We start from the raw sequence: 57,671 nt of genomic DNA on the forward strand, positions 1-57,671 counted from the left end.
GGCAACATTTCTCACCGGGCTGCGGCCGGCGCGGTGGTACGGTTCGCGGCTGCTGCCGTTGGCGGGATGTGGTCTGCTGGTGTGGGTCCTGATTGGTGTGCCGCAGTGGTGGGTCTACGGGTTTGCACCGCTGCTCGTGTTCTGCGGGTTACTAGTGGGGGTGATTCTGTATGTCGGCGACGTCCGCGATTACACATGAGAGGCAGTCATGAAACGCAAGTATTCGTTGTTCCGTAGTTTGGTGTTGACGCTCTTAATGACGTTGCCGCTTTTTATTGGAATCGCGGCATTGGTTGGCTTCACCGGTGAATCGTGGAAGGAATACAAACGGTATCGCCGCAGCGTGGAGCCGCAGGGCTGGTCGGTCTATACGCGATTGGTCGTTCTCCGCGACGGGACCCCGGCCATTGAAGAACAGATCCGTCATGAGAACCGTTACCAGCAAAAAATGATGACGTTGGAGGGTGTTGAGCTCCCGCGCGATGCGGAGCGTTTGCGGGGAATCTACCTGCAAGATGATCTCGATGCACAGTCCAGACGGCTTCGACTTCAAGAGCGGTTGTTTACTCCAACCGAAGCTCTGAGGCCCAATCCGCCGCCCCATTTTTACGATCCCAACCGCCCCGGTCATGTGTGGCTGTTTCGCGAGTCGGACCAGAATGCAGGCAAGTATTATTTGGTCAATATCGATCGTGATTTTCAGCAGATCGAGCGTTATTTCGACCGCAACGGCATCCGCGATGACGAACCGGGCGCCGAGTCCAGTTTTAGCGAGCCGTTGGGGGTGATCGAGTCGGACGGTGTAATCGTGTTCCAATCGGGACCAGAGATCGTGGCGATTGACTTTAAGAATCAATCGGTCACACAAATCAGTGACGACACGGCCTTAAGGTGGGGCTTTCGTAAGGGGTATGGCGAAGGCGATTACCGCCGCGAGGTCATTTTGGTGTCCAAGAATAAAATTCAGACGATCGACTTTTCCGGCAACGAAGTGAACTCCTATGCGGTCGAGGGTCGTCGTGACGTCGAGTTATTCGTCACCGAAGACGATCATTTGTTAGTCAAAATGTACTCGAAACCGGTAGCAGAATCGACAACTGAAGGTCGCGTTAATATTTGGACGGAATCACTGTTTGAACTGCAGAACGACGGCCAAAAAAGTGAGTTAGAACAATACACGCGCCAAACACCTCGCTCTGCGCCGCTTGCAGAGACGGCAGGAATGCGCGCGGTTGATTGTTTCATCGGTCAAACGGGGTTAGGGATCATGTTTCCCGGGCCCGGCGTGTTGTTCTGTATTGAGTCGACGGGGGCCTACCTTGCCTCGCAGTACGAAAGTCGCCATGTCAAATTTGCAGAGAATTGGCAGCGGATTCACGCTCAGAGCCCCTGGGCGTTTCCCATGTCGGCATTTTTTGGCGCTATCGCCGCCTATTTTTGCTACAGTCGTCAGCGGCGGTATCAGGCTCGGTGGACGAAGACTTGGACGGTGTTTGTGTTTCTGTTTGGGCCGGCGGGGTATTTGGCGTGGCGGTGGCATCGGGAGTGGCCGCCGCCCGAGTTGGTGGGGGTGACGCGCGAGGAATTCGAGGGGCCGGCGGTGAATGGGTTGGAGGTGTTTGCTTAGCAGCGGGTGAGTTACATTACTTAGAAAACTAGGGGGTAGAAATCATGCATGCACTCTGCACATTGACCTTTATGGTGTTGTTGACGTTGGTGACGAGCACCGCTCAGGCGGAGGGATTGATCCATCAGCTACCCAAAGACGGCGCTTGGGTTCGATACGATGTTAGCGGCGAAGCCAAGGGACCCGATGGGGCTGTCAAGGCGACTCTCAAGGGGACGCTCACGATCAGTTCAGTCGGCGAAACAACGGTCGATAACGAAAAATGCCGCTGGATCGAACTCGATACCCAAATCGACTTCAAAACAAATGGGGGACGTGAAGGCAAACAGAGCGAGGTTTTGAAGCTCCTCATTCCGGAAAAATTCCTGACAAAAAATCAGAACCCGATTGACCAAGTCTTGAAAGCGTACAAGAAGAATTCGCAGGGCACGATTCAGCAACTTGACCCCAAAGACTCGTCGGGGCGTAGCTTTCAAGGGATGGACGAATTTTTCCATTCTCCGTTGAAGCAACTCAAAAAACTAGAAGCCGAAGTTGTCGAGACCAAACTGGGAAAACTGAAGTGTGAAGGTTGGCAAGGCCGTGAAACCAAAAATGAGACCGTTTTCAAGACTCAAACGCGCCTCCACGAAAAAGCACCATTTGGTGTGGTCAGTTTTCGCTATGAAAAGGAAAGAATCCGCAACGGACAATCCAACGGAAAAAGAGACTCGGTGTTGAAATTAGTGGACTACGGAAAGAATGCAAAAAGCCAACTCTCTGACAGTCAATAATGCGAACGTATGAATTCTCTCAGTTGCTCGGCGAGATGGCTTGAGAGGAAGCCAGTGATTGTTTCGGAGGATTTCCGCGATCTCATCGCGAACCAGTGGCGAATGGGTTACAGGTGTTTGCTTAACGGTTGGCGGGTTACGTGACTTAGAACTAGTTTCAAAACTCGGTTGCGATTGTTCTCGAAACGTTCAGATCAGTGTCAGTGAGACGCGTCAGAGGGTTTTAAAACCACTTGTAAAAATCTAGAGGGTAGAAATCATGCATGCACTCTGCACATTGACCTTTATGGTGTTGTTGACGTTGGTGACGACCACTGCTCAGGCGGAGGGATTGATCCATCAGTTGCCCGAGGACGGTGCTTGGGCCCAATTTGATATTCAGGGCAAGGGAACGGATGCTGATGGCAGCACGGTTACACTTTCTGGAACAATCACTATGAGTTCTGTCGGCACGGCTGAGGTCGATGGAGAACAATGTCGCTGGATTGAGGTCGCTACGGAGGGCAAAAGAGACGACCAAGCATTTACGGACATCGTTAAGTTGCTCATACCCGAATCGCAGCTTGCGCAAGGAAAGGATCCGCTGAAGCATGTCTTAAAGATCTGGCATAAGCATTCACAGGTCCCCGGCGGCGCCAAGCAAATCGAAGACCTTGCCGGGCAAAATGCACGCTATCTTCGAAAGTTTCGTCCGTTACTACATGGACCCTTTGAAATGGTGCAAAAGCTCGAAAAAGCACCAGTCGATAGCAAACTCGGCAAGGTCGATTGCGACGGGTATTCGGCCTCAGGAGAGGTCGAAATGGGGACGATTTTAATGAACTCACAGTACACCATACGTTTGCACAAAAGTGCCCCGTTTGGTGTGGTCACATGGCAAGCTGAGACTGAAGTGTCGCGAGAAGGCCAGGCTCTCGGAACGATGAGCACTAAATTCAAGTTGTCCGATTTCGGGAAAGATGCCAAGAGTGCGATTCCCGACGCCAAGTAACGATGGAATTCAAATTCCAGTCACCGTGACGTTGCAGTGAGGCAGGCTAGGCTTTTTACGTTTCTTCCTAAGGAACCTTCCCCACGATTGTTTCCCGATTTCAGATGGTCTTAGGGTAGCACGTTATTTTTTGCGGCGTCCAGGAGCGTTTGTGCTTCATCCGCGGCTTTGGTTTCGGCGAAGCGTTTGACGATCAGCATCAGTTTGGCGGTCTTGATGCGGGGTTCGGTGGCGGCGCGGGCTTTTTTGAGCGCTTTGCTGGCTAGCTTTTCACGATTAGCGGCACGTTCGGCGTCGTCTGCCGGATCGGGTTTGGATTTGGGTTTAGGGGTACGGCGCTTGGTGGAGGTCAGTCGCTGCTTGGGATCGGCGAACGGGTCGGAAAATCGTGGATCGTTCAAAAAAGAATTATCGGTCAGCGTGTGGAGGAAGGCGACCAGCGCGTTGATCTCGGTGTTGCTGAGATTGAGTCGTTCCGGCGTCTCGTTTTGGGGGCCGCCGCCTCGTCGTCCACGTCGCCCCCCGCGTCCCCGACCGCGCCGGCCGGAGAGTGAACGGTCCAATTGGGGATGATTTTGCACGCCGGAATTATAGTGCTCGATCACCTCGTGCAGATTTTTGAAGCGGCCGTCGTGCATGTAGGGAGCGCGGACGGCGATGTTCCGTAGTGACGGCGCTTTGAAGCGTCCGCCGCCGGCTCCGTTGTCTTTGTCGGTGTTCAGATCCAAACCATTGTTGGTGGCATTGCGGCTGATATGGCTGGTCGTGCCGTGGCAACGGTCACAGCGCGCCGAGCGTCCGACGCCGAATCCTCCGGAAAAAAGTTGCAGTCCCAACAGTTCTTGCTGGTTGAATGTTTTTTGAAACGTCGGATACACACCGCCACCACCGGCGAAGGCTTGGTCATATTTCGATTGGAAAGAAACCAACGAACGGACGAATTGAGCCAGTGCGCGGGAGATGCGGTTGCGGTTGATTTCCGGTGTGCCGAAAGCGGCTTCGAACAGGGGGGGATAGAAATCGACGCTGCGGAGTTTGATTTCGAGGTCGTCTAGATTCATGCCCATTTCGATTTCATCTTGGATGGGCATCAGCACCTGGTCTTCGAGCGTGGCCGCCCGTTCGTCCCAGAAGAAACGGCCGGGGGCGTAGAAGCGGGCATTGGTCAGTCCCATTGAGCGGCGCTTGGTCCGTTTACCGTGCAGTCCCTTGCTCAGTTTTTCCGGATCGGAAAATCCGTGTTTTTGTTGGTGGCAGGAGGAGCAGGAGGTGGTGTCGTTGGCCGAGAGTCGTTTGTCATAGAATAAGACGCGGCCGAGTGCTGCTCCGGCATTGGTGATCGGGTTATCGGCCGGCGTATTGTCGGTGCCGATGGCATTGCCGTAACGGCGATCGGGGATAAGCAGGTGCGGCGGCAAAGTCACGTCGGCATATTCGTACGTTTTGGCCGGTAGGTGCGGAACCGGGAGCGCGGTCGCTGAGTCATCCGCCGCTTGGGCGGCGATGGCGACCGTGAAAGCCGCCAAAATTAATGCCGTGAATCTTGCCATCGCTACGTCGTGCTCCGAGGTGTTGTACGAAATGTCTCCAAGGGGTTAAACGGGTTTTTTGAGGGGGAATTCGCGCTCTTTTACGGGCATTTATGCAATTGGCGGAATGTTCGCCGATGTCTATAAGGCGGGGTTCACACCTTGCCATCAAGAAAGGAAAGGTGTTTACCGTCAACAATCTTATCCACACTGGATTCGATCCAGTCAGTGAAGGTCCGTTCTTCAACGAATTGTGGGGGAAGAAACGCACCGCCACCGTATGCAAAAATGCGACCGACAAATGGGCCGTTGATAATGAGCGAATAGACCCAGCCGCAGCCGAGTTCGGCGACGCAGATTGTGCCGACCAGTGGGTCCCATTCATGGTTGTCCCATCGCTCTTCGTAACGATCGACATTTTGTACGTCGATCCATTTATCACCATGTTGCACGGCATCAGGGGTGATGATGCAGGGTTGAGTCAAACAGATCTCCGGTTGCGGCCGTTTAATGTCGTAACGATAGTGCCAATCAGCCAACGGGCTGAGTCGACATGGGCTAAAACCGCCATTTGCAATCGTCGTAATAAATTCGACATAATCCACCGGCAACGAAATCCCCGCTTGAGCTTCGAACTCACGGACTTCTTCTATCGAGAGCGGGGGTCGTATATTAATGCCAGAGTCTTGGACTTTTGTTTTGAGGTGTTCGAGCGACATGCATTTCTCCCGCTGGGGAAGAACGGTTTTGTTATCCACCCAGCACAATACTGCCTGTGTGCTATCGACGATCGCAAACAGCTCTTGTTGTTAAGCGGCGGGGTCTTCCGTCAAAGTACAGTCAGGAGATAATTGCGAATCATTTGCCGTTCACCGGGACTGAGTCGGCCGCGAAAGCGGAGTTTGAGACGTTTCTGATCGTCGCGCCAACCTGAGATGGTCACCGATTCGGCAGAGAGATGGATGTCTCGAAAATAACCGACAATCTCGTGCTGTTGGTGTTTGGCGATCCGTCCGGTGACCTGTGTTCCTCCGGCGCTGGTACGGATTTGAAACTCATAGCGGGGCCGGACCGTCAGCCAAATCACATATAAAACGATCGGGATGATTAGGTATTTCAGCCACATGACCCCAAAGGCTCAATGAGGGGAGTAGGAACGCTTAGCGATGTTTTCATGATACGGTATTTTTGCGGCGAAAGTGAACCAAAGCGTTTGGAATCTTGCCGACGTTGTGATCGTTGTCGCTGACCGCCATACTTGGGAGACCTCCCATTTCTTCCCATGGCGACGACTATGCAAATCATTCCAGTGCTCGACATATTAGATGGCAACGTGGTTCGCGGTGTGGCGGGGCGGCGTGATGAGTATCAACCGGTGGAGAGTGTGTTGGCTGCCGGCGCAAATCCTCTGGATATCGCACGCGGGTACCGCGACGCGTTGGGGTTAAAGCGACTGTATCTGGCTGACCTGGACGCCATCATGCACGGACGTCCTAATCGCAAACTCTGGAAAAAATTGGTGGATGATGGATTTGAAATCCTGGTGGATGCGGGGGTGAAAACGATCGCCGATGCGCAACAGGTGTATGCCAGTGGAGCGACGGCTGCGATTGTGGCGTTGGAGACATCGCCCTCGCGCGAATTGCTGGCTGAACTTTGCACGCAATACGGTCCGCCGCGGGTGATTTTCAGCCTGGACCTCAAACAGGGGCGTCCGCTGGGAACGTTGGATCAATGGCAAAACCCAGCGCCATTTGACTTGGCTGTCGAAGCTGTCAGTTTGGGGGTCGAGCAAATGATCGTGCTCGATTTGGCATGGGTCGGAACGGGGGAGGGCTTGGCGACGGAGGAGTTGTGTCGACGGTTGTTGGAGCGGTTCACCCAACTGCAGGTGATCACCGGCGGCGGGATCCGTGGTCCGGGTGATTTACCGGTGGTTCAAGCGACCGGAGTGCATGGATTGTTGCTGGCCTCGGCGCTACATAGCGGGCGGATTGATCGCGCCGCGCTCGATGCCTGGCGCGCGTAGTCTTAGTTTGTTTACGACTGGATAATGTGCCTGTGGCAAAGACAACCGGGTGGCTGGGGACGGACGCAGTCCGCCCCCAGTGCATTGGACTCCCACATTTATTGCGGGCAGGTCAACCGTGCAATTATGCGTATGGGGGAGTTGAGGACTTTTGTCCTACATAGAAAGGTGCGTCGCGACGCCCCCTCCGGGTAGTGGCAGCGGGGGCTCAATCGGGTTCGTCGAATACGATTGGGTGGTTGGATTGCAGGTCGCCGACGCGCATGGTGATCTTGCCGTCTAGGAGGTCGGTTAGCAGGTCGCCGCAGACTTCGGCGCGCCAGCCTTGGGCGATGCGGGGGACGGTGCCGTTTTCCTTGTCGTAAACATGCCAGCGGACCAATTGCTTGAGATCTGAGGTCGTGCCGACCAGTTGCATGGAGACGTCTTGTTCCGCGCAGCGATTGGCCAACGCGATGGACAGCAGTTTGCCCAAGATCTGTTCGTCCCGTTCCTTTTCCTTGCGGATTTGTTTGGGCCACTGGGCTTTGGGAAGATCGCGTCCGCGTGCGATCGCTTCGAGGATGGCCGGCGCCATGTCCCGGTAAAACGGGCCGCGGTTCATGTCCCGCGTCGCCAGCAGGTCATTGACCGTTTGTGGTTGCCGTTTGGCGACATCGATCAATAGGTCGTCACGAAGGATTTTCCGAGCCGGACGGTCCCGTTTCTCAGCCTCGTTGCTGCGCCATTCGTACAATTCGCGGGCGACGGCCAAATCGCGGGAACGGAGCGAATTGACGCCCGACAATCGCCGCCAGTTTTCCCGAGTCCGCTCGGCGTCGATTTCATCGATCATGCGTTCAAACTCGTCAACCGCCCAGCTACTCCGTCCCCGTTTTTCGAGTGTGGCTTGTTGTGTTCGCCAGACATCCAGCAAGTGCCGCACGTCCTCAATGGCGTAGTGCACTTGTTTATCGGATAGCGGACGACGGCGCCAATCGGTGCGTGTCTCCTTGCCATAAACTTCGACACCTAAGACGCGGTTGAGTAAAGCGGTATGGCCCAGCGGAAAGCTCAGTCCGATCAATCCCTGCGCGATTTGCACATCAATTAGCTTTTGGGGTCGCTTGCCGGCCAGATTGACGCAGAAACGGACCTCTTCGCGACCGCCGTGGACAACGATGGTCGTTTCCTCATCGGTCATCAAATCCCACCAGGGGGTGAGGTCTTCGAGCTTAAACGGATCGACCGCGACCTGACGATCCGCCGTGGCGAATTGCAGCAAGCAGAGTTGTGGCCGGAACGTGTATTCCGAGACGAATTCTGTATCAAACGCCACGAGGCCCGATTGGCGAATATGGTCGCAGAGTTCAGCAAAATCCTCTTGCTTGACGATTAACTCATCTGACATCTCTGTATTATCCTGACCGAGGCAGCATACCAACGATAGTGTCCCGAAATAGTGACAACCTATCCGCAGCCGTGCAAGAGTAGAGATTTTTTCACTCATCCGCGTGGTGGTGAGCAACTCCCGTAGGGCAGGTTGTAACGGCCGTTGTTGGCCGACCGATGCTCTGGGAAGTGGGGGCCGTTTGAATTGACTCCGGACCCGGACCGACTGGTTTTTTGTATAAAAAATCATATGTAAGAGGGACGATGGGTGGCTGGGGACGGACAGAGTCCGACCCCAGTGCGTGAGGCGTAGGGATGTCAAACGACCTGGGGGCGAGCAAGTGCTCGTCCCCAGCCACCTCCTAGCCTGGCATTTCTTGTTAGTCGATGTATTACGCGCTGCGCAGAATCGAATGATGATTGACGGGCCGCCAATCCAGAGAGCAACCAACCGGCTGCTCTACGTCGTGTAGGAATTGCCCTACCGAAACCGTTTGCGTTTCTCTACGATTTCTGATTCACGCAAATCCTTTGCGGCAATTCCACAACCTCCACAGTCTGCAGTCCTGTGAAAACCACAACCGCTTTACGACAGCTCTTACAACGTCCGGGGATCGTGCGTAGCCTGGGGGCGCACGATGTCTTCTCGGCGTTGGTGATGGAACAGGCAGGGATCGACATGCTCTTTGCCGGTGGGTTTGGCGTGGCTGCGTCGGCTTTGGGGATGCCTGATGTCGGTTTGATGACGCTGACCGAAATGGCCGAAGTCGTGCGGCGGATGGCCGATCGGTTGACGATTCCGGTCGTTGCCGATGGTGATACTGGGCATGGTGATCTGCACAATGTCGCTCGTACGGTGCGAGACATGGAGACAGCTGGGGCAGCTGGCATATTGTTGGAGGACCAGGTGCATCCCAAACGGTGCGGGCACCTGGCGGGTAAAGCGGTGATTCCGGCAGCGGAGATGCGGTTGAAATTGCGCGCCGCTTTGGATGCGCGTCGCGATCCGGAATTTGTGATTTTCGCCCGGACTGATGCCCTGGCGGTCGAGGGGTTTGATTCAGCGATTGAACGTGCCCGCGGTTATGCCGAGGAAGGGGCCGATGTTTGTTTTGTGGAGGGTCCCACCGATGGGGAGCAGCTCAGGCAAATTCCACAAAAACTCGATGTGCCGCTGTTAGCCAACATGCTGACCGGTGGCGTGACACCGGTGGTCCCGTTCGCCGAGTTGGAACAAATGGGCTACAAAATTGCCGTTTGTCCCATTGCCGGATTGCTGGCGACAGGAGCTGTGATTCGCCGTTTGACGGAAACGGTGCTGCAAAATGGACAGGTTGACCCAACCACCGACGCGCTCATGACATTTGAGGAAGTGAAGTCCGTGTTAGGCCTGCAGGAAACACTGGACCTCCGTCGACGACTGGAAAGTTGACGGCTAGGCTGCTATTTAGGGGGCTCCCCATTTTTTGTCTTTGCCTCGGGAGGGGAGCACCGGGGCTATCCCTACCAGACATTTGTGTAACGGTACGATGACTACACGATCTGAAAAAGTGGAAGAACTACGGTGGACAAAGTTCCCCGTGTTGAATGACGGTTTCGTCTGCCTGGTCGATGTGATGGGGGACGATAGCAGCGTCGTGCAGGCGGCCCGCGTCAGTTATGGCGAAGGGACAAAAAAAGTCTCCGACGATCGCACGCTCATCCGGTACTTGTTGCGGCATCGTCATACGACGCCGTTCGAAATGGCCGAGATCAAATTGCTGGTGCGGGTGCCGATGGATTGTTGGCGTCAATGGATCCGGCACCGGACGGCCAATGTCAACGAATACAGCACGCGGTATTCTGTGGCGATTGATGCCGCTCAGACAACCGCTCCGGACCAATGGCGGCAGCAGGCCAATCTCAATCGGCAAGGAAGCAGCGGAGCGTTGCCGGTCGAAATTGGTGAAAAGCTCTCAGCTGCGGAGGCGAAGTTCCAAGCCGACGCCCGCCAACTCTACGATGAACGGCTCGAAGCGGGGGTGGCGCGGGAGCAGGCTCGTAAAGACCTGCCGTTGGCGACCTATACCGAGGCCTATTGGAAGGTCGATTTGCACAATTTGTTGCACTTTTTAGCGCTACGGATGGACTCCCACGCTCAGGAGGAGATCCGCCACTATTCCACAACGATCGGGGAAAACATTATCAAGCCGCTGTTTCCCGTTGTGTGGGAGGCGTTTGAGGACTATCGGCTGGGGGGGAAATTCCTCACCCGTCTGGATGCTGGGGTCATTCAACGGTTGATGCAATTGCAAAAACCGGGGGGATTGACCGAAGAAGATTTTCTCGCCGTTCAGGACGAGACCTGGCAAGATTTGAAGCGTTGCCGCGAACGCGATGAATGCCGTACGAAATTACAGGACTTGGGGATTCTGCCCGTAGCGAACGGCACTCCTTAGCGATTGCCACATGCCTTGGGATGGAATTTGAACCAGTCTTAGAAATGAATATCAAAAACAACTGGAGCCCACAGTAATGCCGAAGATTTTAATGCCCATCGGTGATGCGACCGAAGTTCTTGATACGATGTATCCCTACTTTCGTTTGCCGGAAGATGGGTACGAAGTCGTCGTTGCCGGCCCCGAGGCACGCCTGTACCACATGGTGACGCACGAAATTCCGCCCAATTCGGACGTGCCGTGGGATATCACGCAGGAGCGTCCCGGCTACCACATTCAGGCAGAGATCGCTTTTCGCGACGTGGATCCGACAGAATATGCCGGCCTGTTTATTTCAGGCGGTCGTGCGCCCGAATATCTGCGGTACGATCAAGACCTGCTCAAGACAACGCGGCATTTCTTCGAAACGGGCAAGCCGGTCGCCTCAGTTTGCCACGGTATCGAAATCCTGACGGCTGCTGATTGCATTCAGGGCAAGACTGTGACAACGGTCCCCAAATGTGCTCTCGATGCGGAGCAGGGGGGAGCGACCTATGTGGATGAAGCGGTCGTGACCGACGGGAATCTGGTGACAGCGGGCATCTGGATGAACAACACACAGTTGCTCAAGAAATTCATCGAAATGCTCAACGCAGCGACGAAATAACAGCCGGGCATGTTGACATGCTTTGGCGAATAGCGGTCTACGTAACCGCTACCATGAGCAATTCTTTCCAATCGCGATCCGTAGACCGGGTCGCGTTTTTTTATTGGTACTGCGGGGGAGGTCCCATTGTAATTGCCGGAAGATGAACAGGTTACGTCAACCGGCTGTATTTATGTGGATTGAGGTGCTCCCCGAAGTCGTTTTTGGGTTGAGCAATGACTGCTCGATTGCTTGACGCTGTGCAAATCTCTTCGTAGACTATCATCTCGTTTATCGATATTCTCGAAGGCGTCATATCACTCACCCTTATACTTCGTGTCGCATGCACCTCCGTTCCGTCGAAATATTCTGTGAAGTTGTTCATCAACGGAGCTTTTCCAAAGCTGCGGAAGTGTTCAATGTTTCGCAGTCCTCGGTGAGCCAAGCGGTGCAGTCGCTGGAAGATCGTTTGGGGGCGTTGTTGCTGGACCGCTCGAAGCGTCCCTTCGAGTTAACTCCGGCAGGAACGGTCTATTTCGCCGGCTGCCGGAAGCTGTTGGAATCGTTCCACGCGATGGAAGATCAGGTGCATCGACTGCAGGATAAGGTGGTGGGTCCGGTCCGCGTGGCGGCGATTTATTCAGTCGGTCTGGTGCAAATGGATTGCTACGTGCGGCATTTCGAGGAGTTGTATCCCGAAGCGGCCTTACGGATCGATTTCGGCCATCCGGATGAAATCTATGAGGCGGTGCTGAAAGACGAAGCCGATTTAGGGCTGGTTTCCTTTCCTCAGACGAACACCGAATTGGTGAGCGTTCCCTGGCAGGAGCAAGAGCTGGCCCTGGTGACCGCACCGGATCACCGTTTGGCAACGCATGACAAAATGCAGATCGCTGAACTGAATGGTGAAGCTTATATTGCCTTTACGCCGGAACTTACGATTCGCAAGATGATCGATCGGTGGTTGAAGGAACATAAAATTTCAGTGAATGTCGCCCACGCGTTCGACAACATGGAGAACATCAAACGGGACATCGAAATTGGTACGGGTGTCAGCATTCTGCCGATTCCGTCTGTCCAACGAGAGGTCGACATCGGTTCGTTGGCCGCCGTACGTTTGAGCAACGTGGAGTGGACGCGGCCATTGGGAATTGTTCATAAGCGGCACAAAGTATTCAGCAATGCGGTGGCGAAATTCATCGAATTGCTGCATGAGGATCCTGGGTCATTCGCAGTGGGCGAATCGGGTGATCAAAAACCGGTGGCAGAGATCGGCATTCCATCCTGATTCGCCGGATCTCTCGATAGCGAATCAGCTGCGATTTTCGTGATCATCTCCAGAATATCGACGCTTCCGATTCTCCGGGAGCGATAAAAATAAAACGACGACACCTCCGTTTCGGCAGCGGCCCGCATCGTGCGGATGAAGCGTTCCGAATCGTCGTCGCTGAGTCTACGGAACAATCGACAACATACTTTCGGACAGAACTGACATGGAACAGAATTCAAATCAACACGACGCTGCCCCATTTGTACTTGGCCAGCCCGTTAAGCAGGGGTTGTACGACCCGGCCAACGAAAAGGACAATTGCGGTGTCGGATTTGTTGCCGATATTAAAGGCCGTCAATCGCACCAAATGATCTTGGATGCCGACCGCATTTTGCGGCACATGAATCATCGTGGTGCGTGTGGTTGCGAACCCAATACCGGGGACGGTGCGGGAATGATGACCGCGTTGCCGCACGAATTCTTTGCCAAGGTTGCGAAAGCAGATTTGGGTTGCGAATTGCCTGAGCCGGGCAAGTATGGCGCGGGTATCATCTATCTGCCGCAGGACGATGAAGAACGTCAGCAGTGCAAAAAACAGATGGAGGATTTGGTCCAATCGCAAGGCCAAACCACGCTGGGCTGGCGGACGGTCCCGCAAGAACCGGTGCAGGCCGACATTGGTCCCTCGGCGCGGGCGACCGAGCCGGTGATGGAACAGTTATTCATTGCTGCCGCCGAAGGTCTTGACTCCGAAGCATTTGAACGGCAACTGTACATCATCCGAAAACAGGCCAGCCGCGTTTTGCGGACCAGCGAAATGAAGCAGGCCTTGATGTTCTATGTCTGCTCCTTGTCGACAAAAGTGATCATCTACAAGGGACAATTGACGCCCGATCAATTGTTGCCGTACTTCCCGGATTTGCAGGACGAGGATTTCACCAGTCATTTGGCGATGGTGCACTCGCGATTTTCGACCAATACGTTCCCCAGTTGGGACCGGGCACAACCGCTGCGTTTCATGAGCCACAACGGTGAGATCAACACGTTGCGAGGCAATGCCAACTGGCTGTTCGCCCGACAAGGTGTGATGGAAAGCGAACTGTTCGGGGACGACCTCAAAAAACTGTGTCCGATCATTGAGCCACATTGCTCCGACTCCGGAACATTTGACAACGCGCTGGAATTGTTGCTTCACGCCGGCCGCAGCCTGCCCGAAGCCGTGATGATGATGGTTCCCGAAGCTTGGCAGAATCACGAGTCGATGTCCGAAGCCAAGCGGGCGTTTTATGAATTTTATTCTTCGAAGCAGGAACCATGGGACGGTCCCGCCTCGATCGCGTTTACGGACGGGCACTACATCGGTGCGGTCTTGGACCGCAACGGTCTGCGCCCCAGTCGTTACTATGTCACGCACGACGACAAGGTCGTGATGGCCAGTGAAGTCGGCGTGTTGGATGTCGATTCGGCCAACGTGAAAATCAAGGGTCGCCTGCAGCCGGGCAAGATGTTCTTGGTCGACTTCGAGCAGGGACGGATCATTGATGATGAAGAGGTGAAGCGCGAAATTGCTACCAAACGTCCCTACGGACAATGGCTGCAAGACCAGCGGATTCAGCTGACCGATCTGGCCGCTGCAGAGACTCCCGAGCCTTCCACCGGCAAAGACTTGTTGGCCAAGATGCAGTCGTTCGGTTATACGACCGAGACGATTCAGTACATGTTGTTGCCGATGCTCCGCGTCAAGAAGGACCCGATCGGCTCGATGGGGAACGATGCGGCGCTGGCTTGTCTGAGCGACAAACCGCGGTTGGTCTACGACTATTTCAAGCAGCTTTTCGCGCAGGTGACGAATCCGCCGATTGATTCAATCCGCGAAGAGATCGTGATGTCCTTGGAATGTTTTATCGGTTCCGAGGGCAATCTGTTGGCCACCGAGGAAAAGGATTGCCATCGCCTCTCGATTCAACATCCGATTTTGACCGACGGAGAGATGGCTGCGATCAAAGCCATGGATCATCGCGGCTGGACCTCAAAGACGATCGATATTACGTTTGCCCGGTCCGAGGGACCCGCCGGGTTGCGGTCGACATTAGATCGAATTTGCGAAGAAGCCAGCCAAGCGATCACCGATGGCCATAGCTTGGTCGTGCTTTCCGATCGCGCTGCCGGTCCGGACCGCGTTCCGGTCTCCGCGCTCTTGGCCTGTGGAGCGGTGCATCATCACCTTGTCCGCAACGAGCAACGCACGCAATTGGGGATCGTGATCGAGTCGGCCGAAGCTCGGGAAGTGCATCATCACTGCTTGCTGATTGGTTACGGTGCCGATGCAATCAACCCGTATTGCGCCTTCGAAGCCTTGTGGCAATGCCGTGCTGACGGCGCGCTGGGTGAAGAATGGTGTGACGAGAAGGTTGTCTCCGCCTATCGCTTGGCTGTGAAAAACGGCATGCTGAAGGTGATGGCCAAAATGGGCATTTCCACGCTGCAAAGTTACAAGGGCGCACAAATCTTCGAAGCGGTCGGCCTGAACGAAGAAGTCATCAACCGCAGTTTTGTCGGAACCGCCAGCCGCATCAAAGGGGTCGGCTTGGATATTCTGGCCGAAGAAGCGATTCGTCGGCACAATTTGGGATATCCGCTTCGTCACGACGAATCGCAGTTGCCGATCTTGTCCAACGAAGGGCAATTCCAATGGCGGGCTGAGGGAGAAAAACATGCCTGGAATCCGCAGTCGATTTCCCGCCTGCAAGCGGCCGCCCGAACCGGCGACCGTACGGCCTACGATCAATTTAAGGAGATGATCAACGAACAGAATCGCCGCGATTGCTATTTGCGGGGACTGCTCAAAATTAAACCGGGCAAATCGATTCCGCTTGATGAAGTGGAACCGGCTGCGGAAATCGTCAAGCGGTTCTGCACCGGGGCGATGAGCTACGGCTCGATTTCGGCCGAGTCGCACGAATCGTTAGCGATTGCCATGAATCGCATGGGCGGAAAAAGCAATACCGGCGAAGGGGGCGAGGATTACGAACGTTTCAAACCCATGCCCAACGGCGACTCCAAGCGATCGGCGATCAAGCAAATTGCGTCGGGCCGTTTTGGCGTGACCAGTTGGTACCTGACCAACGCAGACGAACTGCAAATCAAAATCGCGCAAGGTGCCAAGCCGGGCGAAGGTGGCGAACTGCCGGGACATAAAGTCAATAAGATCATCGCCGACACGCGGCATTCGACTCCCGGCGTGGGACTCATCAGCCCGCCGCCGCATCACGATATTTACTCGATCGAAGATCTCGCGCAGTTGATCTTTGACCTGAAAAACTCGAACCCTTCAGCACGAGTGAGCGTGAAGTTGGTGTCCGAGGTCGGGGTCGGTACGATTGCCGCCGGGGTGGCTAAGGGACACGCCGATCACATCCTGATTTCCGGCCACGACGGCGGAACGGGTGCCTCGCCTTTGACGAGCATCAAGCACGCCGGTTTGCCTTGGGAATTGGGTATCGCCGAGACGCATCAAACGTTGGTGCTCAACGACCTACGCAGCCGCGTGGTGTTGCAGACCGACGGTCAACTCAAGACCGGTCGCGACGTGGCGATTGCCTGCCTGTTGGGAGCGGAAGAATTCGGATTTGCGACCGCTCCGCTGATCACCTTGGGGTGCATCATGATGCGGAAGTGTCACTTGAATACCTGCCCGGTCGGCATTGCGACTCAAGATGAAGAGCTCCGCAAGAAGTTTGCCGGCAAGCCGGAACATGTCGTGAACTATCTGTTCATGGTGGCCGAAGAATGCCGCGAAATCATGGCGGAATTGGGCTTCCGCACGATCAACGAAATGGTCGGCCGGGCCGATTGTCTGGAGACTGATGCTGCGATCAAGCACTGGAAGGCGGATGGTATCGACTTGTCGCCGATCCTCGCGCCGGCGAAGAAACCGCACCCGGGTGTTGAGGTGTACTGCACGATTAAACAGGATCATGGTTTGGACAAAGTCTTGGACCAAAAATTGATCAAAGATTGCCAGCCGGCGATCCAAGACGGCACCAAGGTCGCCTTGGAGATTGACGTGCAAAACATCGACCGCGCTTTGGGGACGATGCTCAGCCACGAGATTTCTAAAAAATGGGGCCCCGAAGGTTTGCCTGAGGACACGATCCATATCCGGGCGCGCGGTTCGGCCGGTCAAAGCGTCGGTGCCTGGATGGCGCACGGTGTGACGATCGAATTGTCGGGCGACGCGAATGACTTTGTGGGTAAGGGTCTCTCAGGCGGACGAATTGTGATTGCTCCGCCGGAGGATTCGACATTTGTCGCCGAGGAGAACTTCATCATCGGCAATGTGGCGCTCTACGGAGCGGTGCATGGCGAGGCCTTTTTCCGGGGCATGGCGGCGGAACGATTCTGTATTCGTAACTCCGGAGCCCGCGCTGTTGTGGAAGGGGTCGGTGACCACGGTTGTGAATATATGACCGGCGGGCGGGTGGTCGTTCTCGGTCCGACCGGCCGCAACTTCGCGGCGGGAATGTCGGGCGGGGTGGCGTATATTTACGACCCGCGCGACGAGTTTTTGCAAAACTGCAATCTAGAAATGGTGGAACTGGAACGACTCGAAGAGGAAGCGGATATTTCCGAACTGCGAGAGTTGATCCAGAAACACCAGAATTACACGGGATCGCCGGTGGCGGCACGAATCCTTGAAGACTGGGAGACGTCTGTTTCCCAATTCCGCAAGGTGATGCCGGTGGACTACAAACGGGCTTTGGAACTCGCCCGTGAGGAAGACCAGCAGCAAGCTGAGGCGGTCACGGCCGCGGGGCAGAATTAGGCGGTAGACTGTAGACTGTAGACTGTAGACTGTAGACTGTAGGCTTTAGGCTGTAGGGAAAGCGTTTCCGCGCAGCACCTAAAGTCTACGGACTAAAGTCGAAAGCCTCTCCCTCCCCCGCACATTTCAGGTACGAACTATAGACACGGGAACGCTGCACACGCGCACCCGGTATTTCATGCAGAGTAAGGTAACGTTATGGGTAAGCCGACCGGTTTTATGGAGTATGAACGGCAAGTCGCCACGGATCGCGCGCCGGAATTACGGGTTTTGGATTGGAATGAGTTCCACGAGCACATGCCGGTCGACGCCCTGCAGGAGCAAGGGGCGCGTTGTATGGATTGCGGTGTGCCGTTTTGCCATACGGGTGAAATGATCGGCGGCATGGCGGCGGGATGTCCGATCCACAATCTGATCCCCGAGTGGAATGATTTGGTTTACCGCGGCCATTGGCACGAAGCGTTGGATCGTTTGCACAAAACGAACAACTTCCCTGAATTCACCGGCCGGGTCTGCCCCGCGCCGTGCGAAGGTTCATGCGTGTTGGGCATCATCGAACCGGCGGTGACCATCAAGAGTATCGAGTGCGCGATTGTTGATCGTGGTTTTGAGGAAGGCTGGATTGTCCCGCAACCGCCACAGGAGCGGACCGGTAAAACGATTGCTGTCGTCGGATCGGGCCCCGCCGGATTGTCTGCAGCGGCGCAGCTCAATAAAGCGGGGCATACGGTGACAGTCTATGAACGCGACGACCGCATCGGCGGCCTGTTGATGTATGGCATTCCCAACATGAAACTCGACAAGGAGATCGTCCAGCGACGGGTCGATTTGCTCAAAGCCGAGGGAGTGCAATTCGTTGTCAATTGTGCGATCGGCAAAGATCTGCCGGCCGACAAACTCAAGAATGATTTTGATGCGGTTGTTCTGTGTACCGGAGCGACCCGTCCACGGGATTTGCCGATTCCCGGCCGCGAGTTGGAAGGAATCCATCTCGCCATGGATTTTCTGCGGCCCAATACGCGGAGCCTGCTGGACTCAAAACACGAGGATGGCAAGTACATCTCCGCCAAGGACAAGCATGTGATTGTGATCGGCGGTGGTGATACGGGCACGGACTGTATCGGGACCTCGCTGCGACATGGTTGCAAGACCTTGACCAATTTTGAAATCGTCCCCGAACCGCCGGCCGAACGCGCAGCGAATAATCCGTGGCCGCAATGGCCCAAGATTTTCCGCGTCGATTACGGCCACGAGGAAGCTGCGGATCGCTATGGTGCCGATCCCCGCGTTTTTGAAATCGAAACGGTGGAATTCATCGGCGACGAGAACGGGCATGTCAAAGCCTTGAAAACGACCGAAGTCGATTGGTCCAAGCCGGTGCCCAATGGCCCTCCGTTTAGCCGGGTGGAAGGTTCAGAAAAAATCTTTGAGGCGGACCTCGTGTTGTTGGCTTTGGGGTTCTTGGGGCCGGAATCACCGGTTGCCGAGCAACTGGGCGTGACCTGCGATGGCCGTTCGAATTATCAAGCCGAGCACGGGACCTTCACCACGAATGTGGACGGGGTTTTCGCTGCCGGCGATTGTCGTCGCGGGCAAAGCCTTGTGGTCTGGGCGATCAACGAAGGCCGGGCTGTGGCCCGCGAATGTGATCGCTACTTAATGGGATCGTCGAATCTGCCGTGAGCCACGCATCGCCGCTGCGGCGGCCGCCCATTGGGAGGCCGTGCGGGTGAGATCGTCCATGCGCCTCAGCGCGCGTGAGCCGGTTAAGACGTCGCCATCGAATGATTCGGGGGTGGCGACAACAAAGTACGGCACGATCAGGCAGTGGAATTCCAACATTAGACTATTGGCCAACCCGGTCAGCGCCATGTAATTCCGCCGCCCGGCCGCTGTTCCCAGGATTCCGACCACTTTGTGCTTCCAGGCTTTCGTGGTCAATTCAATCAGATGTTTGGTGGTGGATCCCACGTCGAAATGATAAATCGGCGTCGCCAATAAGACGCTGTCCGCCGCAGCGATCTTGGCCGACAGTTCTTGGATTTCAGGATCTTCCGCGTCGTCCCGTTCCAAGGCGGATGCATAATCTTGCAGATCAACCAAATCCACCGGTTCGTTCCATTCGCACAAGACATCGAACGTTTGCCGCGCCAAGATGCGTGTCCGGCTGTGCGGCTTCAGGTTGCAGCTAATGACTAAGTGCATCGGGTTTCTCGTAAAGGCGGTGGATGGTCGTCATACGGGAGGACGCTTAAACCGACTGGTCGGACGAAGGGAAGGGGGGCTTACTTTCGGTTATTTTTCTATCGCACTAGTTTTTCAAGAAGATTTCAAGCGACAATCCGCCAAATCTAGGATGGGACGCTTGAGTTCAAAGGGAAATCTGCCATGCTGGGAAGCTTAGAACCTTCCTGTGCAGGCGGTCGGGAGACGTTGACTGACGGGAGAACGTCTGGTTCGGCGAGCATTTCGTTAGCGGCGCGAACCTTTCTCTCGGATTGGTCTCATGAAATCGAGGGGCCTTCGGCTGGGCGCGCGGCAGCAAATTTGTCATCACATAGAGCTGGTTCTACCGGCGATTGCCTCAAGCAGAATATGACGTTGAATTCGTCCGGCACAGCCGGACTTACGGCTTTCGGTCAAAAATCACAGACATTTGCGTAATTGCAGACATTGAATTTCAGGAATTTGACATGACAGACACGACTACCTCCGACGGTTTGAACAAATACAGCTCGCGCATCACACAACCCAAGTCGCAAGGCGCCTCGCAAGCGATGCTGTATGGCACGGGCATGACCGAAGACGACATGAATAAGCCGCAAGTTGGGATTTCCAGCATGTGGTATGAGGGCAACACCTGCAATATGCACCTGTTGGACCTCGCCGCCAAGGTCAAGGAGGGAGTCACCGCTGCCGGGATGGTGGGGATGCGGTTCAATACGATCGGTGTCAGCGACGGCATCTCGATGGGGACCTCGGGGATGAGTTACTCGCTGCAATCGCGAGACTTGATCGCCGATTCCATCGAAACGGTCACCGAAGCCCAATGGTACGATGCCAATATTTCGCTGCCCGGTTGCGACAAAAACATGCCTGGTTGTTTGATCGCCATGGGCCGCTTCAACCGTCCATCGTTGATGGTGTACGGCGGAACGATCAAGCCGGGAACCGCCGGCGGTTGCAAGTTAGATATTGTCTCGGCGTTTCAAAGTTATGGCGAATATCTGGGCGGCTCGATCGATGAGGAACAGCGCCGCGATATTGTCCGTAACTCCTGTCCCGGTGCCGGCGCCTGTGGCGGCATGTATACGGCGAACACGATGGCGTCGGCCATCGAGGCGATGGGGATGTCCCTGCCGTATAGCTCGTCGACTCCAGCCGTTGATCCGAAAAAGCTTGAGGAATGCTTCGCCGCCGGAGAGGCGATACGGCTTTGTTTGGAGCGGGACATCAAACCCCGCGACATCATGACCCGCGAAGCCTTTGAAAACGCGATGGTCGTGATCATGACGTTGGGTGGCTCGACGAATGCGGTGCTGCACTTAATTGCTATCGCCCGATCGGTCGATGTGCCGTTGACAATCGACGATTTCCAAGCCGTCAGTGATCGCGTCCCCTATCTGGCTGATTTGAAACCCAGCGGAAAATATGTCGAAGAAGACCTGCATGATATCGGCGGGACGCCGGCGGTGATGAAGTATCTGTTGGCCGAAGGGTTGATCAACGGCGATTTGCTGACCGTCACCGGGAAAACGATTGCCGAAAACCTGGAGGACTTGCCGGGCTTTACGGACGGACAAGATTTGTACCGGCCGTTGAGCAATCCGATTCAAGCGACGGGTCACTTGCAGATCCTCAAAGGGAATTTGGCCCCCGAAGGTGCGGTCGCCAAGATTACCGGCAAAGAGGGACAACGTTTTCAGGGACCGGCCAAGGTTTATGATTCCGAAGAAGACATGCTGGAGGCGCTGGAGCAAAAGGGTATCGAAAAAGGGGACGTTGTCGTCATCCGTTACGAAGGACCCAAAGGGGGACCCGGTATGCCGGAGATGCTCACACCGACATCGGCCATTGTTGGAGCCGGTCTAGGACAGCACGTGGCGTTGATGACCGACGGCCGTTTTTCGGGCGGGTCGCACGGATTCATTGTGGGGCACGTCACCCCCGAAGCACAGGTGGGCGGACCGATCGGTCTGATTCAAACCGGCGACGTGATTACGATCGATGCTGAGAAAAACGAAATCAGCGTCGACGTTAGTGATGACGAAATGGCTGCGCGGAAAGCAGCGTGGGTCGCCCCGCCGTTTAAAGCAACACGGGGGACGTTGTACAAGTACATCAAAAACGTCAAGTCCGCATCCGAGGGGTGCGTGACGGACGAGTGATGCAGTCACTCGGTCAGTGCATCACCCAATCGACCACCCGCCAGTCGAGCCAGCGGCGGTCGGGGTCGTTGCCGTTTTTGGACATGTAGCCCATGTGCCCCCCCGAACGGGCAATGTGCAATTGCACCGAGGGGGGGAGCTTTACGTTTTCGAATTGATCGGCGGGGACGAGTGGGTCGTCGCCGGATGTGATCACCAATGTTTTCAGGCCGATGTTGGGGATGAACTGCGAGGCACTGCAACGGGCGTAATAGTTGGTCGCATTGCCGTAGCCCGACAGCGGGGCTGTGTACCAGTCGTCGAATTCCATCAACCGCCGTGGTTTGCGGGGAAATTCAAAATGTTTCCCATCAAGCCGCAAATTGCGTTGCATGACTTGAGCGATCAGCAAACCCATAAAGTGTCGGTCGTACAGACGGCCGAGCGGCAGGTCGAGTGCTTTGACGCTGTGGAGCAAATCAATCGGAGGATTGACGGCCATTCCGCGGTCCAGTTCGGGCGGCAAAATCGATGGGTCTTCTCCCAGCAATTTGAGCACGATATTCGCGCTGAGTGAAAAACCGACGATCGCCACGGGGGAATTGGGGCAGAGGCGGATCACTTCTTTGAGCGCCGCCAGCGCGTCGTCGGACCGTCCTGCGTTGTAGGGTTGTACAGCCAGTCCCGCACCGGCGCCGCAGTCGCGATGGTCCATGCGAAACACCCGCGCGCCGGCGGAATTGAGTTTTCCGGCGATGCGAATCATGTACGGGCTTTCGTAGCAACCGGCCAGCCCATGCATCATCAACACCACCCGGTCACCGTTGTTCCAGGTTTCCGGCTGATCGTCGTGCAGAATCAGCGCGTCTCCATCGGGCAAATCGAGCCGATGTTGTGTCGCGCTATAGACAAATTTGCTGCCCGGCAAGTAGGTACCAGCCAGCGTTTGAGCGTGCCCGCCCTTGAGCACGGGATGTGGTATAAATTCTGGGATTATGAGTGTCGGCATCGTTCGTCGAAAGTGGATGTTTCGAGAATGTCAGAATGAGAATGATGAGCACAGGGTACTAGACTTGCAGGCGTCGGAGCCCCAGCAGGCAAATGTCGTCGCGTTGGGCGCGGCCTCCGCAGAACTCCTCAACGTCGGCGATGAGTCGTTCCCCCAGTTCACCAATGCCTGTGGGCGCTTCGGCAATGCATTTTATCAACCGTTGCATGCCGTACAAATCATTGGCGGCGTTGGTGGCTTCGGTGACGCCATCGGTGTAGAGCACAATCGCATCGCCGGGGGCCAAGTCGAAGACCGCTTCTTCGAATTCCAGATTCGCATCGACGCCCAGCGGCAAGTTGGCGTGATCGACGCCCATGCGTTCGACCGTTTGATCGGCTTTTTTGAGCAGCGGCGGCAAATGGCCCGCGTTGGCAATCGTGAGTTGATGCGTCTGCGGATCGAGTATTGCCGCGGCGTAGGTCACGAAGCGGTGTCCATGTCCGCCGCGGACCACATCGTCGTTGAGTTTGGTGAGCGCCCCGCCGGCGGTTTGTTCCATCAACAGATGGTAGCGGGCATCGGCATATAACCGCGCCATCATTAATGCCGCAGGGACTCCCTTGCCGGCCACGTCGCCGAGTGTGATGGCGATTTTGCCGTTTCGCAAAGTCACATAGTCAAAGAAGTCGCCGCCCACACTTTGCGCAGCTTCGTAGTAATGGAAAAACTCGTAGCCTTCAATGTGCGGCCGTTCGGTGGGCAGAAATCCCAACTGAATCTGGGTGGCGAAGTTCAGTTCCCGTTCGAGGTCGCGGAGTGTTTCGGCCCGATGGTAGAGTACCGCTTTTTCGACGACGACTGCGGCTTGGCAGGCGACGGCGATGAGCAGTTCCAGGTCGTCGGCAATGAATCCCGGGGCGGAGGTTTTGGAATCGATTTGGATCACACCCAAACGTGTTCCGTCTTGGCCGACGAGTGGCGCGCACATCAGTGAGCGAATGCGAAACTTGGAGATGCTTTCGCTGCTGTCGAACCGTTGATCGGTCCCCGCGTCGGCGCTGAGAAACGCCTGTCCCGTGTCGACCGCCTTTTGGATGATCGTTTGGCTGATTTCGACAATGTTGTCTTCGTGGTGATGCCGGGTTTTGGAGGCTTTGACGACCAATTTGTCGGCATCGTTGTCGTGCAGCAAGACGACGCCGCGATCCGCCTGAGGGAAAATCTGAAACAGGCTGTCGAGGATCCGCGGCAGCACCTCGTCCACTTCGAGTGCTCCCCCCAGATCGCGGCTAATGGCCAACACAGCTGCCAGCTTGGCCTCGGGTTGGACTTTGAGGCTGATGTGCGTGACCGACGAGGCATCCATCGACGAAATCACGGCGGCATTGGAATCGTCCATCGGCACCGGCGGCAAAGATGCCGTCGTCTGGCCCACTACCGGTTTGACGTGCGCGGTGTCAGGGCTGATTTGGTGTGTGTCGCCGGGGACAGTGACCGTCGCTGGATCAACGGCCGGCGGCATCACCGCATGGAATCGCAGCACCACGTTGCAAATTTTGACGAGATCCGTGTCCTGTAGTTGCGTACGGCCCTCGATCCGTTCGCCGTTGACGATGGTGCCGTTGCGGCTTTGCAGGTCTTCGACGAAATAGGTCCCGTGGTTCTCCAGGAACTGCGCATGGCGACGGCTAACCGCGGCATTGTCCAGGACAATTTCGCAGTTGGGATGGCGCCCGAGCACCATCTTTTCATGATTGAGCACGACAATGCGTCCGGGGACATCCCCCTCAAGCATTTTGAGTACCCCCACCGCAATCGCCTCCCCACCCCAGATACCATGCTGGTGAACCCAGTGATTCCGTCGCAGATCCAACAACCCCGTCTGCGACCCGCATCAATTCTAGCCCTTGGTCCGTGGTAGGGTCAATGCGCGTGTCCCGAGACCCGCTCTACGCCTGCGGATCGCACGGCAACGTTGGCAATTATTTCGATTTCAGGCCGTGTTTTGCTTGATTTGCCCCGATTTCAGCATTGTCGCAGCGGCTAGATTTGTTGGTGTATTTTGGGGAACGATGGCAGCAAACCCCGATTCGGTCATCGCTTGCGGTTCTGTGATGCTACATTGTGCAAGCAATGATGGCTTTCGACAGGCTGGATGGAGGGAGTCTCGGGCTGATTATGTAGTACACTGGCGGAGCCAGTGGCACCCGTGCGCCGAAGTTCCTATGCACCAATTTGTGGAAATCAAATTGCACCGGGTAGGAACACGAGGACTCACGAAATTGGAAAATATCCGGTTTCATCAGATGGAGCTCAAAAACCTCATACAATCTGGAGAAAAGCTTCCCAGTTTCTTTGATGGAGTCACTGAATCAGCGATTAGAGAGTTCACCCAATGAATTTAGATGAATCAGATTACCGACAGATTTCCATTACGTTATTAGACGCCACGGCGCGGGCTGGTGGTATTGAGGACGTGGGAGCGGAAGTGCTTCAGGAGTTGATAGCGGATTTTGAAAACGCGATTACCCATGACAACTTTGACACGCTCCCAGACATTGGGAGGGTCTCAAATCTAATTTTGGCAGCAGCGTATCCAAAGTTCAAAAACGCTCTTGTCGAGATCACGCAATCCGAGAGTATGCCTGGTAGTGAAGTGGATTTTGACAAAAAGACATCAATATTGCTCGTAGTGCAAGGTGCTTTGGATGGCGTTGCTTGTTTTGATGACAATGAAGAGCGTAGGAATGGAGCGAAAAAGATTGCCAAGCATATCAAATCGCCACTCCCTACTCCGACCACTCCTTTCGATGATGTTGACCCATACATGACTTTCGAGTGACGTAGCTATAGCACATTGCGGAATTATGTGGCGCGATATCGATAGTGGCCCAGTAAGATTCTGCTTCCTGAGACGACGAAGTCGGCAAGAGAGCGTCACAGCGAAGACCCGATTTTCCATAGCGGTTTCCCACGTTTACGCCGCTCCGCGGGGAGGGAGTCTCGGGCTGATTTTGTAGTACACTGGCGGAGCCGGTGGCACTCGTGTGGACGTGGATTCCAGAAGACGCACCGACGGCCGCTCCGGTGCAAGCGATGGGTCGCTGCTCTTTTCGTTTACCACCAAAGGATATAGGCATCTTGACCTGAGTCGGCAATCTGTCGGAGCCAACCGGAAAGTTCGGTGACAAATTCGCGAGCCTCATCAGTTAGACTTATGACCATCGTTTCGCGGAGATGTTCGGGGATGAAGTCGGGAATAGATCGTTTGAATTCGACAGCAACTTTAAGGGCTTGGATAAAACCAACTACTTCGTTTGTTGGCAGAAGCGAATAGTACGACCAGTCGGTGCGGAAGTCGTCACCGAATAGCGGCGTACCGTGGTTCAGCGATTCCAGACAGCGAAATAGTTCCATAGGACACTCAGTCGATTTTGTGAATCCACACGCTGCTAAGTCATTGTAGAGCGCGGAAATCGCAGAGTGGTGCCAATGAGACGATTGACCTGAAAGATCAAGCCAGTCATCGCGCTGAATGCCCTGAATCAGACAATGCAATGCGAACACATGAATTTCAGTTTCGACGTGCGAAACGAGCAGGCTTCCATCTTCGGGAACGGATGGCTGCGGCCGTGCGCTGTTCAGTGGGTGGCCGGTTTGAATCAGCGTCTCGAGCCACGCGATTGCCTTCGCGCGAGCTGATTCTTCATTCAACGTATCCGCAACTTGCGCAGATGCGGCTTCAAGTAGAGTATCCGATTTGCTGCCGACTGCTTCGTGAATGGCAGATATCTGGCAGCCATATAGATTCATGCGAAGTGCCACGTGGCGTTCCTCAATAAGGCGATCCCAACGAACAGCTAACGACAGCCGTAACTAGGCGGCCGCCCAAATACTTTGACTTCAAGGCCAGCAACATCACGTTTGCGGCAGCCTTACTCCTGTTTTATCGCAGTTGCTTGCTCAATATCCGAGTCTAGACCTTCGGTCCGTTTTTGGCGTAACAAATTTGCGGCTTTGAGGGTGTTTCCGTGAATGCGGACATCCTTTGTTCCGTTGAGCGAAATTGCCGTCTCGGTTCCGCTGATTTGGTTGTCGGAGATGATGAGGTCTTCTCCCGGCTGTTTGTTGTAGCGCGAGTTGCCCCAGAGATAGAGTCCCACGGTGGTGTCGTTTGCACCGTGAATGATGTTGCCTCGAAAGTTCAATCCTTTGGTGTAACCCAATTGAACGACAGCATGCTTTTTGCTCACGGCAGTGACGATGTTGCTGTGGATCACCAAGTTCGTATTCCCATTTCCAACAATCCGGCCAGTGACCGTGTTTCCGCGAATGACCATGCCATCGACGCCGCCGGCCAGAATTGATTTGCGGCACTGGTTGTTCTCGATGATCACATTCTTCAGTCCGCGGGCATGTTCGACATGAATCGTCGATCCGCTCGACTGCACAGAAGCTTCCAAGTCTCGGCAACCTGTCACGGTGTAGTCCCGGGAGCCTGGGCTGCCACCCATTTGAATTCCTTGCCGGATGAAATTGCGAAGCGTGCAATCGCGAACGGTGATGCCTTGGCAGTTGTAGGAAAATGCCATGCAGTCGCCTGAAAAGTTCTCGGCAAAAACGTTCAAGACCGTGACGTTTTCGATCAGGTGATTTTTATTGTAAAACCACAGTCCCGCATTGTGCTCCGGCGTTTCGCCTTTGATATATTTCGGATGCGTGTTCGAGCCGTCTAGATGCAAGTCGCGAATCACCACGTTCTTTGTCCCGCCGACGACCGGAGCGCCGATCATCCGCCAGAAGTTGGACTGGTTGACATCGGGATTGAATTTCAAAATCGACGCCGCCCCCTCGCCGCGCAGCGTGGTGTTTGGAGGGACTTCGAGAATCGGCGTCTCGTTGTTGCGACGCGAAAGGAAAAAGGTCCCTGCCGGAATGAAGACCGTTCCGCCTCCAGCCTCGCCGCAAGCGGCCAATGCATTTTCAATCGCCGTCGAATCGTCCGTTTCATCACCGGCCGTCGCTCCATAGTCGGTAATGTTGAATTCCTTGGCCGTGGAAGTGCCGACCAATGTTGAAAAACAGATGACGAAGGCGATGAGTAGTCGCATTACGATGAACCCTTGGTAATGACTCAATTGGCGGCAAGCCGCAGGCGATGCTGTTTACTGCTGCGCGTCGCCCGCAATTCGCGTCACAAAATCGGAGAGAGATGGGAGATTACCACACCCACCAACAATAAAAAACTAGCACGCTCGGGACCACGTCAGTGATTTCTCACACGCACCTGGACAGGAATCGTGCGGAACGCTAGCCTTTGCGTCCTACTTGTCGCTGTTTCATGGACGAATCAATAACGAGGTCTCTTAAGATGATCAGAATTCTCCCCGGCACGATTCTGGGTTGCTGTGTGTTGTCCTTAATGGTGTGCGGTTGTGGGCCGGGCGAAACGCCTGTTGCTCAAACGGATGGCGAATCGAAGGAAGTCGCCGGTGACGTCAAGCCGCGAGTTGAGCGGGTACTGACACAAGCAGAACAGGACCAGCTGACGCCCGATCAGGTGCTAGAGACGCTGCGGGATGGCAATCAGCGGTTCACGTCGGGGACGCTGACATCCAGAGATCATTCGAAACAAGTGCGCGAGGCAGCGCTGGGGCAGTTTCCTAAAGCTGTGATTTTGTCGTGCGTCGACTCGCGGATTCCGGTGGAAGATGTGTTTGATCGTGGAATCGGCGATATTTTTGTAGCGCGGGTCGCCGGCAATTTCGAGAACACCGACATCCTCGGCAGCATGGAGTTTGCCTGCAAGGTTTCCGGCGCAAAACTCGTGTTTGTCTTGGGGCACGAATCGTGCGGCGCGGTACGGGGAGCAATCGACGGCGTCGAACTGGGCAATATCACAGAGATGCTAGCCAACATCCGCCCGGCAGTCGATCACTTCACCGATTACGAGGGGGACAAAACCAGCAGCAACAAAGAGTTTGTCCAAATGGTCGCCAAGCAAAACGTTCGCGAAACGGTCGAAAATATCCGAACATACAGTCCCATTCTGAAACAAATGGAAGCAGATGGTGAGATCAAGATTGTGGGCGGGATCTACGCTATGGAGACTGGTGAAGTTGAAATTCTGCAGGACTGAGTCGTAGGTCAGGCTCCCGCCTGACTCGGTACTCGTTGGACGTGCAAGGTCGTTCCGTCAGGCGGGAGCCTGACCTACGACAACTGGTGAGACCGCCAATCAGGATCGTCCTTCTAGTGACGGTTCCGTTCCTCGTCGTTGTTGTTTGCCTTGTCATCAATAGCGACGATTTCGACGCCGTTGCTTCGCAGAAAATCGATCGCGATCTGTTCCTGCTCGCTGTTCACGAATGAAATGCGAGCCGTTTCCATGAGCTTTCCAAAAACGACATAAAGTTGTTTTGTTCGGATGGCGACCATTCGATTCGGTGTAAATCGCGTGGTAAGTTCCTCGTCAAACGCCTCGCTGCCAATCGTCAATTCGTTGTCCCGAAAGTTCAGGCGTACCGTATAGGGCGCCTTCATGGCGAGTTCTTCGGCTTGGCGGCTAATCTGCCGTGACACTCTTGTTCGGACAATAGCAGGGGGTAAGCTGTCAAGCCAGTTGATCAACCGCGAGGTGGACATCGCAAAAGCGATCAGGCTGAGTATCAACATCAAGGCAACAGACCTTGCGTCACCCATTGGGGGGAGTGCATACATTATGGCAAAGATCAAAAAGCAGACCCCCGTCACCTTGCCCAGCGTTAGGATCCACGTGGTCCCCATCATTTTTCGCCGCATGCGCGCAATTCGATACTTGCTCAGAGCAACATGAGCCTCGATTCGATCGTCTCGCCAACGAGCAAGAAACGCATCGTCAAAAGTGAGTTCATAGTGAGAATCGATGGTCATGCTTATTTCCCATTCGGGATCGATTTACCGAAGCCTGCCGTAGGTCAGGCAGCCGCCTGACTCATGTGCCATTGGACGTGCAAGGTCGTTCCGTCAGGCGGGAGCCTGACCTACGACAACTGGTGATTGTGCTGATCCGACTCAACGTTGGTAAATCGGCAGGTACTGATACTCCACCGCCAGTGACAGTACCGCCATGGTTGTGGTGTACACGCGGCCGATGCGCTTTTCGCTGCCGTTGCCGGCGGTCCAACTGCCGTCGGCCGATTGTTTTTCCAGCAGCACGTCGCGGATTTGGTCCTGCATTGCTGTCCAGTATTTGCCGCCCATTTGAAACATGCCCACGCCGCAATAATAGACGCCATAAAAGTAATACGTCTCGTCGTAGCTGAGCGGGTTTTCCAGCAGATAATCGGCGCCGCGGAGGGCCTCTTGGCTGTGGTGTTCGCCACAGATTTCCAGAGCCAAAATACCGGTGCCGGTGCGGACGGACGTGACGCTGCCGCCCGGTTGGTAGGCGAAGCCCCCGTCGGCGGCGCTGCTGCAACGTTTGATGTAGGCGACGGCGCGGTCGATGTTTTCAGCGGGGACATCGCAGCCCAGATTCTTCGCCGCGCGCAACGCCAACAGTTGCCAGCCGCTCACGCTGAGGTCGCTGTCGCTGCTGCGGACTTGATACCGCCAGCCGCCATTGTTCCGCTCCGACTTGGGGACGTTCTGCGCATTGAGGATCACGCGGATTGCTTTTTCCAGCGCCGTCCGCACCGGTTTGGCCCGTTCTTTGGAAACCATGCCGGCCACTTCGGCCAGCATCAACGTACTCACGCCGTGGCTGTACATCGGACCGTGACTGGTGCGAAAGGCGATCAGTCCAGCGTCGTATTGCCCGCTACGTTGGTGGTCGATGACCCATTGGATGCCGCGGTCAATGTTGTCAGCATAGGGACCTTCACCGGGAACATGCCCGGCGGCGAGAAACGCCATCACGCCCAGCGACGTGGTCGCCGTCGATTCGCCATAGGCATCCGACTCCCAACAGCCCGATGGTTTTTGCGTTTTGGCGAGGTATTCGAGAGCGCGGTTGATGGCAGCATCAACGCGACGTTGTTCGGGCGTGGGTGGTTCGGCCCGCGTCGGTGTTGTGGACGCGAACAAAAGTGCAGCAGTCATGCTGAGAATGAGCCAGCGGGTCATGGGGCACTGTTCGTTTGGGTTAACCGGAAAATCATGACAAAAAAACGGCACCCGATCCGTGACCGGGCACCGTCTGTTATACCGCGCGGGATGAAATCATGCGCGTCCGCTTTGTGATTGGCGGCGCGGGGGGACGATCAATAGGCTTCCACATTATTCTCCTCGCTGGGCAAGACTTCGGCTTCCTCTTCGATTTGCTCAGGCTGGTTGATTGGTGGAAGATCGTAGTCTGGCGTAGGGAGGGGCCGCTCCTCGTGTTCCTCTTCAATTTCCTCCTCCCTAAGAGCCTGGATGTCGATTTCCTCAATTTCAATCCGTTCGCTGTCTCTCTTTTTTATGTCCCTCTTGTCGAACGGCCTGAGTTCCTCTTCAACCTCGATTTCGATGTTGCGAGGATTGAGTTCAACTTCAATTTTGCCGCCATGTTTAACGTGTTGTTCGAGCAACTCGTGCATTTCACGGACCTCGTTGCGGAGGTTGCGGATTTCGTGGCGGAGATCGTTGAGGGCTCCGTGGACGTCGTCGCGCGGGGCGTGGTCCGCGTGTTTTCTTTCCTGGCGATTCTTTGCTAGCTCCGCTTTCGAATGTTCTTTTCGCCACCGTCTCAGCAGTGCATTGCGTTCCTTGAGGAGTTCGTTAACTTCGGCATGGAGTTTGTCGGCTTGTTGCGACAATTCGTTGGCCTGTTCGTTTAATCCCCCTTCCCGGAGGTTGTCAGCAGCACGGCGGAGAGGTTCAATTTTGGGTAATATCTTATTAATTTCGGACCGAAGGTCGAAGTATTTTGACCTTAAGTTATCAGCCAATGCAATAGAGTGAATCCGTCCTTCAAGCAGAGGCCGCAGTTCTTGGCGTCGATTTTGAATTGCTTTTTCAATCTCCTCACGCTCGTGCTGGACTGCCTTAAACACCGAATTGTTAGTGGGGTCTTTCAACTTCTCCTCGTAATTGCTGATCATGTTATCTAGCTTCTCGGCCTCAAGAAGAAGTTCCACAATCTTCGGATCGCGTTCGATCAGGGTGCCGATCAATTGGGCTTCGACATTCAATTTTCTTACTAACTCTTCGGCTTCATTGCGGGTGGGTTGGTCTAAGTCTGGGGCTTCGTCCGATCGGATGCGCAGCAAACCGGTGGATGACGGCTTCCGTTTGCTATCTCGTGGAGCTTCAAAGGGTTCTGCGCGTAATGCTTCTTGCTCAGCCGTGGGCTCGGCACCAAACGGATTCTCTGCTTGCTCGTTGGGAGTAAACGGAACGGCTTCTGCAAATTCGTTGCTTTCGTATTCGGCCGATGGGGCGAAAGCATCGAATGCGGCCTGCTCTTGATAATCTTCTGACGCGGTTGTGAAAAGGTCGTTGCTTTCTGCTTTGCTAGTGTCCCTATGATAGACACGCCTGCCGCTCATTGATTTAGAAGCCCAAGGGTGTTGAGGTACGGGGTCGTAATCACCGGCAATCGCGCCGAGGGTCAACCAGCCAGCAGAGGCCAGTGCGATCACCACGATCAGGGTCAGGGTTAAGATGAAAAGACGGCTCATGGGTTAGTCTCCTCGATTTGAAAAATGGGCGAGTCGGTTGGAAATGTTGAAGTGGATTCGTTGGGCGGTATATGTTGTAGGGTGTCGAGTTGGCGTTCGATGTCAGTGATCCGGTTGCGGATGCGGGCGGGCCAGGATTTGAGGCGGGGATCCACGTTGGTCCGTGCCATGAGAGCTTCCAGGTTGTGGAGTTCTTCGCGCAGTCCGGCGAGTTCGGCTTGCAGTGTGATGTCCTCGGCAAGTTCCTCGAATAGCGGCGCTTCAATCGGTTCGTCGATTACTATCTCGTCAACGCTTGGCGATGGATCGAATGCTGTCGCGTCCGCGGGTGCCTCCACTACTTCGTCCGCAGTGGATACCGAGAGTGTCGGTAGTGCGAACGTTGCTGTTGGGCCGTGGAGGATCAAGGTGATCATGCTGACGAGGACGATTCCAGCCAGACAGAGCGAACGGATTTTTGATGGTGGGTGCCGGGGCTTGTCGTTCTCGACGAGGCTTTCCACACGCTCCGACAGCGTTGAGCGATGTCCCGTTGCTGCCAGTGAACCGGTGAGGGTTTCGCCGCCGATTCGCCATTGGGCGACGGTTGTTAGGCAATTTGCTAAGGCGAAGCGGTCGCCGGTGCGGTCGATGGCCCATTCGTCACACAAAAACTCCGCCGCCCGCTGCCACTGCCGTCGCGCCCAGAAGTTGAGCGGTTGATAGGCAAAAGCAGTGCAGAGCAGCCGTCCCATGCACAACCACCAGATATCACGGCGGACGAGATGCGCCAGTTCATGGGCGAGCAACGACCGCAATTCCTCGCGAGTCAATTCCGCCTCCGCTCGAGTAGGAAGTACAATGTGCCAACGCCACAAACCAAACGCCGCCGGTTCGGCGTACTGGCCGGACGACAACAGGCGGACATTTTTGCTGCGGCGTTGTTGGGCTAAGAGGCCCGCCAATTCGTCCGCTGCGGGTCCCTCGGTCAGCAACCGGCAATCGGCGAAGCGTCGCCGCAGCCAAATCGTTTGCCCCCACAACCGCGTGAGTCCTAACAGAAAACACCCCACCGCCGCGACCGAAACAGCAATCACGATGCGCGGATCCCAAGGAGCGGGAGGTGTCACGACTTCGGTCGTATTGATTGGCGGTGCGATGTGGGTCGGGGTGGGAATTGTCGCGACGATTTCCGGCGGCGCGAGTTTCAATTCATCGAAGTCATCGGCTGGGGGGATGTCAGTTTCTAACTCCGGTACGAAAGCGTCGTGCGGAGCTTCGTCTAGAGTGGCAATGTCGTCAGTTACGACCGGGATGTGCGGAGCAATCTCGATCATGGAGATTGTTGGCGTATTGGTGCTGCTGTGATAATCCACCGTGGGGGTGCTGACTTCTGAATCCGGCAGCATGTCGGGTAACCATAAAGCCAACGGGGCGGTCACAAACGCGGCTGTCGCGCCGGCTTTCCAGAGTGCGCTGCGCAATGCCGGGCGAGCGGTGCGATGCCAACAGAAGTACAACCACACGCCCGCCAACAAACAGGTAGAGTGCAACAGGTAGGTCGCCAGAAATGCCAAAACGGGAGCTGCGTAATGAGCCAGGTTAGTGGGCATCACGGTCCTCCTTTTCGCGGGCGCGAATCAGCGCTTTGAGGCGGGCCAATTCATCGGCATCGACATCGCAGCCATCGAGCAAGTGCGCGACCATCTGCGTGACGTCGCCGGCAAAAAGCCGGTCGGCAAGGTCGGTGACCATCGAGCGGCTGACTTTTTCTTGATCGATCGCCGGCCGATAAATGTGTGCTCGGCCCTCGATCCGATGAGCGACGTAGCCTTTGCGTTCCATCTTGGCCAACATGGTGGCGATGGTGGTGTAGGCCAGCGGACGTTCGTCGTGCAGGTCCTCGCGGACATCAGCCACGGTCGCTTCGCCCCGCTTCCAGAGGACTCGCATAATGGCAAGTTGCAAAGCGGCGAGTTGATGATTGGGTTCGGTCATGGGGTGGTTCGGCTCCTGTCTACTACCAAGGTAAGAGACATGCTACTACCGCAGTAGAATGTCGTCAAGTGGAATTCCGCAGGCTGAAAAAAGCAAAGGAAATCGCCCGTTCAGTCGGCGGTGCGGCCCAAGGGGATTGGTTTGAGGAACCGGAGGCTGTTGTGCGTAAAAATACGCATCCCTATTGACAGCTTGGCAGCGCGGCGGTATCGTGGCCGATTAGGTGTTAAAAAATACACACACTCAGCGGCCTAAAGGGATTGACATGCCACGACCACCACAGGCACAGCTCAGTCGGCGGGAACGTCAAATCATGGATATCGTTTATCGTCGCGGCTCCGCGACGGCTGCCGAGATCCGCGCAGAACTCGCCGACCCGCCCAGCTATTCCACCGTCCGCACGTTGCTGCGGGTGCTCTTGGAAAAAGGGCACTTGAAACACAAACAAGACGGCCCGCGGTATGTCTATTCGCCCACACTCTCGGCCGAAAAGGCCCGCCGCTCGGCGCTGAAACAAGTCCTCACCACCTTCTTCGACGGCTCCGCCGAAAAAGCAATGGCCACACTCATCGACATGTCCTCGGCCAAGCTTTCCCAACAAGATCTCAACCAACTCGCCCAATTGATCGAACATGCCAAACAAGGGGAAAAGAAATGAACACACTCTTCGAGTCCTTTAGTTCGTCGTTTACCGGTAACAATGCGTCAGCATTTGCGTTCGATATGGCGGTGCGTTCAACGGTTCTGCTGCTAGTGGCGCTTATTGCATTGGCCATTTGCCGCCGCGCTTCGGCAGCGGCTCGGCATCGGCTGTGGTTGTTGTCGGTGGTGGGGGTGTTGTTGATTCCCATTTTGTATCTGGCGGCGCCGCAACTGAAATTCGCGTTGCCCGGTGGTGATAAACCGGCGCGTTTCTCGGAAGCGACGTCGATCACTTCGCAATGGCTGTTCACGGAAACAATTCCAAGCAGCAAGCCAAACAGTGCGCAGCCAGCAACGCCTGCTAGCCCTGAAACGTTAGAGACAGCAAGTAAGATGAGCGTGGTCGTTGATGCTCCTGCGTGGCACACCGGTGACGTGCTACTCGTCGCCTGGGCTGCCGGGGTGGTGATCGTGGGGCTGCTGAGTTTGATCAGCATCGCCTCCGCTCAGCTATTAGTGCGCAAGTCAGCGGTGTTGACGGATGATGCTTGGCAGGGTTTGTTGTTGTCGTTGCGGGAACAACTCGGGATTTCGCGGATGGTGCAACTGCGTAGCTGCGATCGGCCGATTTCACCGATGACGTGGGGGCTGTGGCGGCCGGTGATTTTGTTGCCGCGGGATTGTGCGAGCTGGACGGATGAGTGTCGTCGGGCGGTGTTGCTGCATGAACTGGCGCATATTCAACGGCACGACTGGTTGTCGCAGATGTTAGCTCAAACGGCGTGTGTGGTGTATTGGTTTCACCCGTTGGTGTGGTTCGCAAACCGTCAAGTGCGCAAAGAGAGCGATCGTGCCGCTGACGACGTGGTACTGACCGCCGGGATGCCGGCAACGACGTATGCGGAACAACTGCTGGTGATCGCCCAACAGATTTCAACCGAGTGGCTGCACCCGGCACCGGCGATGGCGCGGCGCGGGCAATTGTCGCAGCGGATTGGCGTATTACTCGACCCTCGCCGTAATCGCCGCGGTTTGGGGCGACGTGCGGCGGTGCTGATGACGGTCGTTGCGATTTGCGCAGTGGCATTTATTGGAGTGGTCTCAGTGACGGTGGCTGAGGACGAAGCATTAGCAGCAAAACCAACTTCCGCATCGAAGCCCGCGACCGCTGATGACAAACTGACTGAGGCGAAAAAGCGGATCGAACGGGCGTTGCAGAGTAAACTGGATGTGGAAATTGAGGACATGCCGCTTCAGGAGGTGGCGAAATACTTTGGTCGTCAATTGGATGTGAATGTGTGGATAGATGAAGCTGCGATCAACCAGCAGGGACTGCGCGTTGATACACCCATGACCATAAAACGAAAAAGTATCTCCGCCCATTCTGCATTAACGGAGTTGCTCGGACCATGGCAGCTAGTCGCCGTCGCAAACGGGGATGTATTACAGATCACAAGAGACCCGTTGACCAACCGAGAACGGATCGAGCGGGAATTGCAAAACACAACGGAAGTCGACTTCCAGGATCAACCCTTAACCGACGTCGTCTTGTATCTTAAGGATTTGCACAACATCCAAATCGTCATCGACGATGCGGCGCTCAATGACGCGGGGATTGATCCTGACTCGCCGGTGAATATGACGCTGGCGGGGAACACGGCTGAATTCGCGCTGCGGTTAATACTGGAACCATTGGGGTTGGAAGCGGTGGTCGATGATGATGTGCTGAAGATCACCACTAAATCCGTGGCGGCGGGGATTTTGGAAACGCGCGTTTATGATTTGAAGAACATCTTGGGATCGGCTTGGGGACCCCAGCAGGTCGACTTGTTGCGTCAAGCGATCATCAAGTGCGATACTCCGACTACGTGGACCGAGGCGGGGGGGGCGGGGGTGATCGCTCAAGGTCCTGCTACAGACGAGGAGCAAATCGACACCTCCGCAGCCGGGATTCTAGTCATCCGCCAGACAACAAACGTGCATCAGCAGATTCTGGAATTGCTGGCCGATCTGCGGTCGGTTTTAAATCCACCCGGCGAGAAAACAGCAGAGCTGACGACGCGGGAGAAAAACGAACAGGCAATCCGCAAAGCATTGGCCTCACCCACAGAGGTGGACTTTCAGGATCAACCGTTGACTGATGTCGTCTTGTATCTTGAGGATTTGCACAACATCCAAACCATCGTCGATGACGTGGCGTTGAACGACGAGGGGATTTCGACGGATACGCCGATTAGTCTGACCCTGGCCGGTATACCGCTACAGAAGGTCCTGCGACTCATGCTGGGGCCCATAAAACTACAGGCAGTCCCTTATGGGGAAGTCTTGCTGATTACGACTGCATCCAGGGCCAAGGAACTGCAAATTGTGCGGATTTATGACGTGAGCGACGTGCCGTTTGGCCAGGATCCCAAAGTATTGGCCGCCACGATTCAATCCACCGTTGCGCCTGGCAGTTGGAAAGGGGCCAAAGGTGGTGGTGCGATAGCTCCTTTCAGTGGTTCGATATTGAGGCCGGAAAATCAAATTGACCCCTTTCGCGTAAACAATCTGCTCATCGTCCGCCAAACCGAACAGGGGCACGAGCAGGTGGCGGCGTTGTTGAAACAGCTACGGCGGGTAAAACGGTAGCGGCCGTTGTGGAAAGGGCGTGTGCTTTGAGTCGCTGCATTGGGCGATTCCGTGCCACCGGTCTGTTTGCGATTTTCCGCAATTCCGGATTTTGGGGTAAATCAGAATTGCAAAGCGTTACCGGGCGAATCAGAATCATCGTTCGGTAGGCCCTGGTTTGCCTACTGGGAAGGCCGTTTTTTTAATTGACCCAAAGCCCGTTTCCAGCCCGTTTTTTATTGACAGCCTGTTCGAATCGTCCAAAATAAGGGGGCGGTCCGGTTTGATCGGCGCATTCCGTCGTAACGTACTGTTCGACGAGCGTGTTGTCGATGAAAAGTGATGTTGCGTTCAAACAACAATTGGGGCGCCGAATCGGGAAATGCTGTTAGGGGGCATCATCGGCAGGGGAAGGTGGAAAAGGAATTCGAGCTCAATACAGCGGGAATAGCCGCTTGGCGCGAGAGTCTGACCCTTCCTGTTCGACTTCGGTATGAAACGTGCTAGGGAGTTAGGCACGAATGTTGACAACCGGGAAATCGGCCGGTCGGTCTTGATAGCGATACGAAACGAAATACCGTTACGTTTGTTATTCTAAGAACAGAACCGGCTAGACCGCCTGATGCAGTCTGGGAATTGATCCACGACGGATATCGACGTGTTAGACTGCTCAAAGGAAGCTGCGGCAAGATGCCGCGCCAGTCGCAAGAAATTCGGCAACGTGCCGCATTCTGCCTGCGGCTAGCGTTTGATTTTACGACAGTACGGTGGTCAGTGACTGCCGGTCGGGGAATTGAGCCGTGCATGTTTCACGGGGCAAGGACGCATGGAATTGGAATCCAATGAGAACGGTGATTGCAACCGATGGGGACGGAGTCCGCGCTGAACGCAGGGATAGTGATCGTCAGAAGCACGAAGTGATTCGAGGAGTATAGCCGGTGGGAACCAGCGAAAAGAATTCAAAACCAGTATTCGGCGTCCAGGTTTGGGTTGGATTAGCCGTCCTGCTGGCAGCCGTTATGTGGGCCTATTGGCCGACGGTCACGACCATGGCGGGAAAATGGGAGAACGATCCCCAATACTCGCACGGTTGGCTGGTGCCGTTATTCGCAATTGCCTTGTTGTGGCTCCGCTGGGATAAGCTGGAACCGGAAAACCTCAAAACCAGTTGGTGGGGCGTCGGCCTGTTGGTGCTGGGGGCTGCGATGCGGCTGGGGGCTGGTTGGATCAACTTCGACTGGTTTGACGGGATGTCCATCATTCCGACACTAGCAGGCCTGTGCATGCTGTTCGGCGGTATGGCCGCCATGAAATGGGCCTGGCCGGCATTTGCCTTTTTGGTCTTTATGGTTCCGCTTCCGTTCCAAGTGGAACGGATGATGATGGGGCCGCTGCGAAATCTGGGCACCGTGACCAGTTCGTACGTGATGCAGACGCTCGGTCTTCCCGCCATCGCCGAAGGAAACATCATTCACCTGGGCGAACATACGATTGGTGTGGCCGAAGCGTGTAGTGGATTGCGGATGTTGGTGATCTTTTTTGCCCTGTCGGCGGCTGTGGCCTTGATCATTGATCGCAACATTTGGGTCCGGTTATTGATTCTAGCCAGCGCGATTCCGATTGCGTTGATCTCCAATATTGCACGGATCACCGTCACCGGCATGGCGTATCAGTTGGCCAGCCCTGAATTGGCGGAAAGCTTGTTCCATGATTGGGCGGGTTGGCTGATGATGCCGTTTGGACTGTTGCTACTTTGGGGAGAATTGTGGCTGCTTTCGCACCTGTTCATTGAGGAATCCGACGACGACTACGACTCGTTGGCCATGGGTTTCTCCAGGACGGCGACAGCGGCAAATCCCAAGGATGGTGGGGCCGATTCGGATGCGAAAGGGTCGGGCAAAATTCATTTGCCACTACCTTAAGGGCGGAAAGAATAGAAACCTCGTCACCCGTGGTGGCGACGAGGTTTGAGTTGAAACATATTTGCGTAGAAATTTTTCAGCTGGACATGGGCAGCCGGTAATAGACCGACTGACTTTACCCCTGAGCCGAGACATCATGATGCAATCAAATCAAGAACCAAACCACTACCGAAACGGAAATGCCGGCGTTCCAGCGTACACCAATGGTGGTGGCGGTGGTGGTGGTGGAGCGCTCGTACCGGTTGGTAATGGCATGGAACCATCGCCGGCCTCGATGGGGGGCAATGAGGGAGCCGGTCAGGTTGATCCCAAGGCATTGTTGAATGCATTTCGTCGCCGGTGGTTTTTGGCGGTGACGGTCGGTTTGTTTTGTGGAGGGAGCGCAGCAGCTGCGGTGTACTTGTTGGTGCCGCCGAATTACGTCGCGTCATCCATCGTTTACATCGACGCCACACCAGGGACGGTGTTGCAGGATAGCAGTTCGTTTAGCAGCGATTTTGATACCTTCAAGCGAACGCAAATGTTCCGCGCGTTGCAGCGCGTCGTGTTGGATACCGCTTTAAGCGAACCGGTTCGCAACAGTGAACTGAAGCGATATGGGTTCAAAACAATCGGCGACCTACCGCTAATCAAGGCGCAAGCGTTTCCGATCGATTGGTTGGAAGCGAGACTCTCCGCGTCGGGACGCCAAGAGGAATTCTTTGCGATCAAGATGGAGTATAGCGAAAAACCGGAGGAGTTGGCGGAGATCGTCAACGCCATCACGCAGGTCTATTATCGCGACATTGCGAACGAATCGAAGCTCCTTGACAAAAAGCGGATTGCTATGTTGATCGAGTTGTCCGACGACTACGAGCAAGAGACCAAAAAGAAGCTTGACGAGATAGCAAAACTAGGGCGGCGCCTGGGCATTACCAGTGAAGAGGAACTTAGCCTGGACATTGCCGCCGACAACGCATTCTCCAGAGAGCTGCAGCAACAATACTTTGACCTCACGATCATGCGGTACAATTTGAAATTAGAGACCCGGATTACGGAAAAAATTGGGGATACCGTCGAGGAAAATCCTGATATTCAAGCCGAAATGATCGAGACACTCATCGATCGTGATCCGAAAATGGCTGACCTATTAGTCAAAGCCGATGCGATTGAGGCGAATATCCGTCGATATGAAGAAACATTGAAAGACACGGAAAACAACTCGGTGCTGAAGTCTGCACGCCGTGAGCAAGAAACAACTCAAGAAGCGATCGCAAAATACCGTGAAGAACTCCGGCCGATCATCGAGCAAAAAATCCGTGAAAGTGGCAACGCTCAAAACCCAGACGATTTACCCGCTGAGGAACGGATTGCGAGGATGGATGTTATCCTCGAGCAATTAAAAGAAGAGCTCGACAATCGGAAAATACAAAAAACACAGATCGTAACGGACTCGTTTGAATTGCAACAACTGCAAAAAGAAGCAGCCAAGTTAGAGGCTCGAACTGATGAGATCAATAACAAAATCGATGTGCTGAAGATTGAATTGGGTGCACCGGATCGAATTAAAGTCGCGCAATGGGCTGAAGTTCCGCGGATCAAGGATTGGGAATCGCTGTACAAAAAATCGGCGATGGCCGGCTTGGGCGTGTTTGGACTGTTTGTCGCCGCCATTGTTTGGTTTGAATTCCAAGCAAAACGGATTGATACCTTGGGCGACGTGACCGGCGGTTTGAACTTGCGAATCATGGGAGCCTTGCCGCAAATGCCGCGGTGGGCCAGCCAAAAATCCTCCAAGGCGAAGAAGACAGCCAAGAGTGCGTTTTGGCACAGCGTGCTGACCGAATCGATCGACGCGGCTCGGACGGTGTTGATTCGCGATGCGAATGTGGAATCGACCCGGCTGGTGATGGTTGGCAGCGCAATTTCCGGTGAAGGCAAAACAACGTTGTCCTGCCATCTGGCAGCCAGTTTGGCCCGTGTCGGCCGAAACACGTTGCTTGTCGACTGCGATTTCCGAAAATCCAATGTGCACCGAGTCTTCGGTGTCGAAGAACAACCCGGCTTGAGTGAAGTTTTGTTGGGGACAGCGTCGCTGGAAGAGGCGATTAAATCGCCGAGCGACGACGGCCCGGATGTCCTTCCCGCCGGTCAATTCAATTCGCAGCTATTGGCGGCACTGGCTCAAGATGGTTTGGGCAAGATCTTCGAAGAACTCAAGAAGAAATACGAATTCGTTGTCGTCGATTCCTCCCCAGTGTTGCCGGTCACCGATTCGTTGATGGTCGCCCAGCACGTGGATGCGGTGATCCTTTCGATTCGCCGCGACGTGAGTCGTCGTCCCAAAGTGGCCGCCACACGCGACCGGTTGGCCATGTTGGGCGTTCCGGTATTAGGCGCGGTTGTGATCGGTCTGGATGGTGAGACGAGCGGATACCGTTCCGGATACGGCGGTTACGGGTACGGTTCGCGCTATGGCTACGGCTACCAATACAATCGTTCGCCCGAACCAACACCTTCGCAATCGTAACGCGAAATTTACAGTCGGCGGCTGATGTCGACGGAAATGGTGAGGACGGCGTTAGTTTCCAAACAATTCGTTTGTCGTTGAAAGATCCGAGATGGTACGCATAATTTCACTGGTCATCGCCTTGGTCATTATCATTGGAACCGGCATAGTTCACGGTAACTATGCAGGCCGCTGGGGCGCGGCGGACGCATTGATTCTGGCGGCCAAAAAAATCGATAATATCCCGATGGATTTCGGAGATTGGAAGGGACGCGATCGCAAGATCGATCCCGAGGATACGAAGCGGGCACAGGCTGAGCGGATTTTCGCCCGCGAATATGTCAACGAAAAAACACGTATGGCCATGTCGGTCTTGATCGTCTGCGGTCGTCCTGGAACAGTCAGCGTGCATACCCCCGACATTTGTTTTCAGGGGCAAGGACGTATCATGATGAGCGCTGTCCCCGAGACCGTCACGGTCGATTTGGGTGAAGAGTCCGGCAAGCCGCTCGTCGAAGAATTCCAAACGGCCGACTTTCATCGTCCCGATGCCGCTAACCGTGAGCAACAGCGGGTCTATTGGACCTGGTCGACTGATGGAACTTGGGTCGCACCGAGCAATCCTCGTGTGGAATTCATCTGGAACAACACTTTGTACAAGCTTTACATTGTGCGCAGCGTTTCGCCGCTTGAGGAGTTGAAAGAGGGCGAGCTTGATCCGTCGTTGCAATTCGCCGAACAGTTGATTCCGGTGCTGAACAAAGCACTGTTTGATTTACCGTCGGGAGAAACCAAAGCAGCACCCGTGGCTGCCAAATAAGAAGTCTCGACGCGATCAGCGATCCTCTCTGACTGGGACACTCACTGTGAGCAGTCATCCTGTTCGGGCATTGATGATTCGCAACGACCTCCCCCAATCGATTTGACGGTCGGCTGCTGCCGACCGTTGAGCCCACCCCGAATTCCGACCGCAGATCCTATGTTGAACGCCTTTACTGTCGATGTTGAAGATTATTTTCAAGTCGGCGCGTTCGCAGATCGAATTCCCACATCGAGCTGGGATGATTTCGAAGGACGCGTTGTCCCCAACACGCGGTCTGTGTTGGACCTGCTTGAAAAACATCAGGTGCGCGGCACCTTTTTTATCCTGGGTTGGACGGCGCAGCACTATCCTGAATTGGTTCGCGACATCCAGCGCGGCGGGCATGAAATCGGTAGCCATAGTCATTGGCATCAGCTGATCTACGAAATGACACCGGAAGAGTTCGCCGACGATCTGAAATTAAGTTGCCGCATCATAGAAGACATCACCAGTGAACCGGTGAAGATGTTTCGTGCTCCCAGTTTTTCAGTCACCGGGCAATCGTTGTGGGCACTGGACATTTTGGCGGAAAACGGTATTGAGTTTGATTCGAGCATTTTTCCCGTGCACCATGACCGGTATGGAATTCCCGACGCAGAACCATTCCCGTATCGCATCGAGAATGAGCAGGGCGGACTGTGGGAGTTTCCCCCTTCGGTCTATCGCGTGGCCAATCGGATGAATCTTCCGGTTGCCGGCGGCGGGTATTTTCGACTCTATCCGGCGCGGCTGACCATCGAATGCATCCACCGCATCAATCGCAGCGGGCAGCCGTTTATGTTTTACATTCATCCGTGGGAAGTCGATCCCGAACAACCGCGGCTACCGTGCGGCTGGCGTTCGCGGTTTCGGCACTATCAAAACCTCGGTTCCACCCATCGGAAGTTGGATCGTTTGTTGGGCGAAGTTTCCTTTGGAACAATGACGGACGCTTTGCAACCCTCGCTCGAACAATCGGCATGCACGGCGTCCTCCACAAAAATATCAGCGGGCTCGTGAGAGTGGTCCCGCCCTACTGCCCACATGCGGTGGGTTGATGAACGTTCTAACTGTTTGGTTCGGCCCCACTGGAGCCTATTTGTGACGACGGTTGCCCAAAAATTATTGTTGATCGCACGCGATTTCCCACCGGATTTCTCGCCTGGCGTTCCGCGGATTGAACGCTTCGCTCGAAATCTGCCGGAGTCCGGATGGCAACCCTTGATACTCGCGATGGAACAAGAGGCTGCCGATTCACAAGCAGCGACGAAGCTTGATGATCCATCACTGAACTCGATCATCGTCGAACGTTGCCGGATGAAGAAGTGGTATCGCTCCCAACCTGCTGCTGCAACGACGAATAAAACTCAAACAACCGCAAGCGCACCCCCTGAGGGAAAACAACCTGCGCAATCTGAAACGCCGGCCCGGCCGTCTCGGTTGCGGCCGCTGCGGCAGTGGTGCGTCAACCTCAAGGATCTGCTGATCATCACACCCGACAAGGCCATCGGTTGGGTGTCCCCAGCGGTCGCCACTGGGAAACGGATGATTCGCGAACACAATCCGCAAGCGATCATGACATCGGGGCCGCCACACAGTATTCACCTCATTGGCCGACGGTTGAAACTCGCGACCGGTTTACCCTGGGTCGCCGATTTTCGAGATCCCTGGGCACGGCGGCCTTGGGGGCATAAAAAACAAAATCCGTGGGGACAAAATTTGTACCCTTGGTTCGAGCGCCGCTGCGTCGAGACGGCGGATCGAGTCATCCTGAATACCGAAGCGATGGCCGACGACTTCCGTCGATTTTATCCGCAATGGGAATCAAAATTTCTCGCCATCCCCAACGGCTGTGATGGCCATTTGGTAGAGCGAATCGAACAGCTCCTCGGTGAAATTCCCGCCCGCAGCGCTGCAGAGCCATTAACACTAACGCACGCCGGATCCTTGTATCGTGAGCGCGATCCACGCCCACTGATCGAAGCCATTGCACTACTCAACCAACGCGGCATTGCCATTCGTTTTGAACAGATCGGAAATTGCAGCGGCGATTTCAATATTCCCACGTTTTTGCGGGATCATGATTGCGGCGAGTACGTCTCACTCACTCCGCCCGTCCCGCGCGATGAAGCATTGCGCCGCATGGCGGCAGCCGATTTGCTGTTGTTAATTCAACCCGGCACGGACCTGCAAATCCCGGGAAAACTCTTCGAGATGCTGCCGTTTCGCAAACCAATCCTGGCCGTGGCACATGCGGGTGCGACGGCCGATGTGATCAACCAGTATCAATTGGGAGCGGTGGCGACCGACCACACACCTCAAGCGATGGCTACGGTCCTGGAGAACCTGATTCAGCATCGACAGCGGTCCGACGCCGACTTACGCTGGGACAAGGCCATTCATGATTTTGACGGTCGAACATTAACAGCCGAACTGGCCGCCACATTAAACGCGGTTACTTCTGGCAGCAACGAATCTACGACCACAGCGGACGTCGAAACCCCACCGCAAGTCACGATGACATCCTGAGATCATTCGGCAATCGCTGACTAGTATACATTCCCTCACCAAGTTAAAGATGTGAAATGTCTGATAAAGCATTAGCAGTTCGAGGCGTAGTCTTCAATTGGCTAGGCCGCGGCTGCGCGATTATCATCACCTTTTTCCTCACGCCTTACCTCGTTTCCAAACTGGGCGACGAGTCGTACGGGCTGTGGTCAATGGTGATGGCATTCACCAGCTACTACGCCATGGCCGACATGGGCCTGCGCGGCGCGGGCGTGAAGTACATCGCTCAGTATCTCGCTGTGAAGGATTACGAATCGGTCAACAAAGTGTTTGTGACGTCGTTGGCTGTCTATGCGTTAATTGGGGCTGTGATCCTGGTTATCGTGGGGATTGCCTCTGTGATCCTTCCCTACACGATTGATTTGGGCAATCATTCGATCCGCGAAATGCAGTGGGTCATCTTCTTGACCGGCGCCACAATGGCCACCCGAATGCTCTCACAGGTTTACGGGGCTGCGCTGTCTGCCATGCAGCGCCACGATATTACCAACATCGTCGCTGTGGCGATGCAGTTGTTTCAAGCCGTTGCCGTCGTGGCTGCGTTGTTGGGTGGATATGGACTGTGGGGCATGGCAGTGGCCACCTTTACTGTCACACTCACGGGTCAATTGTTGCGGACGGCATTCTCCTATTGGCTGTTGCCGGAACTCTCTATTTCGACCCAGTATTTCGACAAGCAGATGCTCAAGCAGGTCTTCAGGTTCAGTGGAGTGAACGTGATGGCCAACACAGCTGCACGGCTCCTTGTCTATGGAGGCGGCCTGATTGTCGGATACATGTGGGGGCCGGCAATGGTTTTGTTCTACACAATTCCCGAGTCGATCACCCAAAAAACGTCTCAATTGGGTTCTGCCATTACACAGGTGATCGATCCGTTGGCTAGTAGGCTCAATGCCCAAAAAAACAAATCAGCGATGTTGGAGTTGATGGTTTTACCGCCGCGGTTACTGACCGTGTCCTCGTTGTCGCTGGCGATTTTCTTTGCGTTTTTTGGTGGCTCGGTTATTCGACAATGGATGGGGCCACAATACGTCGAGCAGATGACGCCGGTCCTATGTGTGTTGGCGGTTGCTCGGGCATTGAAGATGTCGACTGGGGGATTGCAGGCTGTCTTGCGAAGCATGGCCAAGTTGCGGGTGATTGCGATTGCAGCAATGCTGGAGATCTGTATCACGTTAGTATTCGGTCTGACTGGCGTCTGGTATTGGGGGCCGATTGGCATGGCCTACGCAATTCTCATTGCCCAATTTCTGGTGGGGCTACTGTTCGTCCCTGCGGCAACTTGCAAGGCACTTGACCTGCCAATTCGCCGCTTTTATTTGGATGTCTGGCCACCCAGTCTGGCTGCTCTCCTGCCTCCATTGTGCGTAGCATTTTTGCTTGACTATTTCTGGGCTCCAGGTCGATTGTTGGAGCTGGCAGTTGTTTGCGGCTTAATTTTAGTGACGGCGGGGATTAGTGCGTTTTTTATATGCGTACCCCGCAACCGCCGTTCAGACATATTGGTCTCGCTTACTTTTCGCAGTCCCGTTAAGCCCGCCTAAAGTTTCAATATCCTGATATCGTCGAAGCCGTTTTGTCATGCCAATGACCCTTCACACACGTCAAACGTGCCAGGATCGCAAATTGCGCGTACTTGCGCTGGTTCCTCCAGACAAGACTGGACGGACGGTTTCGCGATTCACCTTCTTTCGGGAAGAGTTGGATGCGTTTTCCGCTGCCGGGGTTGAGATCCACACGATCAGCGAGCATACGGACAAGCGCGTGCGAATTAATGATGTCACGTTGCATCCCATTCCTCGAATTCGTGACCTTGGGCATACGCTCAATTCGTTGACTTTTTTTCGCCGTAGTTTGATTCCACACAAAAGCCTTTCGGATCGCCTCTTATCGCAGCTCAAAATTGCACGTTACGACTGTGCTATTGCATCGGTGCTGCGCGAGCAAGATATCGACATTGTCTACAGCCCTTTTGCTTGGCCGCAAAGCACCGCTGGTGTCAATGCCGCCCACCATGTTGGAGTGCCTGTCGTAGCGAGTCTTCGTGGAGCAGATGGGTTTAGTGTGCCCGAGATCAATTACGGATTGTTGGAAAGACGACCGCAAATGGCGGCGACACTCCAGCAGGCAGACCACGTTATCGGCGTATGCCGTGGATTGGCCGATTCAGCAATCTCAATGGGCGCACCGGCCGATCGCGTTTCGGTCGTTTGGCAAGGAGTTCACCTGGAGAATTTCTCTCCTGGCAATCGTGCAGACAGTCGACGCAAACTCAATTTGAATGATCGTCCGACAGTTCTATTCGTAGGGAATTTTGTACCTGTCAAAGGCATTGCGACACTGCTGGCAGCCTTCGACCACTTGATTGCCGATATGCCCCAAGTACAACTTGTGATGTGCGGAACCGGCTCTGAATTGGAACGTATCGAACGCTTTCGAAACGAACGGCCCGATGTGCGGCGGGTCATTCTTCCCGGCCGTGTCTCTCGCGAAAGTATTCCTGATTATTTTCGTGCAGCAGATGTGTTCGTGTTGCCCAGTTTAAGCGAAGGCGGGCCCAATGTCCTCGTCGAGGCAGCTGCATGTGGCTTGCCGGCCGTTGGATCGATCGCAGGCGGAATTCCAGATTACATTGATGACAACGTAACCGGCTTGTTGTTTGAGTCGCAGAACGCAGAACAACTCGCCGAGAAACTAAAATATATGCTGCAGCATCCCGAACTCGCAGAACAAATGGGCCGCGCTGGCCGTGAACGTGCGATTGAGCAATTTGGTTATCAACAGATGATTAATAATTTGTTGAACGTTTTCGAAGAAACAGTTACCGCATTTGGTGCAGATAATAGACCACAAACACAAGCCGTAAACTCCCCGGCAGCAGTCTCTTGATCCTGGCTGCTGTGCGATGATTCGTTCGTTGACGGTCTCGTTATTTTTAAGCTATTTGCATTGCCGTTAGTACTGGGAGTGAAACTTTTGAATCCGCCGTCGTCGTTACCGTGTATTGTCTGCGGAACAAACAACTCGACCAAATGGAAAAAGAAACCTCCGGTACGAGCTGACGTGCGCTTAGATATTCCGTTGCAAATTGCTCAATGTTCGAAGTGTGGCCATGTGTATCAATGCCCGCAAATAGACAAGTCATATGGCAGTGAGTACTACGATGCCGTTTATCATGGTGAGTGTGAAGACAACGCCTATTGGAAACCTGAGAACAAATTGCGTCATGCCGAGGTTTTGTTGGCCACGCTAACGAAGCAATGCCCGAATGCCAAAACTGTGTTAGAGATCGGCTCAGGCATGGGCGCTTTTATGCATGTCGCGCAAAACCATGGTTTAGAGGTTGTGGGGACAGAGATTTCTGAAGCTGGTGTCCTTAAGGCCAAGGAAGCTTTTGGGATTGATCTGTTTTGCGGCCCCGTCGAAGAACTCGAAGAGACCGAGCCTTTCGATGTTGTGGTCATGTGGGACGTGATTGAACATTGCCCTCGCCCTGACCAAGTCATTGCGAACGTTCTGGAGCGACTGTCTCCGAGCGGAAAATTGTTGTTAACGACAGGGAATTACCAAAGCAAAGATCGAATTCACTCTGGAGAGGATTGGTGGTGCTGGGATTTTGACCACTATCATTATTTCCATCCTGCAACCATTGAACGACTTGCCTTGAATCAGGGATATCGAGAGGTAAAAACCGAGCGGGTCGAACGAATTCGGTCTGCTGAGAAACTCCAACGCAAAAAATCACCGCCACCCAAGAATCCTTGGCGGCACTTCAATCCACTGCACCTTGGCCGTGCGATTCGCTGGAACTGCAGGGAAATGTATGCCAAATCGCAATGGCCCGACCATTATGACATTGGCATCATGCTGTGCAGTATTTCAAAATAGAGTGTGCCTTGCCCGTTGAGCCTCTGTTGCATTGGCAACACGAAAAACATCCGAACTGAGAGCTTAGAAAATGCAACTCTCCATTATCGCCGGCGCTCGGCCGAATTTTATGAAGATCGCGCCGTTGATCCGTCCGTTGAAAGACGTCGGATTTGCGACGAAGATCATCCATTCCGGACAACACTACGACCAGAAAATGTCGCAGACGTTTTTTGACGAGTTGAACATTCCGCACCCCGACCTGAATCTCGGTGTGGGATCCGGTTCGCACATTTGGCAGATCTCTGAGGTGATGCGGCGGCTGGAAACGGAGTTCACCGAGAATCCTCCGGCGGCGGTTGTGGTGGTGGGGGATGTCAATTCCACGCTCGCTGCAGCGCTGACGGCTGTCAAATTGGGGATCCCCGTGGCGCACGTCGAATCGGGGCTGCGCAGTTTCGACCGGGCAATGCCTGAAGAGATCAACCGCATCATGACCGATGCGATTTCGGATTGGCTGTTTACCTCTGAACCTTCGGCTCAAACCAACTTGGAACGCGAAGGTGTGCCGGCGGAGCGAATTCATTTTGTCGGCAACGTGATGATCGATACCCTGCTGTCGCATCGCAAACAGGCGCAAGCATTGCATTCCAGTCGTGAATTGGGGTGCGGCGATAAAGATTATGTCGTGCTCACCTTGCATCGGCCCTCGAATGTCGATGACCCGGAGCGTCTGGAATCAATCCTCAAGGCTGTGCATGACATTTCCGAGGATTTTCCCGTACTGTTTCCCATCCATCCACGGACTCGGGGACAGTTGCAAAAATTTGGCTTCGCTGAACGGCACGATTTGAACGGGTACCGCATGGTCGAGCCACAGGGGTATCACTCAATGCTCAGCTTGATGGACGGCGCGCGATTTGTGCTGACCGATTCGGGGGGCATGCAAGAAGAAACAACCGCTTTGGGGGTTCCCTGTCTCACATTGCGTGAAAACACGGAGCGGCCTTCGACCATCGAGAGCGGCAGCAATCAATTGGTCGGCTGGCGAACGGATGATATTCTGGCAGCGGTGGGCCGCATCAAGTCCAGCCCGGATCGTTCGAGCCAAATTCCAGAAAAATGGGACGGGAAAACGTCGACGCGCATTGCGGAGATATTGCACAGGGATTTGGCATAGCAGCAATAGTCGTTTTTCGAGCAATCTGATCGAGTGCCGTATTGCGGACAAGGGATCGGCTGAAATCATCGGGCGCAGTCGTGTTGTTGGGATGAAATGGTCATTGATACTGTGGAACACAACCTGGAGCAAAGCGAGTTCACCGGCCGTCGATTGACGGTCGCGTTTGTCGTGCACAATTTTAGTGTGGGCGGCCTGGAGCGGTGCATCGCACGGTTGGCGAACGCATTGGACCGGCAACGATTCCGGCCGGTGATTATCTGTTTAGATAAAAACGGAACAGCGGCACAGTGGCTTGAGCGCGACGATATTTTAGTGATTGAATTGCACAAAAAACCGGGCAACGATTTGGGTGTGGTGCGTCGTTTGGCGAAAACGCTACGCGAGATGTCTGTCGATATCGTGCATTCGCACAATTGGGGCACTTTGGTGGAAACAACGTTGGCTCGCAAATTGTCCGGAACAGCGACGCACCTTCATGCGGAACGAGGCATGGAGCTCGATGCTTTGAACTCATCCTCCTGGAAACGCAAGTTGCGAGGACGGGCGACACGATGGGCCTTGGAGCGGTCCGATTGCGTGGTTGCCGTTGCGGAGGCGGTTCGCCGACAAGTGCTTCAGCGGTGCGGTCGGTTGCATCAAGAGATTCTGGTCATTCCCAACGGAGTGAGTCGCCCGGAGATAGATCCTCAGGGACCGACGGCAGAAGAGATCCGTCAACAATATTCGATTCCAAGCGATGCGGTCGTTGTTGGCAGCGTGGGGCGCTTGGTGCCGGTCAAGGATTTTGGGCTCGCCATCGATGCTGTCGCTCACCTAGCCGGTAACGGTCGCAACGTGCATTTGATGCTTGTCGGAGATGGATCGGAGTTGCCGCGGTTAACGGCCCATGCGGCAGCATCCGGTGTTGCAGACAACATTCACCTCGTCGGCCATCGCGAAGATGTGGCGAATTGGCTAGCTGCTATGGACGTCTATGTGAATTGCAGTTTGAATGAAGGCATGAGCCAATCCGTCTTGGAGGCGATGTCGACTGGGTTGCCGTTAGTTGTGACCGATGTGGGTGACAGCGGCTTGTTGGTGGGTGGTGAAGAAGCCGTGGGCCGCGTCGTACCGAGCGGCGACGTCGAGGCATTCGCGACAGCGCTCGATGAAATGATCACGGATAATCAACTGCGTCGCGAATTGGGGCAGCGTTCGATCTTGCGTCACCAGGAGTGTTATAGCTTAGACGGTATGATCGCACGGTATGAAGCACTTTATGAGACTTTGTCGGGTGCGCAGTCTTGCGTGGGCGACAGCATTCAAACTACGGAGCCCGTGACGTGAGTATTTCACTCGTCGCATTCCTAGCACTATTCGTCCTATTTGGCTTGCTTGCTTTTACGCGGCCGGCGTGGGGTGTTTGTCTATACATGCTGACCTTCTTCGCATCCCCTCCGTATTGGTGGTGGGGCCGCGATATTGCCACGTATCGCTGGAATCTCTACGGCGGTGTTGGACTACTGATCGCTGTACTCATATCCAGGTCGGTCAATCCCAACTCAAATCAACCTGTGACTGCCAAGACCCGGCGGCTGATCACGTTGGCGACCCTATTGCTCATCAATGCTACGGCCGTGCATTTTCTATTGTCTAGGAATTGGGGCGTGAGTTTTGGGAGTTACGAACTCGTCGCGAAATTCGTCTTGTTGTTTTTCATGATGATCGCGGCGATCCGTACGGAAAGAGATTTCAAGCTGGTCATCATGACCTTGATCATTGGGATGGGGTACATTGGCTGGGAGGCCACGATCAACGATCGGGGTAAGATGGTTGCCGGACGATTGGAAGGCGTGGGGGCTCCGGGGGCTACACAAGCCAACGAACTTGCTTCGTTGGCGGTTACGATCATTCCACTGGCCGGCGCGTTTTTTATGGCTGGTAGTAGATACCAGAAATTCACAGCATTCTTGGCCGCGCCCTTTATCTTGAACGTAATTTTGCTCTGCAATAGTCGTGGTGCATTTCTTTCGATGATTGCCAGCGGTGTTGCGTTTGCGGCGTTTGCGCCCAAAGCGATTCGTTGGCGCGCCTTCAAATTACTCTGTTTGGGGGGGGTTGCTGTTTGGCTACTGCTGGGAGATCCCGAGATTGTCCAACGCTTCATGACTTCATTCACTTCTTCAGAAGAACTCGATTCGTCCGCATCCTCCCGATTGCAATATTGGAAGGCCGGAATCCGCATGATTTCCGACTATCCGCTCGGTGCGGGTGGATTTGGTTTCAAACGTGTTCATGGGCCCAAGTACATCAAAGAGGTGAATGATCAAGATTTCGACGGGAGGTCGGTCCACAATGGATACATTAACGAGACCTGTGAATGGGGCATACAAGGCTTTCTGTTGAAAATGCTGTTCGTCACAACGGGGTTGTTTGTATTAAGACAGACGATCAACCATTGCACTCGCCAAGGCCGTACGAACGAGGCCTTGTATGGGTGTGGAATTGCCGCTTGCATGACGGCGTTTCTCGGCACATGTATGTTCGGTGACCGACTCGATGCGGAATGGGGATTTTGGATGATGGCTTTGATTGTTGCTTATAGCCGAATTTACGGACCAACATTTCAGCAGTTTGGTCGGCCGCAGCAACTACAGCAAATCCCACAAAACCAGAACGTGCCGGTTGTGCCCGGAATGCAGCAGCCTGTTGCATCGCCTCAGTACTAATCTGTCGCTCTTTGATTCTGATCCTTGAAGCAATAAGCACCATGAGTCGATTACGCTTGTTCCACAAACTCCGAAAAATGCCGCCGCACGAAATTCGTACGCGGCTGGCGGAGAAAGTGCGCGTGCGACGCGAACGGAAATGGTATGTCAATCCGGCCGACGTCGCCGCGCAGCACGCTGCCGATCTGATTGGTAATTGCCTCGAACTGGTTCCCGGTGCAAAAGCGGACCAACTGCAACGACTCAAAACGGAGCATCCCGAAACGCACGAGCAACTGGCGACCGCTGCAACGACGCGTGCCGAAGCGGTGCTGGCGGGGCAGTCGGAGATATTGGGCTTCCCGCTCGACTTGAACAACCCCGTCGATTGGATGGCCGACCCGCGTACCGATTATCTCTTTCCCAGACAGTTCTACGCGGATATGTCGCTGTACGAAATCGGCAACGGCGTCGATGTAAAGTATGTCTGGGAATTGGGCCGGCATCAGTTTCTGGTGGAACTAGCCCGTGGGTGGCGGTTTGGTGGACAACAACATTCTGCGGTGCGGGCTCGTGAATTGTTGCTGGACTGGATTGAAAACAATCGCCAGTACGAAGGAGTGCATTGGACCAGCGCACTGGAGTTGGCCATGCGGGGCATCTCTTGGATCTGGACGATCGCCATGCTGGCCGATTGGAAGGGCTGGCAGCCGGGCGACTTCGAATTGATTTCGCGCAGCCTGCGCGAACAAGCCGAATATATCGAACACCATTTGTCGTATTATTCCAGCCCGTACAACCATTTGGTGGGTGAAGCGGCCGGGTTGTATTTAATCGGCTGCGCGTTGTCCGGCACGCCGGGCGCGGAACGCTGGCAGCAGTTAGGGCACCGCGTTTTGAACGAACAGGGGCCACGGCAATTCTACGACGACGGATTTTGCGTCGAACAGGCGACCGGTTACCACTATTACACGTTAGGATTCATGTCCCTAGCACTCGTCGCTGCTCGCGATCAGGGGCAGCCAATCAAGAGTTTGGAACCGGTCGTGCAGAATGCCTATCGGGCAGGGTTGGCCTTTCGGCAACCGGGGGGGCGTTGGCCGGCAATCGGCGATGTCGATTCTGCGCGAGCCATTCCGGTGCACCATAATGATTTTTGGGAATTCGATTCCCTCTGCGTGCTGGGCGCCGTCCTCTTCGAGGACCCGCAATTATTGCCGCCGGAAAACACGTTTTCGGAAGAAGCATATTGGTTATTGGGTTGTGACGCGCAAAAGTTCACGGCGGCAGACGCAAATGAATTGCCGTTCACCGCGACAGTCTTACCCGAGTCGGGTTATACAATCGCCGCTTCGGGCCAGGACTGGATTTGTTTCGATGCCGGACCATTGGGCGACGGTTTACATGCCGATGCCACGCCGTCGACGGCGCATGGTCATGCTGATGCCTTGCAGATTCTGTATCGCCATCAAGGTCGCGATATTCTCATTGATCCCGGCATGCCGTTTTATTTTGGCGACGACGCTTGGGTCGGGCATTTTCGCTCAGCCGAGGCTCACAATACGATCGACGTCGACGGCATCGAAATGGCCAAACGGGCTGGACGTTTGGCGTGGTCACACGTAGCACCCCGACCTCACCTGGATGCACGACTCGCTGACGATGCGTGGTTAATGCGTGGGCGTGCTGAATGGGGGACCGGAACGACTGTCGAACGCAACATCCTGGCAATTCCTGGGCAGGGAATGTGGGTGGCGGATCGCATCACGACCGACCAGCCGCGCAGCATCACCTGGAATTGGCAAATGGGCGAAGAGCGATCATTGCCACAGGTGTGGACCAACGGACTGGATATCACAACGTCCGAACAACCGGCCGTCGAGGATTCACCCGCGGGCTGGTTCGCTCCGGGATACGGAGTTCATAGGCAAGGGCGGCGAATCCAATGTCAATCACCCGCGACCGACAAGGCGCTGGTCGTCACGTTTTACGGGGACAATCCTTTGCCGTTGGATGTTCGAGTCGGTGACCTTGCCATCTCCTGTCCGCTCGACGGCGCTGGGACAACCGGTTTGACCGCGGATGAGAATGACGCCGAAGTCGTGTGGCGATTGGAGATCGACGGGCAGCAGGTGACGTATGCAGCCGGCGGTTCGGCCGCAGGTCAGACGGACCTCGCGGGCGTCGGCGATTGGTGCGTGACAAAAACGGTGGAGCAATTGAGCTCTGTCTCATAAATCGGGCTGGCTCAGGCGTGCGGAGAGTGACTTCCGCCGTAATATCAACAGTGACTATGCAAACCTCGGTGCCCATGACTGAAACCATGCAAGCAACCGCCATTGATGCACAACCGCCAGCGAATCAGCAGCGGCGCATTCTTGTGGTGAGTGCGTCATTTCCTTCCTCGGTGATGCCCACCTTTGGCGTCTTCGTGAAGGAGCGTGTGCGTGCGATTGCCAAGCTACCTGGGTATTCCGTTCGGGTGATTGCTCCGATTCCCTATTTTCCGCCGATCAAAAAACTCTCCCGCTGGTACGACTGGTCTCAAGTTCCCTTACGAGAAACAATCGACGGTTTGGAGATCGTGCGGCCGCGTTATCCGATGCTGCCCAAAGTGGGAGGATACATTCAAGCAAACCTGATGTACCCCGGTGTCTTGCAGGCAGCCAAGCGGATTCGCCGTGAATTCGATTTTGACATCATCGACGCTCACTTCGCCTATCCGGCCGGTGTGGTGGGAACGAAATTGGGAAAACGATTTGGAAAGCCGGTCGTCATCACCGGACGCGGCGAGGATATTCACCGTTTTCCCGAAAGCCCCGTGGTGGGGGATCGCATTCGTTGGGCGATGCGTAATGCCGACCAATTTGTGGGAGTCAGCGAAGAGATCGCAGCCAAGATGATTTCGCTGGGCGCCGATCCTGCTCAGACTCGCGTGATCGGCAATGGTGTCGATTGCCAAAAATTCCAACCGCTGCCCCGCGACGAAGCGCGCCGCAAGTTAGATTTGCCCGCCGATGCGCAAATCGTGATCAGCGTTGGCGATTGCTTTGAGAACAAAGGCTTTCATTTACTGGTCGACGCGTTAGGTCGCCTCAAGACCTCACACCCGCAACTGCACGCGGTGATTGTCGGCGGCTCGCCGCGTTACGGGAATGATTACACGAGCGTCATCAAAGAGAAAATCGCCGAGCATGGTTTAGAGGACCGCGTGCATTTGCCGGGGCGGCGGCCTCATGAAGAATTGTCGACGTGGTACAGCGCTGCCGATTTGTATGCCATTCTTTCCGCACGCGAGGGGTCACCCAACGTGCTGATGGAAGCCCTCGCCTGTGGCGTTCCGGCCATCGGCACGCCGGTGGGCGGCATTCCCGAGACCCTAGCCGACGACCGGTTGGGATCGGTTTTGCCAGAGCGGTCCGTGGCTGCTGCGGCCGACGGATTGACCGCCGCTTTTGCACGGGAGTGGGACCGCAAGGAGATCCGGAAGATTTTAGAGACCCACGATTGGAGTTCCACGGCACTGCAAGTCGCGGATGTTTTTGATCAGGCTACCGGCATCGTCGATTGAGCTAGCGCGCGGCGGTCCCTTTGACCAACGCGGACAACTAAAGATAAGGCAACCTATGTGCGGCATTACCGGCATTTACTATCGAGACAAGGACCGTCCCGCGGAAGAAGCGGTTGTCCGCGCGATGTGCGACGCGATCGTGCATCGTGGGCCGGATGATCAAGGCCAATTTGTCGACGCTAACGTCGGCATCGGCATGCGGCGGCTGTCGATCATCGATCTGGCCGGTGGGCATCAACCGATGTTCAACGACGATCAGTCCATCGCCATCGTCTTCAACGGCGAAATCTTCAACTGTGTTGAACTGCGCAAAGAGTTGGAATCGCACGGACACCGGTTTCGCTCGCATAGTGATACCGAAGTCCTGGTCCGCGGCTACGAACAATGGGGGGACGATCTCCCCAAACGCCTCAACGGGATGTTCGCGTTTAGTATTTTGGATCGCCGGCGTCATCGGGTCCTGATTGCACGTGACCATATTGGAATCAAGCCGCTGTATCTCTACGAAAATGGCGGGCAAATCGCCTGGGCTTCGGAGATCAAAGCGCTGCTCAAGGTGCCCGGCATCACGGCCGAACTGGACCGGGCAGCGATGTTCGATTTTCTGCAATTCGGCTATGTCCCCGCTCCACGAACGATGTTCGCGGGAATCAGCAAACTGGAACCGGCCACTTGTATGGTCATCGAAAACGGCCAAACCAAGAGTTGGAAATATTGGGAGTTGGATTACACGACCGAGCAACACAGCCTCGGCGATTGGTGCGAGCAATTGCGGGAATTGCTGGAAGACGCGGTCCGATTGCAGTTGATGAGCGATGTGCCGTTGGGGGCATTT

At 55.0% G+C, this 57,671-nt stretch carries 44 protein-coding genes (2 of these 44 cut by a window edge); 30 read left to right on the forward strand and 14 right to left on the reverse strand.

The window, feature by feature from the left end; genetic code table 11:
* The 4 genes from Mal52_RS01640 to Mal52_RS01655 form a co-directional block, all read left to right on the forward strand.
* Nucleotides 1-199, forward strand: partial view of a hypothetical protein gene (locus tag Mal52_RS01640; RefSeq protein ID WP_145373870.1) — the 3' end only. Its footprint begins 470 nt before the window's first position; the window shows 199 of its 669 coding nt (coding positions 471-669); the start codon falls outside the window, past its left edge; it ends in the stop codon at nucleotides 197-199.
* Nucleotides 200-208: 9 nt separating this feature from the next.
* On the forward strand, nucleotides 209-1,627 hold the full coding sequence (locus Mal52_RS01645; protein ID WP_145373871.1) for a hypothetical protein: 1,419 nt from the start codon (nucleotides 209-211) through the stop codon (nucleotides 1,625-1,627).
* A 44-nt stretch (nucleotides 1,628-1,671) separates the two neighbouring features.
* A complete protein-coding gene (locus tag Mal52_RS01650; RefSeq protein WP_145373872.1) occupies nucleotides 1,672-2,400 on the forward strand; it encodes a hypothetical protein in 729 nt (242 codons plus the stop codon).
* Nucleotides 2,401-2,659: 259 nt separating this feature from the next.
* Complete coding sequence (locus Mal52_RS01655) at nucleotides 2,660-3,391, forward strand: hypothetical protein (RefSeq protein WP_145373873.1); 732 nt, start codon at nucleotides 2,660-2,662, stop codon at nucleotides 3,389-3,391.
* Nucleotides 3,392-3,501: 110 nt separating this feature from the next.
* Here Mal52_RS01655 and Mal52_RS01660 read toward each other — a convergent pair whose 3' ends face one another.
* The 3 genes from Mal52_RS01660 to Mal52_RS01670 all read right to left on the reverse strand — a co-directional run bounded on the left by Mal52_RS01660 (nucleotide 3,502) and on the right by Mal52_RS01670 (nucleotide 6,046).
* Nucleotides 3,502-4,941 carry a cytochrome-c peroxidase gene (locus Mal52_RS01660; RefSeq protein ID WP_145373874.1) on the reverse strand — a complete coding sequence of 480 codons (1,440 nt, stop codon included), beginning with the start codon at nucleotides 4,939-4,941 and terminating at the stop codon, nucleotides 3,502-3,504.
* Between the two features lie 134 nt (nucleotides 4,942-5,075).
* The gene (locus tag Mal52_RS01665; RefSeq protein ID WP_145373875.1) at nucleotides 5,076-5,639 is read right to left on the reverse strand and encodes an SMI1/KNR4 family protein; all 564 of its coding nucleotides are present in this window, start codon (nucleotides 5,637-5,639) and stop codon (nucleotides 5,076-5,078) included.
* A gap of 110 nt (nucleotides 5,640-5,749) precedes the next feature.
* Nucleotides 5,750-6,046 carry a hypothetical protein gene (locus tag Mal52_RS01670; protein WP_145373876.1) on the reverse strand — a complete coding sequence of 99 codons (297 nt, stop codon included), beginning with the start codon at nucleotides 6,044-6,046 and terminating at the stop codon, nucleotides 5,750-5,752.
* Between the two features lie 168 nt (nucleotides 6,047-6,214).
* On the opposite strand from Mal52_RS01670, the gene Mal52_RS01675 reads away from it, so the two are divergent.
* Entirely contained in the window at nucleotides 6,215-6,949 is a 735-nt protein-coding gene (locus tag Mal52_RS01675; RefSeq protein ID WP_197534592.1) for a HisA/HisF-related TIM barrel protein, read from the forward strand.
* A gap of 208 nt (nucleotides 6,950-7,157) precedes the next feature.
* On the opposite strand, the gene Mal52_RS01680 is transcribed toward Mal52_RS01675, so the two are convergent.
* Nucleotides 7,158-8,339, reverse strand: coding sequence for a ribonuclease D (locus tag Mal52_RS01680; RefSeq protein WP_145373878.1), 1,182 nt, complete (start codon nucleotides 8,337-8,339; stop codon nucleotides 7,158-7,160).
* A gap of 549 nt (nucleotides 8,340-8,888) precedes the next feature.
* Here Mal52_RS01680 and Mal52_RS01685 point away from each other — a divergent pair.
* The 6 genes from Mal52_RS01685 (at nucleotide 8,889) to Mal52_RS01710 (ending at nucleotide 19,161) form a co-directional block, all read left to right on the forward strand.
* Nucleotides 8,889-9,752: an isocitrate lyase/PEP mutase family protein gene (locus tag Mal52_RS01685; RefSeq protein WP_197534593.1), complete on the forward strand. Its 864-nt coding sequence runs from the start codon at nucleotides 8,889-8,891 to the stop codon at nucleotides 9,750-9,752.
* A 97-nt stretch (nucleotides 9,753-9,849) separates the two neighbouring features.
* On the forward strand, nucleotides 9,850-10,758 hold the full coding sequence (thyX, locus tag Mal52_RS01690; protein ID WP_145373880.1) for an FAD-dependent thymidylate synthase: 909 nt from the start codon (nucleotides 9,850-9,852) through the stop codon (nucleotides 10,756-10,758).
* 76 nt (nucleotides 10,759-10,834) lie between these two features.
* Nucleotides 10,835-11,404 carry a DJ-1/PfpI family protein gene (locus Mal52_RS01695; RefSeq protein ID WP_145373881.1) on the forward strand — a complete coding sequence of 190 codons (570 nt, stop codon included), beginning with the start codon at nucleotides 10,835-10,837 and terminating at the stop codon, nucleotides 11,402-11,404.
* Nucleotides 11,405-11,726: 322 nt separating this feature from the next.
* Nucleotides 11,727-12,671, forward strand: coding sequence for a LysR family transcriptional regulator (locus Mal52_RS01700; RefSeq protein ID WP_145373882.1), 945 nt, complete (start codon nucleotides 11,727-11,729; stop codon nucleotides 12,669-12,671).
* Nucleotides 12,672-12,876: 205 nt separating this feature from the next.
* Nucleotides 12,877-17,478 (forward strand): glutamate synthase large subunit, encoded by a 4,602-nt coding sequence (gene gltB / locus Mal52_RS01705; protein WP_145373883.1) that lies wholly within the window; start codon nucleotides 12,877-12,879, stop codon nucleotides 17,476-17,478.
* A gap of 198 nt (nucleotides 17,479-17,676) precedes the next feature.
* On the forward strand, nucleotides 17,677-19,161 hold the full coding sequence (locus Mal52_RS01710; protein ID WP_145373884.1) for a glutamate synthase subunit beta: 1,485 nt from the start codon (nucleotides 17,677-17,679) through the stop codon (nucleotides 19,159-19,161).
* Here the strand turns inward: Mal52_RS01710 and Mal52_RS01715 are convergent.
* Nucleotides 19,135-19,683 (reverse strand): NADPH-dependent FMN reductase, encoded by a 549-nt coding sequence (locus Mal52_RS01715; RefSeq protein ID WP_145373885.1) that lies wholly within the window; start codon nucleotides 19,681-19,683, stop codon nucleotides 19,135-19,137. The two genes, Mal52_RS01710 and Mal52_RS01715, sit on opposite strands and share 27 nt — an antisense overlap.
* A gap of 488 nt (nucleotides 19,684-20,171) precedes the next feature.
* Here Mal52_RS01715 and ilvD point away from each other — a divergent pair, with 488 nt between their 5' ends.
* The gene (gene ilvD, locus Mal52_RS01720) at nucleotides 20,172-21,866 is read left to right on the forward strand and encodes a dihydroxy-acid dehydratase (RefSeq protein ID WP_145373891.1); all 1,695 of its coding nucleotides are present in this window, start codon (nucleotides 20,172-20,174) and stop codon (nucleotides 21,864-21,866) included.
* A gap of 13 nt (nucleotides 21,867-21,879) precedes the next feature.
* On the opposite strand, the gene Mal52_RS01725 is transcribed toward ilvD, so the two are convergent.
* The gene (locus tag Mal52_RS01725; protein ID WP_145373893.1) at nucleotides 21,880-22,854 is read right to left on the reverse strand and encodes a YheT family hydrolase; all 975 of its coding nucleotides are present in this window, start codon (nucleotides 22,852-22,854) and stop codon (nucleotides 21,880-21,882) included.
* A 58-nt stretch (nucleotides 22,855-22,912) separates the two neighbouring features.
* Complete coding sequence (locus Mal52_RS01730; protein ID WP_145373895.1) at nucleotides 22,913-24,646, reverse strand: SpoIIE family protein phosphatase; 1,734 nt, start codon at nucleotides 24,644-24,646, stop codon at nucleotides 22,913-22,915.
* 585 nt (nucleotides 24,647-25,231) lie between these two features.
* Here Mal52_RS01730 and Mal52_RS01735 point away from each other — a divergent pair.
* Nucleotides 25,232-25,678 carry a hypothetical protein gene (locus tag Mal52_RS01735; RefSeq protein WP_145373896.1) on the forward strand — a complete coding sequence of 149 codons (447 nt, stop codon included), beginning with the start codon at nucleotides 25,232-25,234 and terminating at the stop codon, nucleotides 25,676-25,678.
* A 275-nt stretch (nucleotides 25,679-25,953) separates the two neighbouring features.
* Here Mal52_RS01735 and Mal52_RS01740 read toward each other — a convergent pair whose 3' ends face one another.
* Nucleotides 25,954-26,661: a hypothetical protein gene (locus tag Mal52_RS01740; protein WP_145373898.1), complete on the reverse strand. Its 708-nt coding sequence runs from the start codon at nucleotides 26,659-26,661 to the stop codon at nucleotides 25,954-25,956.
* Nucleotides 26,662-26,771: 110 nt separating this feature from the next.
* The gene (locus Mal52_RS01745; RefSeq protein WP_145373900.1) at nucleotides 26,772-27,947 is read right to left on the reverse strand and encodes a glycosyl hydrolase family 28-related protein; all 1,176 of its coding nucleotides are present in this window, start codon (nucleotides 27,945-27,947) and stop codon (nucleotides 26,772-26,774) included.
* Between the two features lie 260 nt (nucleotides 27,948-28,207).
* Here Mal52_RS01745 and Mal52_RS01750 point away from each other — a divergent pair, with 260 nt between their 5' ends.
* The gene (locus tag Mal52_RS01750) at nucleotides 28,208-28,975 is read left to right on the forward strand and encodes a carbonic anhydrase family protein (protein ID WP_145373902.1); all 768 of its coding nucleotides are present in this window, start codon (nucleotides 28,208-28,210) and stop codon (nucleotides 28,973-28,975) included.
* A gap of 113 nt (nucleotides 28,976-29,088) precedes the next feature.
* Here the strand turns inward: Mal52_RS01750 and Mal52_RS01755 are convergent, their stop codons facing one another.
* From Mal52_RS01755 to Mal52_RS01775, 5 genes are all read right to left on the reverse strand, one after another.
* Complete coding sequence (locus tag Mal52_RS01755) at nucleotides 29,089-29,748, reverse strand: hypothetical protein (RefSeq protein ID WP_145373903.1); 660 nt, start codon at nucleotides 29,746-29,748, stop codon at nucleotides 29,089-29,091.
* A 141-nt stretch (nucleotides 29,749-29,889) separates the two neighbouring features.
* The gene (locus tag Mal52_RS01760) at nucleotides 29,890-30,942 is read right to left on the reverse strand and encodes a prenyltransferase/squalene oxidase repeat-containing protein (RefSeq protein WP_145373905.1); all 1,053 of its coding nucleotides are present in this window, start codon (nucleotides 30,940-30,942) and stop codon (nucleotides 29,890-29,892) included.
* A gap of 137 nt (nucleotides 30,943-31,079) precedes the next feature.
* Entirely contained in the window at nucleotides 31,080-32,480 is a 1,401-nt protein-coding gene (locus Mal52_RS01765; protein WP_145373907.1) for a hypothetical protein, read from the reverse strand.
* Entirely contained in the window at nucleotides 32,477-34,072 is a 1,596-nt protein-coding gene (locus Mal52_RS01770; RefSeq protein WP_145373909.1) for a M56 family metallopeptidase, read from the reverse strand. The genes Mal52_RS01765 and Mal52_RS01770 overlap by 4 nt, the downstream gene beginning before the upstream one ends.
* Nucleotides 34,062-34,457, reverse strand: coding sequence for a BlaI/MecI/CopY family transcriptional regulator (locus Mal52_RS01775; protein WP_145373911.1), 396 nt, complete (start codon nucleotides 34,455-34,457; stop codon nucleotides 34,062-34,064). The genes Mal52_RS01770 and Mal52_RS01775 overlap by 11 nt, the downstream gene beginning before the upstream one ends.
* A 265-nt stretch (nucleotides 34,458-34,722) precedes the next feature.
* Between Mal52_RS01775 and Mal52_RS01780 the strand changes: the two genes are divergently transcribed.
* The 16 genes from Mal52_RS01780 to asnB all read left to right on the forward strand — a co-directional run.
* A complete protein-coding gene (locus Mal52_RS01780) occupies nucleotides 34,723-35,115 on the forward strand; it encodes a BlaI/MecI/CopY family transcriptional regulator (protein ID WP_145373912.1) in 393 nt (130 codons plus the stop codon).
* The gene (locus Mal52_RS01785; protein WP_145373914.1) at nucleotides 35,112-37,730 is read left to right on the forward strand and encodes a M56 family metallopeptidase; all 2,619 of its coding nucleotides are present in this window, start codon (nucleotides 35,112-35,114) and stop codon (nucleotides 37,728-37,730) included. Before Mal52_RS01780 ends, Mal52_RS01785 begins: the two co-directional genes overlap by 4 nt.
* Nucleotides 37,731-38,647: 917 nt before the next feature.
* Nucleotides 38,648-39,631, forward strand: coding sequence for an exosortase/archaeosortase family protein (locus Mal52_RS01790; RefSeq protein ID WP_145373915.1), 984 nt, complete (start codon nucleotides 38,648-38,650; stop codon nucleotides 39,629-39,631).
* A 136-nt stretch (nucleotides 39,632-39,767) separates the two neighbouring features.
* The gene (locus Mal52_RS01795; RefSeq protein ID WP_145373917.1) at nucleotides 39,768-42,140 is read left to right on the forward strand and encodes a polysaccharide biosynthesis tyrosine autokinase; all 2,373 of its coding nucleotides are present in this window, start codon (nucleotides 39,768-39,770) and stop codon (nucleotides 42,138-42,140) included.
* 91 nt (nucleotides 42,141-42,231) lie between these two features.
* The gene (locus Mal52_RS01800; RefSeq protein WP_145373919.1) at nucleotides 42,232-42,939 is read left to right on the forward strand and encodes an exosortase-associated EpsI family protein; all 708 of its coding nucleotides are present in this window, start codon (nucleotides 42,232-42,234) and stop codon (nucleotides 42,937-42,939) included.
* A gap of 159 nt (nucleotides 42,940-43,098) precedes the next feature.
* Complete coding sequence (locus Mal52_RS01805) at nucleotides 43,099-43,980, forward strand: XrtA system polysaccharide deacetylase (RefSeq protein WP_145373921.1); 882 nt, start codon at nucleotides 43,099-43,101, stop codon at nucleotides 43,978-43,980.
* An 81-nt stretch (nucleotides 43,981-44,061) separates the two neighbouring features.
* The gene (locus tag Mal52_RS01810) at nucleotides 44,062-45,489 is read left to right on the forward strand and encodes a glycosyltransferase (RefSeq protein WP_197534594.1); all 1,428 of its coding nucleotides are present in this window, start codon (nucleotides 44,062-44,064) and stop codon (nucleotides 45,487-45,489) included.
* Between the two features lie 56 nt (nucleotides 45,490-45,545).
* Entirely contained in the window at nucleotides 45,546-47,072 is a 1,527-nt protein-coding gene (locus tag Mal52_RS01815; RefSeq protein WP_145373925.1) for a lipopolysaccharide biosynthesis protein, read from the forward strand.
* Nucleotides 47,073-47,115: 43 nt separating this feature from the next.
* Nucleotides 47,116-48,417, forward strand: coding sequence for a glycosyltransferase family 4 protein (locus tag Mal52_RS01820; RefSeq protein WP_231962672.1), 1,302 nt, complete (start codon nucleotides 47,116-47,118; stop codon nucleotides 48,415-48,417).
* 174 nt (nucleotides 48,418-48,591) lie between these two features.
* A complete protein-coding gene (locus Mal52_RS01825) occupies nucleotides 48,592-49,416 on the forward strand; it encodes a class I SAM-dependent methyltransferase (protein WP_197533642.1) in 825 nt (274 codons plus the stop codon).
* A 70-nt stretch (nucleotides 49,417-49,486) separates the two neighbouring features.
* A complete protein-coding gene (wecB, locus tag Mal52_RS01830) occupies nucleotides 49,487-50,575 on the forward strand; it encodes a non-hydrolyzing UDP-N-acetylglucosamine 2-epimerase (protein ID WP_145373930.1) in 1,089 nt (362 codons plus the stop codon).
* Nucleotides 50,576-50,671: 96 nt separating this feature from the next.
* Nucleotides 50,672-51,904, forward strand: a complete 1,233-nt coding sequence (locus Mal52_RS01835; protein WP_145373932.1) for a glycosyltransferase — start codon at nucleotides 50,672-50,674, stop codon at nucleotides 51,902-51,904.
* Entirely contained in the window at nucleotides 51,901-53,286 is a 1,386-nt protein-coding gene (locus Mal52_RS01840; RefSeq protein WP_145373933.1) for an O-antigen ligase family protein, read from the forward strand. Before Mal52_RS01835 ends, Mal52_RS01840 begins: the two co-directional genes overlap by 4 nt.
* Nucleotides 53,287-53,327: 41 nt before the next feature.
* Nucleotides 53,328-55,502: a heparinase II/III family protein gene (locus Mal52_RS01845; protein WP_145373935.1), complete on the forward strand. Its 2,175-nt coding sequence runs from the start codon at nucleotides 53,328-53,330 to the stop codon at nucleotides 55,500-55,502.
* A 74-nt stretch (nucleotides 55,503-55,576) separates the two neighbouring features.
* Nucleotides 55,577-56,836: a glycosyltransferase gene (locus Mal52_RS01850; protein ID WP_197534596.1), complete on the forward strand. Its 1,260-nt coding sequence runs from the start codon at nucleotides 55,577-55,579 to the stop codon at nucleotides 56,834-56,836.
* Between the two features lie 55 nt (nucleotides 56,837-56,891).
* A protein-coding gene (gene asnB / locus Mal52_RS01855) for an asparagine synthase (glutamine-hydrolyzing) (protein WP_145373938.1) crosses the window boundary here: on the forward strand, nucleotides 56,892-57,671 show its start. The gene runs 1,113 nt beyond the window's last position; the window shows 780 of its 1,893 coding nt (coding positions 1-780); it begins with the start codon at nucleotides 56,892-56,894; its stop codon lies beyond the right edge, outside the window.

Source organism: Symmachiella dynata (assembly GCF_007747995.1).
Taxonomy (GTDB): domain Bacteria; phylum Planctomycetota; class Planctomycetia; order Planctomycetales; family Planctomycetaceae; genus Symmachiella; species Symmachiella dynata.

Coding starts and splice junctions, on each gene's coding strand:
- Mal52_RS01785 (WP_145373914.1), top strand. CDS start 35,112: ATGAACACACTCTTCGAGTCCTTTAGTTCGTCGTTTACCGGTAACAAT.
- Mal52_RS01770 (WP_145373909.1), bottom strand. CDS start 34,072: ATGCCCACTAACCTGGCTCATTACGCAGCTCCCGTTTTGGCATTTCTG.
- Mal52_RS01815 (WP_145373925.1), top strand. CDS start 45,546: ATGTCTGATAAAGCATTAGCAGTTCGAGGCGTAGTCTTCAATTGGCTA.
- Mal52_RS01760 (WP_145373905.1), bottom strand. CDS start 30,942: ATGACCCGCTGGCTCATTCTCAGCATGACTGCTGCACTTTTGTTCGCG.
- Mal52_RS01765 (WP_145373907.1), bottom strand. CDS start 32,480: ATGAGCCGTCTTTTCATCTTAACCCTGACCCTGATCGTGGTGATCGCA.
- Mal52_RS01795 (WP_145373917.1), top strand. CDS start 39,768: ATGATGCAATCAAATCAAGAACCAAACCACTACCGAAACGGAAATGCC.
- Mal52_RS01725 (WP_145373893.1), bottom strand. CDS start 22,854: ATGCCGACACTCATAATCCCAGAATTTATACCACATCCCGTGCTCAAG.
- Mal52_RS01700 (WP_145373882.1), top strand. CDS start 11,727: ATGCACCTCCGTTCCGTCGAAATATTCTGTGAAGTTGTTCATCAACGG.
- Mal52_RS01745 (WP_145373900.1), bottom strand. CDS start 27,947: ATGCGACTACTCATCGCCTTCGTCATCTGTTTTTCAACATTGGTCGGC.
- Mal52_RS01710 (WP_145373884.1), top strand. CDS start 17,677: ATGGGTAAGCCGACCGGTTTTATGGAGTATGAACGGCAAGTCGCCACG.
- Mal52_RS01805 (WP_145373921.1), top strand. CDS start 43,099: ATGTTGAACGCCTTTACTGTCGATGTTGAAGATTATTTTCAAGTCGGC.
- gltB (WP_145373883.1), top strand. CDS start 12,877: ATGGAACAGAATTCAAATCAACACGACGCTGCCCCATTTGTACTTGGC.
- Mal52_RS01755 (WP_145373903.1), bottom strand. CDS start 29,748: ATGACCATCGATTCTCACTATGAACTCACTTTTGACGATGCGTTTCTT.
- Mal52_RS01775 (WP_145373911.1), bottom strand. CDS start 34,457: ATGACCGAACCCAATCATCAACTCGCCGCTTTGCAACTTGCCATTATG.
- Mal52_RS01750 (WP_145373902.1), top strand. CDS start 28,208: ATGATCAGAATTCTCCCCGGCACGATTCTGGGTTGCTGTGTGTTGTCC.
- Mal52_RS01650 (WP_145373872.1), top strand. CDS start 1,672: ATGCATGCACTCTGCACATTGACCTTTATGGTGTTGTTGACGTTGGTG.
- Mal52_RS01780 (WP_145373912.1), top strand. CDS start 34,723: ATGCCACGACCACCACAGGCACAGCTCAGTCGGCGGGAACGTCAAATC.
- Mal52_RS01665 (WP_145373875.1), bottom strand. CDS start 5,639: ATGTCGCTCGAACACCTCAAAACAAAAGTCCAAGACTCTGGCATTAAT.
- Mal52_RS01675 (WP_197534592.1), top strand. CDS start 6,215: ATGCAAATCATTCCAGTGCTCGACATATTAGATGGCAACGTGGTTCGC.
- Mal52_RS01835 (WP_145373932.1), top strand. CDS start 50,672: ATGGTCATTGATACTGTGGAACACAACCTGGAGCAAAGCGAGTTCACC.
- Mal52_RS01695 (WP_145373881.1), top strand. CDS start 10,835: ATGCCGAAGATTTTAATGCCCATCGGTGATGCGACCGAAGTTCTTGAT.
- thyX (WP_145373880.1), top strand. CDS start 9,850: ATGACTACACGATCTGAAAAAGTGGAAGAACTACGGTGGACAAAGTTC.
- Mal52_RS01680 (WP_145373878.1), bottom strand. CDS start 8,339: ATGTCAGATGAGTTAATCGTCAAGCAAGAGGATTTTGCTGAACTCTGC.
- Mal52_RS01660 (WP_145373874.1), bottom strand. CDS start 4,941: ATGGCAAGATTCACGGCATTAATTTTGGCGGCTTTCACGGTCGCCATC.
- ilvD (WP_145373891.1), top strand. CDS start 20,172: ATGACAGACACGACTACCTCCGACGGTTTGAACAAATACAGCTCGCGC.
- Mal52_RS01735 (WP_145373896.1), top strand. CDS start 25,232: ATGAATTTAGATGAATCAGATTACCGACAGATTTCCATTACGTTATTA.
- Mal52_RS01820 (WP_231962672.1), top strand. CDS start 47,116: ATGACCCTTCACACACGTCAAACGTGCCAGGATCGCAAATTGCGCGTA.
- Mal52_RS01655 (WP_145373873.1), top strand. CDS start 2,660: ATGCATGCACTCTGCACATTGACCTTTATGGTGTTGTTGACGTTGGTG.
- Mal52_RS01845 (WP_145373935.1), top strand. CDS start 53,328: ATGAGTCGATTACGCTTGTTCCACAAACTCCGAAAAATGCCGCCGCAC.
- Mal52_RS01645 (WP_145373871.1), top strand. CDS start 209: ATGAAACGCAAGTATTCGTTGTTCCGTAGTTTGGTGTTGACGCTCTTA.
- Mal52_RS01800 (WP_145373919.1), top strand. CDS start 42,232: ATGGTACGCATAATTTCACTGGTCATCGCCTTGGTCATTATCATTGGA.
- Mal52_RS01850 (WP_197534596.1), top strand. CDS start 55,577: ATGACTGAAACCATGCAAGCAACCGCCATTGATGCACAACCGCCAGCG.
- wecB (WP_145373930.1), top strand. CDS start 49,487: ATGCAACTCTCCATTATCGCCGGCGCTCGGCCGAATTTTATGAAGATC.
- Mal52_RS01670 (WP_145373876.1), bottom strand. CDS start 6,046: ATGTGGCTGAAATACCTAATCATCCCGATCGTTTTATATGTGATTTGG.
- Mal52_RS01715 (WP_145373885.1), bottom strand. CDS start 19,683: ATGCACTTAGTCATTAGCTGCAACCTGAAGCCGCACAGCCGGACACGC.